This is a genomic window from Tissierella sp. P1 (assembly GCF_002266425.1).
GTDB lineage: Bacteria > Bacillota > Clostridia > Tissierellales > Tissierellaceae > Tissierella > Tissierella carlieri.
In genome coordinates, this window is record NZ_NPMN01000001.1 from 1 (window position 1) to 57,671 (window position 57,671).

62 protein-coding genes and 1 riboswitch (1 of these 63 running past the window's edge) are annotated in these 57,671 nt (G+C 31.1%); of the genes, 37 read left to right on the plus strand and 25 right to left on the minus strand.

Annotated elements, in window-relative coordinates; all coding sequences use genetic code 11:
- Positions 1-229 precede the first annotated feature (229 nt).
- The 8 genes from CIW83_RS00005 (at position 230) to CIW83_RS00035 (ending at position 7,487) form a co-directional block, all read left to right on the plus strand.
- Positions 230-1,528 carry a sigma 54-interacting transcriptional regulator gene (locus CIW83_RS00005; RefSeq protein ID WP_201259589.1) on the plus strand — a complete coding sequence of 433 codons (1,299 nt, stop codon included), beginning with the start codon at positions 230-232 and terminating at the stop codon, positions 1,526-1,528.
- A 248-nt stretch (positions 1,529-1,776) separates the two neighbouring features.
- Positions 1,777-1,935 (plus strand): helix-turn-helix domain-containing protein, encoded by a 159-nt coding sequence (locus CIW83_RS22495; RefSeq protein WP_201259590.1) that lies wholly within the window; start codon positions 1,777-1,779, stop codon positions 1,933-1,935.
- Positions 1,936-2,249: 314 nt separating this feature from the next.
- Positions 2,250-3,011 carry a 3-hydroxybutyrate dehydrogenase gene (locus CIW83_RS00010; RefSeq protein WP_094898642.1) on the plus strand — a complete coding sequence of 254 codons (762 nt, stop codon included), beginning with the start codon at positions 2,250-2,252 and terminating at the stop codon, positions 3,009-3,011.
- Positions 3,012-3,157: 146 nt separating this feature from the next.
- The gene (locus CIW83_RS00015; protein ID WP_094898643.1) at positions 3,158-4,456 is read left to right on the plus strand and encodes a GntP family permease; all 1,299 of its coding nucleotides are present in this window, start codon (positions 3,158-3,160) and stop codon (positions 4,454-4,456) included.
- A 78-nt stretch (positions 4,457-4,534) separates the two neighbouring features.
- Positions 4,535-5,479: a 3-hydroxyacyl-CoA dehydrogenase family protein gene (locus CIW83_RS00020; protein WP_094898644.1), complete on the plus strand. Its 945-nt coding sequence runs from the start codon at positions 4,535-4,537 to the stop codon at positions 5,477-5,479.
- 103 nt (positions 5,480-5,582) lie between these two features.
- The gene (locus CIW83_RS00025; RefSeq protein WP_094898645.1) at positions 5,583-6,239 is read left to right on the plus strand and encodes a hypothetical protein; all 657 of its coding nucleotides are present in this window, start codon (positions 5,583-5,585) and stop codon (positions 6,237-6,239) included.
- Positions 6,240-6,325: 86 nt separating this feature from the next.
- A complete protein-coding gene (locus CIW83_RS00030; protein ID WP_094898646.1) occupies positions 6,326-6,610 on the plus strand; it encodes a hypothetical protein in 285 nt (94 codons plus the stop codon).
- Between the two features lie 64 nt (positions 6,611-6,674).
- Positions 6,675-7,487, plus strand: coding sequence for an alpha/beta fold hydrolase (locus tag CIW83_RS00035; RefSeq protein WP_094898647.1), 813 nt, complete (start codon positions 6,675-6,677; stop codon positions 7,485-7,487).
- On the opposite strand, the gene mgtA is transcribed toward CIW83_RS00035, so the two are convergent.
- Together mgtA and CIW83_RS00045 are read right to left on the minus strand one after the other, a co-directional pair.
- Positions 7,471-10,104 carry a magnesium-translocating P-type ATPase gene (mgtA, locus tag CIW83_RS00040; RefSeq protein ID WP_094898648.1) on the minus strand — a complete coding sequence of 878 codons (2,634 nt, stop codon included), beginning with the start codon at positions 10,102-10,104 and terminating at the stop codon, positions 7,471-7,473. The two genes, CIW83_RS00035 and mgtA, sit on opposite strands and share 17 nt — an antisense overlap.
- 288 nt (positions 10,105-10,392) lie before the next feature.
- Positions 10,393-10,547, minus strand: a riboswitch (M-box (ykoK) riboswitch).
- Between the two features lie 58 nt (positions 10,548-10,605).
- Positions 10,606-11,271 carry a TetR/AcrR family transcriptional regulator gene (locus tag CIW83_RS00045; RefSeq protein WP_094898649.1) on the minus strand — a complete coding sequence of 222 codons (666 nt, stop codon included), beginning with the start codon at positions 11,269-11,271 and terminating at the stop codon, positions 10,606-10,608.
- A gap of 268 nt (positions 11,272-11,539) precedes the next feature.
- Between CIW83_RS00045 and CIW83_RS00050 the strand changes: the two genes are divergently transcribed.
- From CIW83_RS00050 to CIW83_RS00060, 3 genes are all read left to right on the plus strand, one after another.
- Positions 11,540-12,865 carry a glycine/sarcosine/betaine reductase component B subunit gene (locus tag CIW83_RS00050; protein WP_094898650.1) on the plus strand — a complete coding sequence of 442 codons (1,326 nt, stop codon included), beginning with the start codon at positions 11,540-11,542 and terminating at the stop codon, positions 12,863-12,865.
- 11 nt (positions 12,866-12,876) lie between these two features.
- A complete protein-coding gene (grdH, locus tag CIW83_RS00055) occupies positions 12,877-14,187 on the plus strand; it encodes a betaine reductase selenoprotein B (protein WP_094898651.1) in 1,311 nt (436 codons plus the stop codon).
- A gap of 71 nt (positions 14,188-14,258) precedes the next feature.
- Positions 14,259-15,749 carry a BCCT family transporter gene (locus CIW83_RS00060; RefSeq protein WP_094898652.1) on the plus strand — a complete coding sequence of 497 codons (1,491 nt, stop codon included), beginning with the start codon at positions 14,259-14,261 and terminating at the stop codon, positions 15,747-15,749.
- Positions 15,750-15,825: 76 nt separating this feature from the next.
- Here CIW83_RS00060 and CIW83_RS00065 read toward each other — a convergent pair whose 3' ends face one another.
- From CIW83_RS00065 to CIW83_RS00085, 5 genes are all read right to left on the minus strand, one after another.
- Positions 15,826-17,280 (minus strand): PLP-dependent aminotransferase family protein, encoded by a 1,455-nt coding sequence (locus CIW83_RS00065; RefSeq protein ID WP_094898653.1) that lies wholly within the window; start codon positions 17,278-17,280, stop codon positions 15,826-15,828.
- Positions 17,281-17,373: 93 nt separating this feature from the next.
- The gene (locus tag CIW83_RS00070; RefSeq protein WP_235601176.1) at positions 17,374-17,736 is read right to left on the minus strand and encodes a hypothetical protein; all 363 of its coding nucleotides are present in this window, start codon (positions 17,734-17,736) and stop codon (positions 17,374-17,376) included.
- 30 nt (positions 17,737-17,766) lie between these two features.
- Positions 17,767-18,978 carry a DUF4097 family beta strand repeat-containing protein gene (locus tag CIW83_RS00075; RefSeq protein WP_094898655.1) on the minus strand — a complete coding sequence of 404 codons (1,212 nt, stop codon included), beginning with the start codon at positions 18,976-18,978 and terminating at the stop codon, positions 17,767-17,769.
- 10 nt (positions 18,979-18,988) lie between these two features.
- Complete coding sequence (locus CIW83_RS00080) at positions 18,989-19,360, minus strand: DUF2089 domain-containing protein (protein ID WP_094898656.1); 372 nt, start codon at positions 19,358-19,360, stop codon at positions 18,989-18,991.
- A 16-nt stretch (positions 19,361-19,376) separates the two neighbouring features.
- Positions 19,377-19,667, minus strand: a complete 291-nt coding sequence (locus tag CIW83_RS00085) for a hypothetical protein (protein WP_094898657.1) — start codon at positions 19,665-19,667, stop codon at positions 19,377-19,379.
- A 273-nt stretch (positions 19,668-19,940) separates the two neighbouring features.
- On the opposite strand from CIW83_RS00085, the gene CIW83_RS00090 reads away from it, so the two are divergent.
- From CIW83_RS00090 to CIW83_RS00125, 8 genes are all read left to right on the plus strand, one after another.
- The gene (locus CIW83_RS00090; protein WP_094898658.1) at positions 19,941-21,026 is read left to right on the plus strand and encodes a DUF5711 family protein; all 1,086 of its coding nucleotides are present in this window, start codon (positions 19,941-19,943) and stop codon (positions 21,024-21,026) included.
- 64 nt (positions 21,027-21,090) lie between these two features.
- Positions 21,091-21,720: a hypothetical protein gene (locus tag CIW83_RS00095; protein WP_094898659.1), complete on the plus strand. Its 630-nt coding sequence runs from the start codon at positions 21,091-21,093 to the stop codon at positions 21,718-21,720.
- A 292-nt stretch (positions 21,721-22,012) separates the two neighbouring features.
- The gene (gene yedF, locus CIW83_RS00100; protein WP_094898660.1) at positions 22,013-22,615 is read left to right on the plus strand and encodes a sulfurtransferase-like selenium metabolism protein YedF; all 603 of its coding nucleotides are present in this window, start codon (positions 22,013-22,015) and stop codon (positions 22,613-22,615) included.
- Positions 22,616-22,624: 9 nt separating this feature from the next.
- Positions 22,625-22,891, plus strand: coding sequence for a DUF3343 domain-containing protein (locus tag CIW83_RS00105; protein WP_094898661.1), 267 nt, complete (start codon positions 22,625-22,627; stop codon positions 22,889-22,891).
- Positions 22,892-22,907: 16 nt separating this feature from the next.
- A complete protein-coding gene (locus tag CIW83_RS00110) occupies positions 22,908-23,795 on the plus strand; it encodes a mechanosensitive ion channel family protein (RefSeq protein WP_094898662.1) in 888 nt (295 codons plus the stop codon).
- Entirely contained in the window at positions 23,779-24,015 is a 237-nt protein-coding gene (locus tag CIW83_RS00115; protein ID WP_369819339.1) for a DUF951 domain-containing protein, read from the plus strand. The genes CIW83_RS00110 and CIW83_RS00115 overlap by 17 nt, the downstream gene beginning before the upstream one ends.
- 254 nt (positions 24,016-24,269) lie before the next feature.
- Positions 24,270-25,565 carry a hemolysin family protein gene (locus CIW83_RS00120; RefSeq protein WP_369819345.1) on the plus strand — a complete coding sequence of 432 codons (1,296 nt, stop codon included), beginning with the start codon at positions 24,270-24,272 and terminating at the stop codon, positions 25,563-25,565.
- Between the two features lie 76 nt (positions 25,566-25,641).
- Positions 25,642-26,790 carry an AI-2E family transporter gene (locus tag CIW83_RS00125; RefSeq protein ID WP_158219970.1) on the plus strand — a complete coding sequence of 383 codons (1,149 nt, stop codon included), beginning with the start codon at positions 25,642-25,644 and terminating at the stop codon, positions 26,788-26,790.
- A gap of 48 nt (positions 26,791-26,838) precedes the next feature.
- Here CIW83_RS00125 and CIW83_RS00130 read toward each other — a convergent pair whose 3' ends face one another.
- Entirely contained in the window at positions 26,839-27,594 is a 756-nt protein-coding gene (locus CIW83_RS00130; RefSeq protein ID WP_094898664.1) for a TraX family protein, read from the minus strand.
- Between the two features lie 231 nt (positions 27,595-27,825).
- Between CIW83_RS00130 and CIW83_RS00135 the strand changes: the two genes are divergently transcribed.
- Positions 27,826-29,010 (plus strand): PLP-dependent aminotransferase family protein, encoded by a 1,185-nt coding sequence (locus tag CIW83_RS00135; RefSeq protein ID WP_094898665.1) that lies wholly within the window; start codon positions 27,826-27,828, stop codon positions 29,008-29,010.
- A gap of 131 nt (positions 29,011-29,141) precedes the next feature.
- Here CIW83_RS00135 and CIW83_RS00140 read toward each other — a convergent pair whose 3' ends face one another.
- From CIW83_RS00140 to CIW83_RS00170, 8 genes are all read right to left on the minus strand, one after another.
- On the minus strand, positions 29,142-30,317 hold the full coding sequence (locus CIW83_RS00140) for a cell wall metabolism sensor histidine kinase WalK (protein WP_094898666.1): 1,176 nt from the start codon (positions 30,315-30,317) through the stop codon (positions 29,142-29,144).
- Positions 30,318-30,320: 3 nt separating this feature from the next.
- Entirely contained in the window at positions 30,321-30,998 is a 678-nt protein-coding gene (locus CIW83_RS00145; RefSeq protein WP_094898667.1) for a response regulator transcription factor, read from the minus strand.
- A gap of 173 nt (positions 30,999-31,171) precedes the next feature.
- Complete coding sequence (phoU, locus tag CIW83_RS00150; RefSeq protein WP_094898668.1) at positions 31,172-31,837, minus strand: phosphate signaling complex protein PhoU; 666 nt, start codon at positions 31,835-31,837, stop codon at positions 31,172-31,174.
- Between the two features lie 39 nt (positions 31,838-31,876).
- On the minus strand, positions 31,877-32,644 hold the full coding sequence (gene pstB / locus CIW83_RS00155; protein ID WP_094898669.1) for a phosphate ABC transporter ATP-binding protein PstB: 768 nt from the start codon (positions 32,642-32,644) through the stop codon (positions 31,877-31,879).
- A complete protein-coding gene (locus tag CIW83_RS23450) occupies positions 32,637-33,116 on the minus strand; it encodes a PstA family ABC transporter permease (RefSeq protein ID WP_235601178.1) in 480 nt (159 codons plus the stop codon). The genes pstB and CIW83_RS23450 overlap by 8 nt, the downstream gene beginning before the upstream one ends.
- A 17-nt stretch (positions 33,117-33,133) precedes the next feature.
- A complete protein-coding gene (locus CIW83_RS23455; RefSeq protein WP_235601179.1) occupies positions 33,134-33,463 on the minus strand; it encodes a hypothetical protein in 330 nt (109 codons plus the stop codon).
- Complete coding sequence (gene pstC / locus CIW83_RS00165) at positions 33,464-34,321, minus strand: phosphate ABC transporter permease subunit PstC (RefSeq protein WP_094898670.1); 858 nt, start codon at positions 34,319-34,321, stop codon at positions 33,464-33,466.
- Between the two features lie 11 nt (positions 34,322-34,332).
- Positions 34,333-35,235 carry a substrate-binding domain-containing protein gene (locus tag CIW83_RS00170; RefSeq protein ID WP_094898671.1) on the minus strand — a complete coding sequence of 301 codons (903 nt, stop codon included), beginning with the start codon at positions 35,233-35,235 and terminating at the stop codon, positions 34,333-34,335.
- A 222-nt stretch (positions 35,236-35,457) separates the two neighbouring features.
- On the opposite strand from CIW83_RS00170, the gene rpsF reads away from it, so the two are divergent.
- From rpsF to CIW83_RS00245, 16 genes are all read left to right on the plus strand, one after another.
- Complete coding sequence (gene rpsF, locus CIW83_RS00175) at positions 35,458-35,739, plus strand: 30S ribosomal protein S6 (protein WP_094898672.1); 282 nt, start codon at positions 35,458-35,460, stop codon at positions 35,737-35,739.
- 20 nt (positions 35,740-35,759) lie between these two features.
- A complete protein-coding gene (locus tag CIW83_RS00180) occupies positions 35,760-36,191 on the plus strand; it encodes a single-stranded DNA-binding protein (protein ID WP_094898673.1) in 432 nt (143 codons plus the stop codon).
- Positions 36,192-36,206: 15 nt separating this feature from the next.
- Positions 36,207-36,431, plus strand: coding sequence for a 30S ribosomal protein S18 (gene rpsR / locus CIW83_RS00185; protein ID WP_094898674.1), 225 nt, complete (start codon positions 36,207-36,209; stop codon positions 36,429-36,431).
- Between the two features lie 409 nt (positions 36,432-36,840).
- Positions 36,841-37,161 carry a MazG-like family protein gene (locus CIW83_RS00190; RefSeq protein ID WP_094898675.1) on the plus strand — a complete coding sequence of 107 codons (321 nt, stop codon included), beginning with the start codon at positions 36,841-36,843 and terminating at the stop codon, positions 37,159-37,161.
- A gap of 11 nt (positions 37,162-37,172) precedes the next feature.
- On the plus strand, positions 37,173-38,129 hold the full coding sequence (locus CIW83_RS00195) for a DUF2232 domain-containing protein (protein ID WP_094898676.1): 957 nt from the start codon (positions 37,173-37,175) through the stop codon (positions 38,127-38,129).
- Between the two features lie 138 nt (positions 38,130-38,267).
- Entirely contained in the window at positions 38,268-40,139 is a 1,872-nt protein-coding gene (locus CIW83_RS00200; RefSeq protein ID WP_235601180.1) for a DHH family phosphoesterase, read from the plus strand.
- Entirely contained in the window at positions 40,136-40,582 is a 447-nt protein-coding gene (gene rplI, locus CIW83_RS00205; protein WP_094898677.1) for a 50S ribosomal protein L9, read from the plus strand. Before CIW83_RS00200 ends, rplI begins: the two co-directional genes overlap by 4 nt.
- Before the next feature lie 13 nt (positions 40,583-40,595).
- Positions 40,596-41,930 carry a replicative DNA helicase gene (dnaB, locus tag CIW83_RS00210; protein WP_201259594.1) on the plus strand — a complete coding sequence of 445 codons (1,335 nt, stop codon included), beginning with the start codon at positions 40,596-40,598 and terminating at the stop codon, positions 41,928-41,930.
- Positions 41,931-41,967: 37 nt separating this feature from the next.
- Positions 41,968-42,321, plus strand: a complete 354-nt coding sequence (locus CIW83_RS00215; RefSeq protein WP_094898678.1) for a hypothetical protein — start codon at positions 41,968-41,970, stop codon at positions 42,319-42,321.
- A 23-nt stretch (positions 42,322-42,344) separates the two neighbouring features.
- Positions 42,345-43,394: a hypothetical protein gene (locus tag CIW83_RS00220; RefSeq protein WP_094898679.1), complete on the plus strand. Its 1,050-nt coding sequence runs from the start codon at positions 42,345-42,347 to the stop codon at positions 43,392-43,394.
- Between the two features lie 66 nt (positions 43,395-43,460).
- Positions 43,461-44,054 (plus strand): GNAT family N-acetyltransferase, encoded by a 594-nt coding sequence (locus tag CIW83_RS00225; protein ID WP_094898680.1) that lies wholly within the window; start codon positions 43,461-43,463, stop codon positions 44,052-44,054.
- A gap of 22 nt (positions 44,055-44,076) precedes the next feature.
- The gene (locus CIW83_RS00230; RefSeq protein ID WP_094898681.1) at positions 44,077-45,171 is read left to right on the plus strand and encodes a DnaD domain protein; all 1,095 of its coding nucleotides are present in this window, start codon (positions 44,077-44,079) and stop codon (positions 45,169-45,171) included.
- A 2-nt stretch (positions 45,172-45,173) separates the two neighbouring features.
- Entirely contained in the window at positions 45,174-45,653 is a 480-nt protein-coding gene (locus tag CIW83_RS23460) for a hypothetical protein (protein ID WP_235601181.1), read from the plus strand.
- Positions 45,650-46,153, plus strand: coding sequence for an ATP-binding protein (locus tag CIW83_RS23465; protein WP_235601182.1), 504 nt, complete (start codon positions 45,650-45,652; stop codon positions 46,151-46,153). The genes CIW83_RS23460 and CIW83_RS23465 overlap by 4 nt, the downstream gene beginning before the upstream one ends.
- A 120-nt stretch (positions 46,154-46,273) precedes the next feature.
- Positions 46,274-46,798, plus strand: coding sequence for a transcription repressor NadR (locus tag CIW83_RS00240; protein WP_094898682.1), 525 nt, complete (start codon positions 46,274-46,276; stop codon positions 46,796-46,798).
- Positions 46,799-46,864: 66 nt separating this feature from the next.
- Positions 46,865-47,884 carry a PTS transporter subunit IIC gene (locus CIW83_RS00245; RefSeq protein WP_094898683.1) on the plus strand — a complete coding sequence of 340 codons (1,020 nt, stop codon included), beginning with the start codon at positions 46,865-46,867 and terminating at the stop codon, positions 47,882-47,884.
- Positions 47,885-48,044: 160 nt separating this feature from the next.
- On the opposite strand, the gene CIW83_RS00250 is transcribed toward CIW83_RS00245, so the two are convergent.
- From CIW83_RS00250 to CIW83_RS00285, 9 genes are all read right to left on the minus strand, one after another.
- Positions 48,045-48,722: a GntR family transcriptional regulator gene (locus CIW83_RS00250; protein ID WP_094898684.1), complete on the minus strand. Its 678-nt coding sequence runs from the start codon at positions 48,720-48,722 to the stop codon at positions 48,045-48,047.
- A gap of 106 nt (positions 48,723-48,828) precedes the next feature.
- Positions 48,829-49,803 carry a C-terminal binding protein gene (locus CIW83_RS00255; RefSeq protein ID WP_094898685.1) on the minus strand — a complete coding sequence of 325 codons (975 nt, stop codon included), beginning with the start codon at positions 49,801-49,803 and terminating at the stop codon, positions 48,829-48,831.
- A 12-nt stretch (positions 49,804-49,815) separates the two neighbouring features.
- Entirely contained in the window at positions 49,816-51,480 is a 1,665-nt protein-coding gene (locus CIW83_RS00260) for a M20/M25/M40 family metallo-hydrolase (RefSeq protein WP_094898686.1), read from the minus strand.
- 32 nt (positions 51,481-51,512) lie between these two features.
- Complete coding sequence (locus tag CIW83_RS00265) at positions 51,513-52,682, minus strand: pyridoxal phosphate-dependent aminotransferase (protein ID WP_094898687.1); 1,170 nt, start codon at positions 52,680-52,682, stop codon at positions 51,513-51,515.
- A gap of 32 nt (positions 52,683-52,714) precedes the next feature.
- A complete protein-coding gene (locus CIW83_RS00270) occupies positions 52,715-53,980 on the minus strand; it encodes a TRAP transporter large permease (protein WP_094898688.1) in 1,266 nt (421 codons plus the stop codon).
- Between the two features lie 3 nt (positions 53,981-53,983).
- Positions 53,984-54,469 (minus strand): TRAP transporter small permease, encoded by a 486-nt coding sequence (locus CIW83_RS00275; RefSeq protein WP_094898689.1) that lies wholly within the window; start codon positions 54,467-54,469, stop codon positions 53,984-53,986.
- Between the two features lie 18 nt (positions 54,470-54,487).
- Positions 54,488-55,507 (minus strand): DctP family TRAP transporter solute-binding subunit, encoded by a 1,020-nt coding sequence (locus CIW83_RS00280; protein WP_094898690.1) that lies wholly within the window; start codon positions 55,505-55,507, stop codon positions 54,488-54,490.
- Positions 55,508-55,945: 438 nt separating this feature from the next.
- Entirely contained in the window at positions 55,946-56,077 is a 132-nt protein-coding gene (locus CIW83_RS24115; RefSeq protein WP_255374240.1) for a hypothetical protein, read from the minus strand.
- Positions 56,078-56,160: 83 nt separating this feature from the next.
- Entirely contained in the window at positions 56,161-56,910 is a 750-nt protein-coding gene (locus CIW83_RS00285) for a helix-turn-helix transcriptional regulator (RefSeq protein ID WP_235601183.1), read from the minus strand.
- Positions 56,911-57,423: 513 nt separating this feature from the next.
- Here CIW83_RS00285 and CIW83_RS00290 point away from each other — a divergent pair.
- Positions 57,424-57,671: the 5' portion of a TraX family protein gene (locus CIW83_RS00290; RefSeq protein ID WP_094898691.1), read on the plus strand. It continues 544 nt past the right edge of the window; 248 of the gene's 792 nt are visible here — the first part of the coding sequence; the start codon lies at positions 57,424-57,426; its stop codon lies off the right edge, out of view.

A 57,671-nucleotide genomic window follows, 5' to 3' on the forward strand; every position in this document is an offset into this window, starting at 1 on the left:
GACGAGCACCAACCTTAATGTAGAATTTCTCATTAGGAGTGTCCGTTAGGACCAAATCTATACGAGCATAGGTTCTATCGGACACCACTGAATGATACCTTACGGGTAAAGAGCATAAATTAATTAACTAAGATAGTAAGCCTTTGAACTGTGTTATATTTTAAATAAAGTTAGATTTATATAATATATGGTATAATTATATTAGAATATAAATAGGAGTGGGCAAATAATGTCTAATAACGGGATAAATTTATATAATCTAGCTAATTCTTTAAATATAGGTATTTTAGTAGTAGATGAATATTGTAATATAAATTTTTTTAATAGTGAAGCTTTAAATATATTAGAATTATTTGATGAAAATAATCTAAACAGAAACCTATCTAATATCCTATCTAATTTTAAGATTAAATCTTTTTTAAAGTCTAATAAAAAACATGAATCCCAGAAACTAAAATATAATGGCAAAGATATTATTGTAATAAAAAAAGCAATTTCTAATAATGATACTAATGAAGGAGCCTATATAATTTTTCAAAAATTAGATACTTATAAAGAATTTATTAGACAGTTTGATGATGAGATAGAAGCATCTTCTCTATTAAATACAGTAATGGAAGCTACAAATGATGCTATTGTTTATGTTAATAAAGATGGATATATAGAAATGTTAAGTAATCCTTATGCGGAATTCTTAGGAGTAGATAGAGAAGTGGCAATAGGCAAACATGTACGAGAAGTTATAGAGAATACGAGAATGGATATTGTAATAAAGACAGGAATACCAGAAATTGCCCAAGTTCAAGAGATAAATGGTAAAAATATGATAGCTACTAGAATACCAGTATTTGTTAATGGTAATGTAGTAGGTGCTGTAGGTAAGGTATTATTTAAAGATGTAGATGAATTAAATTCCCTATATATGAAGATAAATAAGATTGAGAAAGAATTGAATCTATATAAGGATGAATTTAAAAAAGTAAACAAAGCAAATTATGCTTTAGATAGCATCATAAGTATAAGTAAGTCTATGGAAAGCCTGAAGGAACTTACAAAAAGGGCAGCAAAGACGAATTCAAATGTTCTAATTTTAGGAGAATCTGGCACTGGAAAAGAATTATTTGCACATGCAATTCATAATAACAGTAGACGTATAGATGCACCTTTTATTAGAGTAAATTGTGGGGCAATTCCATATGAGTTATTAGAATCAGAATTATTTGGATATGAAGAAGGTTCTTTTACAGGTGCTAAAAAAGGAGGAAAGATTGGGAAGTTTAAGGCTGCAGATGGAGGTACTATCTTTTTAGATGAAATTGGTGATTTACCTATGAATATGCAGGTAAAATTATTAAGAGTTCTCCAAGATAAAGAAATAGAGAGAATAGGTTGTAATTATTCAGAGAAAATTGATATTAGAGTTATAGCAGCAACTAATAAAGATCTAGAAAAAATGGTATCTGAAGGTATGTTTAGATTAGATTTATATTATAGATTAAATGTAGTAAGTATAAAAATTCCTCCTTAAGGGAAAGAAAAGAAGATATAACTATTCTGTCCAAGTATTTAGTAAACAAGATATCAAAAGGAGAAAATATAAAAGTAGATAAGATATCAGAGAGTACAATAGAATATTTAAAAAATTATGATTGGCCTGGAAATGTAAGGGAGCTAGAAAATATCCTAGAAAGGGCTATAAATTTCTTAGAAGAAGAAACAATAATTAAGCCAGAACATTTGCCTACTAAAATTACAGGTATGACTAGAAATAAGCAGATGAAAAGTTTAAAATCCATTTTAGAAGAGGTAGAAAAACAATCTATAATAGATAGCCTAATAATTGCTAATGGCAACAAGACTTTAGCTGCCAATACATTAGATATTAGCAGGACAAGTTTATATGAGAAGATTTCAAAATACGAAATAGATATGTAATGTTATTTTTCTCACAATTAAAAGAATTGTCAGAAAAAATTTACGAAAAATTAGAAAAGGAAGATTTGATGTAAGGAAAAACTTACACTCTATAGATTTAAAGTAAGTTAATGTAAGTATAACCTTACATTAACTTTAAATTATTATATTTTTTAAAAAACAAAATATAAAAACAAGTATATTTTATGAAAAATATGCTTGTTTTTTTGTTTAAATATGGATATTTAGATAAAAAACTAACATTCATACCAAAAATCAATGGCATGAATTTTGCTATATTAATAGTTAAACAATTAAATCAAGGAGGTATAAGGATGTTAGAAAATAAAGTATGTATTGTGACAGGAGCAGCCAGTGGAATTGGATTAGCTGTTGCGGAAGCTTTTTCTAAAGATGGTGCTAAGATAGTTATGGCTGATATTAATGAAGAAAGATTAAAAAATGAGTCAGAAAGAATAAGTGCAGATTATTTTAAGGTAGATTTAAGCACAAGAGAAGGTTGTAAGGATTTAGTCGATTATACTTTAGATAAATATTCAAAGGTAGATATTCTTGTAAATGTGGCAGGAATTCAAACAGTATCTCCAATAGAAGATTTTCCAGAGGATAAATGGGATTTTATGATTAATTTAATGTTAACGGCTCCATTCCTACTAACTAAGTATGTATGGAATTCAATGAAAGAGCAAGGTTGGGGAAGAATAATAAATTTAAATTCAATTCATGGATTAGTAGCATCTGAATTTAAAGTTGCTTATGTTTCAGCTAAACATGGTCTTTCAGGACTAACAAAAACTACTGCTTTAGAAGGAGGACCTTATGGAATAACTGTAAATTCAATTTGTCCAGCATATGTTAGAACTCCTTTAGTGGATAATCAAATTGATGCTCAAGCAGCATCCCATGGAATATCAAGGGAAGAAGTTATTGAAAAAGTAATGTTACAAAAAGCGGCAGTTAAAAAACTAATAGAACCTGAAACTATTGCAGATGTGGCCAAATTCTTATGTTCAAGTGCAGGAGCTCATATTACAGGCTCAACATTTACAATAGATGGGGGCTGGACAGCTGGCTAAAAATACTAAAGTTTTAATAGAAAAACAAGAGATAAAATAATCCTCATTAGAAACAAAAGATAAGGCTATTAAAAAACAAAAGATAAAATTTTTAAAAAGACAAATGATAAATAAAATATCAAGTAAAATAAAAGGGGGAAGTAATTATGCTAGGTATTATTATCGGATTAGTATTATTGATGTTCTTAGCTTATAGAGGATACTCTATAATTTGGATAGCTCCTCTATGTGCATTAGTAGTAGCTTTAACAGGTGGTCTAGAACTACTTCCAGCATATAAAGATACTTATATGGCTGGTTTTGTAGGATTTACAAAATCTTGGTTTCCAGTATTTATGTTAGGTGCAATATTTGGAACTTTGATGGATTATACTGGTGCAGCTAAGTCCATAGCTAAATGGCTTACAAAAGTGCTAGGTGCAAAGAGAGCTATCCTTAGTGTAGTAGTAGGCTGTGCAGTATTGACTTATGGTGGTATATCTCTATTTGTAGTTGTATTTGCAATGTATCCTTTGGCATTAGAATTATTCAGAGAAGCTAATATTACTAGAAAACTTATTCCTGGAGCAATAGCCCTTGGATCATTTACCTTTACAATGACAGCATTGCCAGGAACACCTCAAATTCAAAATTTAATTCCTACGGATTATTTTAACACAACACCTACAGCAGGTCCAATTATGGGCTTAGTAGCTTCAGCTATATTATTAGGTGGAGGATATGCATATCTTATATGGAGAGAAAAGAGATTTACAGCTAAGGGTGAAGGCTTTATTGAGCCTGAAAAGAAAGGAAATGTAAATGCTGAAGCTGAAGTACAAGAACTTCCAAATCCATTTCTTTCATTTTTACCTTTGCTTACTGTAATATTAACTTTAAATATAGAAAGGTTAAAATGGGATATAGTAGTATGTTTATTAGCCGGTATAATTATGGCAATGATAACTAATCCTAGCAAATACAAAGGTTTTACTAAATCCATTAGCGGAGGAGCAACATCATCAATTACTGCAATTATAAATACATCTGCTGCTGTTGGATTTGGTTCAATAGTAAGGGCAGTACCAGGATTTCAGACATTAACAGATTTACTTCTAGGGATAAAAGGTTCTCCCCTTATTTCAGAATCAATAGCAGTAAATATTTTGGCTGGTGCAACAGGCTCAGCTTCAGGAGGAATGGGTATAGCATTAGAAGCTTTGGGAGCAAAATATTATCAATTGGCTTTGGAGACAGGTATTAGTCCTCAGGCTTTTCATAGAATAGCTTCACTTTCATCAGGAGGCCTTGATACACTTCCACATAATGGGGCTGTATTGACTTTACTTGCCGTTACAGGTATGACTCATAAGGATTCATATATAGATATATTTGTTACTTCAGTAGCTTTACCAGTGGTAGCCACTATTGCAGCTATAATTCTTGCAAGTTTAGGAATTTATTAGAAAAATAATAAGAGATAAATATCTCCCCATCTAGTATAATAATTAGATGGGGAGATACGATTAAAAGGAGGTTACAAGATGAAGATAGAGGATATTAAAAAGATAGGTATAGCAGGGGCAGGAACTATGGGATCTGGTATAGCTCAAATATTTGCACGAAAGGGATATGAAGTAGTTATAACTGATATTAAAGAAGAATTTCTAAAAGGCTCTAAAAGATTAGTATCTATATTTAATAGTAGTTTAATAGAAGAAGGTCTTATGGCAGAATCAGAAGTTGAAAATACAGTGAAAAATATAAAATATTCCATAGATAAAAAAGTCTTTTCTGACTGTGATGTAATAATTGAAGCTATTATAGAAAAGATGGATATAAAACAGGATTTCTGGAAAGAGGTAGAAGAAATAGCTAAATCTGATGCTATATTTGCAACAAATACCTCTGGTCTTAGTATTACGGAAATATCTAAGAAAGTAAAAAATAGGGATAGATTTATAGGAATGCATTTTTGGAATCCACCTCATATTATTCCATTAGTTGAATTAATAAGAGGAGAAGGGACAAGCGGTGGAACTGTAGATATATTATTGAAATTAGTAAAAAAAATAGATAAGGAGCCAGTAGTTGTACAAAAAGATGCTCCAGGATTTATTGGTAATAGAATACAGTTTGCAGTATTTAGAGAGGCATTGAATATAGTAGAAGAGGGAATAGCTACTTTTGAAGATGTGGATAGAGCTATGAAATATGGACCTGGATTTAGATATCCAATAATAGGTCCTTTAGAAACAGCAGATTTAGGAGGGTTAGATACATTCTACTATATATCTTCATATTTATTTAATGATTTATCCGATGTAAAAAAACCACAAGAAGTATTGAAGAAATTAATGGATAATAATGAGCTAGGCGTTAAATCAAAGAAAGGTTTCTATGATTATTCAGAAGGTAAAGATGAAGAAGCTATAAAAAGAAGAGATAAAATGTTCTTCAAGATGTTAAAATATATTCATAATGCATAGAATAAGGTTCTGCTCCATGCTAGGAGTAGAACTTCTTTTTTACTAAGTTGTTATAGGATAAGCTCTATTCTAATATTATTAAATATTAGAAAGGGGGAGGATGATGAAGAAGGTAATCAATAGGAAATGGATGAAAATAGCATCAATATATGTAGGTACAGTTATAGGTGCAGGTTTTGCTTCTGGTAGAGAGATTATAGAATTTTTTGGAGTATACGGGATAAAGGGAATTTTTGGGATAACAATATCAGGAATATTGTTTTCTTTGATAGGAGGATTACTTCTTTTAAAGATATTTAACAATAAAATAAGTGGATTTGAGGAATTAATATGTAAAATATTTGGAAAGAAATTTGGATTAATATTAGATAATATAATGACAATTTTCTTATACACGGGGTTTAGTGTTATGGTTGCAGGTAGTGGTGCAATATTTGAGGAGGAGCTAGGTTTATCTTTTAACCTTGGGATTATTGTAATGATAGTTTTGTCATTTATAGTATTTCTATTTAGTTTAGAAGGATTTTCCTTTATTAGCTCTTTGTTAGTTCCTTTACTTATTATAGGTATTATATTTACATCTATATATTTAAATATAAAAGAAGGATATTATTTATCTAATATAAATGGAGTAAATTTGACGCTGAAAGGAAATTTTCTATCATCCTCTCTTTTATATCTAGGCTCCAATTCCTTAATTATTATCATAGTATTCTCGTCCCTATTATCATTGATAGATAGCAAAAAACAGCTATTTTAGGTGGTGTATCGGGAGGAATAATATTATTTATCCTTGGTTTATCTATATTAAGTTCCATGCTTGTTTATTATGATGAGGTAGCTACTATGGATATTCCGATGCTAAGAATATGTAATTATATAGGAAGTGGATATGGAAAATTTTATTCAATTATACTATGGGCTGCTATGTTTACAACTGCATTAGCTAATGGTTTTGGTATTATAAATAAGGTTTCTAAGAGTAAATATAAGAAACTTATAATAACCTTATTCTGCTTGCTATCCATTCCTCTAGCTAAGTTTGGATTCTCCAACTTAGTAGCGACATTATATCCAATTTCAGGGGTAATAGGATTTGTACTTTTAATTTTTATTTTAGTAATATTATAAAAGTTTTTTAAATTACTTAAATGATATATAATTATTAATGAAGAATAAATAGGATGTGATAATGATGGAATTTTTTACTACAAGTGATAATGTGAAATTATATTATGAAGTAAAAGGAGAAGGATTACCAATAATTTTTATCCATGGATTCGCAGAAGATCATAATTCATTTAGAATACAACAAAGAGTATTATCTAAGAAATATAAAATAATAACCTATGATTTAAGAGGTCATGGCATATCAGATAGGACAGATTATGGATTAAATTTGGATAGATTTGCATTAGATTTAAGAGAGTTTATAGAATATCTAGAACTAAAAGATGTAATATTAGTTGGTTGGTCAATGGGAGCATGGGTTATATTTGAATATATAAATTTATTTGGATTACAAAAGATATCTAAAATATGTATTGTAGATAAAGGGCCTAAGGCTATAAATGATAATAGCTGGAACTTAGGTTTATATCATGGTAAATATACTATGGAAGATGCATTAAAGGATTTAAGTTTAATCAAAGAAAATTGGATAGGATTTGCAGAAAAATTTATAAGAAACATGGCACCTTATTTTAATGAAAAACAATTTAATATTTCAATGGATAAGATGAAAAATAATTCTCCTCATGTAATGTACTCAATGTGGAAATCTATGATAGAAAAGGATTATAGAGATACTTTGAGTAAAATACACATACCAACTTTAATTATATTCGGAGGAAAAAGTACTTTCTATTCAGTTGATGTAGGAAAATATCTTAAAAAAAATATTAAGAATTCAGAGTTAATAATATTTGAAAATTGCACCCACTTATTGGTATTAGAAAACCCTATTAGATTTAATAGGGTTTTAGAGGAATTTACATCCAAGTATTAAATTTTTTAATATAAATATTTTTAACAATTTGTGTAAGAATGGAATAGGCTAATAATATTCCCATTAGCCAAGGAAAATAACTTGCTGGAAGGGGAACAAGTCCTATATAAGTTCCGAATTCAGTATATGGAATTAATATGCCTATACTTATTATTATAAATGTCATTACCATAAGTGGAGTAGAAGCTCTACTTTGTAAAAATGGAATCTTCTTTGTCCTGATCATATGAACTATTAAAGTTTGCGATACAATGCCTACTATAAACCAACCGGATTGAAATAAAGGCTGTAATTCTATTGTATTTGCCTTAAACACAAACCACATAATAGCAAAGGTAGCAATATCAAATATGGAACTAATAGGTCCTATATATAACATAAACTTACCTATTTTATCGGCATTCCATTTCTGAGGCGTTCTTAAATATTCTTCATCCATATTATCCCATGGTATAGCTATTTGAGAAATACTATAGAGTAAGTTTTGCACAAGTAACTGTATTGGCAACATTGGTAAAAATGGGAGAAATGCACTAGCTGCTAATACACTAAATACATTTCCAAAGTTAGAGCTAGCAGTCATATTTATATATTTAACAATATTTCCAAATACCCTCCTACCTTCAATTACTCCTTTTTCCAAAACATTTAAGTCTTTTTCAAGTAATATTATATCAGCGGATTCCTTAGCTATATCAACTGCTGTATCTACAGAAATACCTACATCAGCTTGTTTTAGGGCTTGAGAATCGTTGATGCCGTCGCCCAAGAAACCAACAACATGACCATTATTCTGTAGAATAGAAATAACTCTTTCTTTTTGCATTGGGGATAGTTTGGCTAGGATACTGGATTTTGAAGCTATTTCATACAACATTTCATCCGTCATTTCTTCTATATCTATACCTAAGACAACATTGTCTATAGGAATCCCCACATCTTTGCATATTTTTTTAGCAACTATATCATTGTCTCCAGTTAATACCTTTACATCTACTCCGTGTTCATATAATGCCTTTATTGCAGAAACAGCTGAATCCTTTGGAGGATCTAAGAAACCTATATATCCAATAAGAACCATATTACTTTCATCTTTAATACTAAATACATTTTCATCTGGTACATTATTTTTTTGAGCTATAGCAAGAACTCTCATGCCATCTTTATTAAGTTTAGTTACCATATCCATGACTGTTGCTATTAATTCTTCAGTTAAAGGTAAAACATCTCCATTGATTTCTACAAAAGAACATATAGAAAGCATTTCTTCAACAGCACCTTTAGTTATAAGTTGCCTTTTTCCATTTTCACTTTCAACTACTACTGACATCCTACGTCTTGTAAAATCAAAGGGAATCTCGTCTACTCTTTCATATATTTTTGTTGCTTCATTAAATCCTTTTTCATTACCATATTCTATTACAGCAATATCTAACAAGTTTTTTAATCCCGTTTGATAATAACTATTCAAGTATCCATGTCTTAAGACTCTATCATTTTCATTGCCTAGTACATCTAAATGTGTTTCCAATATAATTTTATCTAAGGTTAAAGTCCCAGTTTTGTCTGTACATAAAATGTCCATGGCACCAAAGTTTTGAATAGAACTTAATCTTTTAACTACAATTTTACGTTTAGATAAAGATATTGCTCCTTTTGCAAGGTTTGTAGAAACTAAAGTTGGAAGCATCTCAGGAGTCAAGCCTACAGCTACTGAAATAGCAAATAAAAAGGCACTTAGCCAGTCTTTTTTTGTCAATCCATTTATTAAGAAAACTATAGGAACCATAATTAACATAAATCTTATTAGAAGAAAGCTGACGCTTTTAACACCCTCCTCAAAACTAGTTTGACCTCTGTCTTTAGTAAGAGATTCTGCAATAGTACCAAAATACGTTTGGTTTCCTGTCTGCAAAACTATACCTATTGCAGAACCGCTAACAACTATGGTCCCCATTAAGGCAATATTTTCTAGATCAGCGATATTCTTATTTACATCTTTATTATTAATTTCTGAAAACTTCTCAACAGGTTCTGATTCACCTGTTAATGAAGATTGACTGATGAACAAATCTTTGCAAGTAATAATTCTTAGGTCTGCTGGTATTAAATCTCCAGCTGCCAAATGAATAATATCTCCTGGAACTACATCGGATATATTGATTTCTTTTTTCCCCATAGTCTCTCTTTCAACAGCTGTTGTTGTAGGAACTAAATCTTTTAAATTATCTGCTGTTATTTGAGATTTATGTTCTTGAGAAAATTTAAGGATTGCACTAACTAATATCATAGTGGAAATAATTATAATAGTAATCCAAGATTTTTCGCCAGACGGAGCAAAAACAATATCAGTAAAATAAGATACAAAAACTATAACTAATAATATTAAAATAAAGGGATCTATAAAGGAATTTAAAAGGTAAATATACCAAGGATTTCTTTTTTGAGAAATTATTTCGTTGTGTCCATAAAAGTTTAATCTGCTATTTGCTTCTACTTCAGATAAACCATTGATGGAGGAATCTAATTCTCTAAAAATGGTATCAATATTTTTTGAACTCATATCTTGTAGATCTTTATTAATATTTTCATTACTATAAACTCTTTTCTTTCTCATAATTTACACCTCCAAAAAAGACAATACTAAATAATGGTTCAGTAAATAGTCTAACCATAAGTTAAATTTGTATTGAATTTTTAAATTTAAAATAAATTTGGAAAATTTTTTCAGAAAGGTCTTTTTAGGTATATGTAAAGAAAAGATAATTATTATAATATAATTATATGATGTTGATTATACATATACTTCAACCTTCCTCTATATAAATACTACTCGGTCCAGAATCCATAAATTTACTCACCTCCAAAAAAATAATAATCCTCCACCAAAGCTTGAAGGGGAAGGATTTACTCTTCTCGTTCAAGTTTTGGCTTTATAAGGCGCTGAAATTGCATTAGGTTGAGCCTTGCGACAAAACCTGCTAACCAGTGCAGAGTGTTTCCACCCTTTTACGGCAGCAATCCATATCCTTATAGTAACCTCACCTACCGAGATTATTAAGTTCGTCTTTAAGCATATACTGTAAAAATATAAATGTCAAGTGTTTTTATAAGATTTTTAATAATAAAAATCATAATCTTTAATTAAAAATCTCTCTACTATAGATTTAATATAATCCATGGTGTTGTTTCTTGCATCATCATAGGAAATCTTATTATTTAATACTCTCTTTAGCATACCTTCAAAGATTAAAAGAGTCATATCATTCAATTTGTTTGCATCTTCAGAAAGAATATATCCTTCATTTACACATGCAAATACAGTAGTTTGCCCTCTCTCATTAATATCTGTTTTCAACAGCATAGTAGAAATATTTTTATCTGTGCTAACCATATCTTCTGGGAAAAGTTCATAATAATCAGCTACATAATCTTCAAAATGCTTTTCTAAATTTGGAAAGAAAATAGCATTGTAAATTTCTGGCTTATCATAAGCATAATCACAAAAACATTCCCAAACTTTAAGAAATCTATCCATAGCATTTTTCGCGTCTTTTAAATATGTATCTAAAGCATGGGCATAATCTTTTATATATTTCATAGCTGCATAGAAAATTAAATGATCAAGATTTTCAAAATAATTATAAACTGTAGCACTATTATATCCAGCTCTATCAGCTACTTTTCTTAGTGTCACTCCATTAATTCCAACTTCATCTATTATTTCTTCAGTTGCATTAATAAAGTAAGACATTATTCTTTTCTTTTGTATTTGTTTCTTCATATATGTTACCACCAACTTTAAAATATTTATATCTAATTTATATTAGCACAAAAGTCCACATTCTACAAACAATTTATAATTACTGAATATTACATTTATGGTTAATAAATCAATGTAGAATAGTACATAATAAGCTGAGTATTAAGTTTATCTATACTATTAAAAATATTTTAAAAATTATCTATAATTATGATTGAAATGTAATCATGATTATGATAATATAATATTTAACAAAGATAATCATGATTAATTTAAAAGGAGTGAAGAGATGAAACTAGAAATTGGTAATTTCCAAGTAAAAGATGTTGTTTTTGGAGAGAAAACCATGTTTAATAATGGAATTCTATCCATAAATAAGGAAGAAGCTATGGCTTTTATCAAAGAAGATGAACACATTATAGATCTCGACATAGTAATAGCCAAGCCAGGTGAAAATACAAGAATAGTTCCAGTTAAAGAGGCTGTAGAACCGAGAATTCGTCCAGATGGTAGACCAGTATTTCCTGGAGTTACAGGAGATGTTGAAGCTACAGGTAATGGAAGAGTACATGCATTGAAAGGATGCAGTGTTTTAGGTGTAGGCATGCACTATGGTAGCTTTGGTGATGGATTAATCGATATGGGTGGAGAAGGAGCTAAGTACACTCTATTTTCTGAATTAATAAATATCTGTATAGTAGCGGACACAGATGAGGAGTTTGAAAGATTTGAGCAACAAAAGAAAAATAGAGCAATTAGATGGGCATCCCATAGATTTGCAGAATATTTAGGAAATACAGTAAAAGGTTTAGAACCGGAAGAAATTGAAACATTTGAATTAGAGCCAATAACTAAAAGATCAGAAGAAATAAATAAACTTCCATCAGTTGTATTAGTAATGCAACCTCAATCTCAGATGGAGGAATTAGGATATAATGATTTAGTATATGGATGGGATATGAATAAATATGTTCCTTCTTTTATGAATCCAAACGAAGTATTAGATGGAGCATTGATATCTGGTAGTTTCATGCCAGCATCATCAAAATGGGCAACTTATGACTTCCAAAATTTCCCTACTATTAAAGAATTATATAAAGAGCATGGAAAAAGCATTAACTTCTTAGGTGTTATCATGTCAAACTTAAACGTATCCCTAGAACAAAAGAAACGTTCAGCAATATTTGTAGCTCAAATGGCAAAGTCTTTAGGGGCTGATGGAGCAATAGTTACTGAAGAGGGATATGGAAATCCTGATGCAGATTATATTTTATGCCTTGCTGCATTAGAAGATGTAGGTGTAAAGACAGTAGGTATAAGTAATGAATGTACAGGTAGAGATGGAGCTTCCCAACCACTTGTTACATTAGATGAAAAGGCAAATGCACTAGTGTCTACAGGAAACGTTTCTCAATTAATAGAACTTCCTCCAGCTGATAAAGTAATAGGTGAATTACAAGCTTTAGCCAGAGATGGATTATCTGGAGGATGGGCATATGACGAAATATTAGGAGCTTCTGTTAGAGAAGATGGCTCAATTATTATGGAAAATAATGCAATGTTCTGTGGAGATAGAATAGCAGGTTGGTCAACTAAGACTATGAAAGAATTTTAGGAGGTGGAGAGATGAAAAAAGCAATTCATTATATAAATCAATTCTTTGCAGGTATTGGTGGAGAAGATACTGCTGATTATAAGCCAGAGATTAGAGAAGGATTAGTAGGACCATCTCTTGCTCTAAATAGTATGCTTGAGGCAGAAGTTACTCATACTATTATCTGTGGAGATAACTTTATGGGTTCTAATACGGATGAAGCAGTTGAAACTATATTAGGATTTTTAGAAGGTAAAGAATTTGATATATTTGTTGCTGGTCCAGCATTTCAAGCAGGTAGATATGGAGTGGCATGTGGAACTATCTGTAAAGCTGTTAAAGAAAAATTCAATGTTCCAGTTGTCACATCTATGAATGAGGAAAATCCTGGAGTAGAGATGTTTAAAAAAGATATATATATCTTCGAAGGTGGAAAATCAGCAGCAAAATTAAGAGATGACGTAAAGGCAATAGCTAACTTTGCAAATAAATTATTAAAAGGTGAGAAAACAGGCTCAGCTGATGAAGAAGGATTTTTCCCAAGAGGAATTAGAGCTCAAATGTGGTTAGAATCAGGAAAGACTGCTGCAGAAAGAGGCGTAGATATGTTGATTAAAAAATTAAACAATAAGCCTTTTGAAACAGAACTTCCAATACCAAAACAAGATAGAGTTCCTATAGCAGCACCGATTAAGGATTTATCTAAAGCAAATATTGCAATGGTAACAACTGGTGGAATAGTACCAGTAGATAATCCAGATAGAATTCAATCTGCTTCTGCTACACGTTGGGGAAGATATGATATATCTAAGGATGAGAGATTAGAATCAGGAGTATATAAAACCATTCACGCTGGATTTGACCCTGCAGCAGCAGATGCAGATCCAAATGTTATTATGCCAATAGATGCAATGAGGGCGTATCTAAAGGAAGGAAAAATAGGTAAACTTCATGATTATTTCTATAGCACTGTAGGAACTGGAACGACTCAAGCTGAAGCAGCTAGAATGGGTAAAGAAATAGTTGAAAAATTAAAAGAAGATAATGTAGATGGAGTTATTATGACTTCCACCTGAGGTACTTGTACGCGTTGCGGTGCAACAATGGTAAAAGAAATTGAAAGAGCGGGTATACCAGTAGTTCAAATGTGTAACCTAATACCTGTAGCAACAACAGTAGGCTCAAACAAGATAGTACCTACAATATCTATTCCATATCCGCTAGGAGATCCGGCGACATCTAAAGAACAACAATGGAAACTTAGATATCATAGAGTTGGTGTAGCACTAGATGCTTTAACAGAAGATGTCAAGGAACAAACAGTATTTAAGGTAAAAATTTAAATAAACAGTAGGGGTGTATAAACACCCCTATAAATTCACCTCTAAATTACTCTAAAATGGGAGGAATTATAATGAATAAAACAAAGCAAAAAGATAATACGGTTTTTTATATATCTCTTGCACTATCTATAGCTATAGTTTTATGGGGAATAGTTGCACAGGAGAATTTCTCAAATTTTGCAAACTCATTACTTAATTTCCTAACAACTAATTTTGGATGGTCTTATTTAATATCTATGTTCATCTTTGTCGTATTCGCCATTATATTAGCATTTAGTAAATATGGAGATATTAAACTAGGACCAGATGATTCAAAGCCAGAATATAGTACGACTTCTTGGTTTGGAATGTTATTTGGAGCCGGGATGGGTATAGGTCTTGTATTTTGGGGTGTAGCTGAACCTATATCACATTTTGTAAATCCAGCTCCAGGAATTGAATCAGGAACCCTACAAGCAGCAAATTTTGCTATGAAATCATCCTTTATGCACTGGGGATTCCATCCTTGGGCTAATTACAGTATTATAGGTCTTGCCCTAGCGTATTTTCAATTTAGAAAGAATAAGCCAGGTTTAATTAGTAGTATTTTCATACCATTATTAGGTGAGGAAAGAGTTAATGGACCTATTGGAAAATTAATAGATATACTTGCAGTATTTGCAACAGTTGCAGGAGTAGCCACATCTTTAGGACTTGGCACATTACAGATTAATAGTGGTTTAAACTTTTTATTTAATATTCCAGAGACTAAATTAGTTCAGATAGGCATAATTGTAGTAATTACAATTCTATATATTTGGACAGCAGTTAGTGGAATAGATAAAGGTATAAAACTATTAGGAGATATAAATTTAGTGTTGGCATTTGGACTTCTTATACTTACTATCATAATAGGACCTACACTAAAGGTAATAAATTCGTTCACTAATGGATTAGGTCAATATATTAATGGCTTTATAAGTGATAGTCTTCATGTTGAAGCATTTGGTGATAATAGTTGGTTAAACTCATGGACAATATTTTATTGGGCATGGTGGATAGCATGGGCTCCATTTGTGGGTACGTTTATCGCACGTATTTCAAAAGGAAGAACTATTAGAGAATTCATAGGAGGAGTTATACTTGCACCTGCTGTAGTATCGGTTGTTTGGTTTGCAGCATTTGGCTCAATGGGTATAAATTTAGTTGATAAAATTGGAGTTGAAGGATTGGCTGCAGCAGCCAGTAATCCATCTACAGCTTTATTCCAAGTATTTAGCAATTATCCTTTAAGTACAGTATTATCATTAATTACAGTAGTATTATTAGGTACTTTCTTTATTACATCAGCAAACTCAGCTACATTTGTACTAGGAATGTTATCTTCAGGAGGAGATTTAAACCCTACTGCTAAAAAACAATTCATTTGGGGAGTGGTTCAAGCTCTGCTAGCAACATCTTTATTGCTTGCAGGAGGCCTAGAGGCATTGCAGACTGCTTCAGTAGCAGCAGCATTTCCTTTTATATTCGTAATGTTACTGGCTATTGTATCTTTGATGAAGGCTTTAAAACAAGAAATATAAATAATGGAGGGCCCCGTAAGGGACCCTCCTCTTATATCTATAGGAAGTTTTAGCTTAAAACTTCAATAGATGGATTTTATATAAATGGTAAATAATTGTTATTTTTATCCTTAAAAGGTTTAGATATTATATTTTCTAAAATCTTAAGTCCCTCAACTATCTCATCATTATTTATTGCCCCAAAACTAAGTCTTATATAATTAGAATAAATAGACTCATCAACAAAGAAAACTTTTCCAGGTACAATTGCTAGATTGTTTTCAGTACATTCCTTATAAAGTTCTAAAACATCTATTTCTTTAGGTAATTTGAGCCAAATACTAAGACCGCCATTAGGATTTACATAAGATATTCCATAGTTATTTAATTTATCTAGCTCTCTAGTCATAATATTATATTTTTCAGAGTACACTCTTTTAATTTTTTCTATATGAGATTTCCAATAACCTTTTCTTAAGTACAAATCAAATGCTCTTTGAAGATATCCAGATGAGGATACATCTGTGGTATGTTTAGCTTTTATAATTTCCTTAAACAATTTATTAGGCAATGTAATAAATCCAATACGGACCCCAGGCATAAATATTTTTGAGAAAGACTTAATGAAAATAATTTGATTATGCTTATCCATAGATTTTAAGGTGGATTTTTTATCATTATCATCAAAAGATAAATCTGTTAAGAAATCGTCCTCTATTATATAAAATTCATGTTCCTTTGATAAAAATAGAAGCTCTTTCTTTTTATCATCACTATATGAGTATGTGGTAGGGCTTTGATAGTTAGTCATCATATATAAGAATTTTGGACTATATCTTTTTGCATAAGATTTTAATAAATCAATATCTATGCCATCTTCGTTCATAGGTATTCCAATGATCTTAGCACCTCTAGATTTAAATGCAGATAATGCACCAGAATATGTTGGATTTTCAACTAATATACAATCTCCATGATTAATCAAAGTCTTTGATATTATGTCTAGACCTTGTTGACCGCCAGAGGTGATTAATATTTGATCCTTATCTACTTTGGTACCGTAATTTTCCATCAAAAATTTAGATATGGATTCTCGAAGTGGTTCATATCCTATTATCTCTGGATATAAAAAAGCTTGGCCTCCATCCCTATCTAAAACTTCTACTAGGGCTTGTTTAAACTCTTCTATTGGGAATAAATCTGGTGTAGGAGACATAGAAGCAAAATTAATACTATCTTTTGATACGGGAAGTATGCCAGATACCATTAGTTCCATATCACCTTCTTCTAAATAAGGCATATCGTCGGAAATTGGTAATTTTTTTATATAAGTTCCACTTCCTTTAATTGAATATACATAACCTTCCTTCTCTAATAGCTTATAAGCACTAACTACAGTTACATTGTTTACTCCCAGTGATTTTGCAAGACTACGGATAGAAGGCAGCTTTTCCTTTTCCAATTGATTTTCCTCTATTAATATTTTAAAATTTTCATAGAGTTGGATATATAAAGGCGTATCTATATCCTTATTTAAAATAAATTTATTCATAGGTATCCTCCTTAAATGTATGGATACATTTATTATAACAGATTTTATATTAGAATAAACTATAAACAATAAAATAATCCCACAATCGTGGGATTATTCTATTACAACCTCAACCTTAGTGCCATCTTCACTATCTACTTCCACAATTTTGCCAGTCTCTCCATTTTTGATAGCTGCAAATATTTCTTCCATATCATCTTCAGTCAAACCAGCCTCTTTAAACTCGGGGGAAAATTTTCCAGCCAATTTAACTCCTATATTGATAAGGGAAATAGGTAAAGTTACATTTACTTTAGTAGAATCCTCTGGATCAAAGACTCTTACTTTTAGCCATTTGGCCTTAGTACTAAGATTAGTATTATTTGAAGCAATATCATTATTATCTAGAGCATCTAGTAGTTTAACACCTTCTTCAGTTGTGATTTTTCCTTCTTTAACCATTGTTAAGATTTGCATTTTTTCCCCTCCTAACATTGTCATCACTCCTTAATATATTTTTATTGAACCATTTGACGTAGAAGCAATAAAATTTAAATGCTCCCTATTTTCATCAAAATTAACACTATGAGCTATTATCTTTTTGAAACCTAAATTAGCTTGTTTATTAAGTTTATATACTATATTGGGAATATCAAGGGTGATATTACCCATAGAAGTTTCCAGATCAAAATAACTATCATTGTTAGCTTCATAAATCTCAGAGCTAATTGAGCCATTAGAAGTCATTAGTTTTATCTCTTTAGCTCTATCTACATCTATATCATCACAGGTAATTTTACCATTAGAAGTAATTAGATGAATTATATCACAAGTAATATCTTCTGCCTCGATTGACGCATTAGAGGTTTTACATATTATTTTTTGGGCATCAATATCGTTAATACCTATTTTAGCATTGGCTGTTTTAGCATCGATTTCAGAACAGTGTACATCCATTAAAAATATATTAGAATTTGTAGTAGCTGCTTTAATGATATCTGAACTAGTATCTCTACATTCAATTCGTCCATTTTTAGTTGTTAAATCAATTTCATTACTATTTATTTCTACAACATCAATAGAGGAATTTGTAGTTGTACATCGTAATGTATGCATACTTAATTCTTCTATATCTATCTTTCCATTACTAGAATTTAGTATGATTTCATTATAATGTTTTTCTGGTAAAGAAACATCTAGCTTAATCGATATATTGCTATTATATTTTGGAGTAAATATTACTTTATCTCCATCCATATAAAAATCGAAATAAGGTTCATTTTGTGAAATTATCCCATTTTTATATTGACAAGTAGACTTAATAAAAAGTTTGTCTTCATCATTTGACCTTAAACGTATATTTCCATTAACAGCTTTTAAATCTAAGCTTGGATTTTCAATATGAGATATATCCATATCTAAATCTGTGGTAATGGTTTCATAATTACCCATAAAACTAAATGAATTACCCATGTCTTTTAGGCTGTCAAACATAGTTGATAATGCATTACCAATATCAGTGCCGATATCCTCTAAAGTATTAAATATTGGTTTTGAAAATTTTCTGTCTTTGAATCTGTTGTCTTTTTCTTCTTTGAACTCATTATGTTCCCTAGGTATTTCCATATCTTCTAATGCTTCCATAAGCTTAATAGCTTCTTCAGATGTTATCTTACCTTCTTCAAGCATTGACAAAATCATCATTTTTTCTTCTTTCATTTTGCCCCTCCTATTCTTCACCTTGAAGCAGCTTAAGAGCTTCTTCAGATGTTATTTCACCACTATTTAATTTCTTCAAGATTTCCTTCTTATCAACTGTAGGTTCTGTATATTTAGGACTGTATCCTAGGGCTTCAATTACATTTTCAAGCCTTCCTCTAACAGTAGGATAGGATATGCCTAATTCTTTTTCTATTTCCTTTATATTTCCTCTGCTCTTTATAAACACTTCAACGAAATTTTTCTGCTCATCAGTAAGTTTGCAAAATTTACAAAGTGTGAAATTGCCTTCTATATGAGTATGACATTTATGGCAACTAAGTTTTGTTACATAAAGCTCTTCACCACATACGGGACATTTACCTATTACTTCTCTTTTCATATTTTCATCCTTTCTCCTAAATTATAGAAATCTTCACCATTGTTCCATCGCCAGTAGATATATCAACTAAATCAAAACTACTCTGGGATTTTAATTCATAAATTAAATCTTTTAGCATTCTATAGTCCAATTGTTCTAAAAAAAACTTTGCATCATTATCTAAGTCATCCATATTTATTATAGCCCTATCTTTAAATTTAAGTGCTATAGAAAATAAGACAGTAATAAACCAAAAAGGAATACTAGGTAATCTTAATCTAAAATTACTTTTCATATCAACAACTTTAATTTTAATTCTAGAAGTCATATAAGTACCTCCAAATTTTGAATATAGAAATACATTCAAAAAAATTTACTTGTTAATATCATAATAGTATTAATTATTAAATATGTCAATATAAATATTAATAATATTAATAAATAAATTAAAAATATTAATATATGTTTTTTAAATTTAAAAATCTAATAAATTTAATTGAAAAAATAAAAGTATAATAGCAATAATTGTTAAATTGTTATACAATTTGAGTATATGATATAATAAATTAAGATAATAACTACTGATTTAAGGAGCGGTTATATGGAAGAAAATAAGAAATCAAGTCTTAAAGGCTTTAAAATATTTATTATGGTATTCCTTATATTAAGTATATTCTTATTAGAAGAAGAAAATCAAAAACGATTGGCTAAAATATTAGACTTCATTGGGGGCAAAGAAAAGGTTTTAGAGTTAGTTAACTCTTTTGAAAATGAAGACGATATACAAAATATAAATATATATAATGAAACAGTTGTAAAATACAATAATAACAAAATATCTTTTATGGAAACCGATGGTACACTTATCTTGGAAAAGGAATTTAATTTTGAAGATCCATTTGTTCATTATGGAGATAAATATATTTATGTAATGGACAAGTCTACTGGCGATATTTATTCTTTTGATAAAGATGGAAAAACTATAGATAGGTTGCAATTTGGTAAGGAGATATTTAATTTAAAGGAAAGCCATCAAAACCTTATTTATCACATAAAAAATTCAGATGTGGAAAGTATAAAGATATTAGATAAAGATAGAGTAACGTTTGGAAATTATTCATACGAGGATAAGAATATTCTTACCTGTGTTTCAAATATAAATGGAACAAGAGCTGCTATATCCTTGTTAAATCTAAATGAAGGAATATTAAAATCACAAATAGAATATTATGGTGAAAATGAGGAAAGGTTAGGTTCACTAGATATTGAAGGAGAAATAGTGGTATATCTTAATTTTACATCGAAGAATGAGATTATTGCATTAAGTGATCGTTCTTTATACCTCATTAAAGATGATAAAATAATGTGGAAAAAAGAATTTGATTTAATAAAAGATATTTATCTTGGAAAAGATAAAATTTATATTTTATATAGTAATTACTTAGAGACCATAGATTTCAATGGAAATACAGAAGAAAAAATTGGATTTACAGAGGATTATAAGAAAGTATTGCCATTTGAACAAAGGTTTTTACTCTATGGAGACGATAATATAATTATAGTAGAAGGAAAAAAGGAGATATTAAAACATAATGATAATATAATTGAAGTATTTACTTCCAAAGATCAGATACTAATATGGGGACCAGAAGAAATAAAGACATATAGGATATCAAATAAAAAATAAGGTGAAAAATGTCTAATTATGGGTATATTCATTAGTATAATGAGTAATTAAATGGGAGGGTAAAATGACTAGAAAAAATTATTCTTTAGGTGTAATATTAATATTTATAGGTTTAATGTTTTTACTTATGAATTTAAGTCTACTTACTTTTGATTGGCTATTATTTATATTGGCAGTGGGACTAATAGTATGGGATTTAATAAAAGGTAATATGGTCTATTTAATAGCAGGTTTGCTTCTCCTTGGAATATCATCTGTAGCTCTTATAGATGAATACTTATTTACAGCTATTAGTGTAAAATCCTTTATATATCAATTGACATTTGGTATCATATCTTTAGTACTATATGGAAAGCATGGAAATAAAGGTTTTCTAATATTAGGAACTTTACTATCTGCCATGAGTATTAACAGTTTAATTGAGGAAACAGCTACAACTGATGTAAGCTGGACAAGGTTTTTATTGTTTGCTATTGCTTTCTTTATTTCATATGTTATAGGATATAGAAAAGAAAGCGTAGATTGGCCAAGAAATATATCTGTTATAATGTTAATTGCTTCTGCTATATCTTTATTAGGATCTAAGGATTTATTAAAAATTGGATTTTGGAAATTTATATCGTATTTAGTACCTGCCATCATTATATTATTTGGAATTAAGATAATATATAATGGAATAAAGGAATCAAGATAATCCCAGAACAACGGGATTTTCTTTCTTATAATGAATAGAAAAGTTCTATTTTTATAATTTAATTTTAAGAACTTGACCTAAATGAGTTTTAATCAGATTGCCGAAATCTTTGATTCTGTGCAAGTTGCTTATACAGTAGTCAATAAAAGCCGTCTCTAATGCTTTAATTAGGAAGCTTTTACTATTAATTATATCTATACTAAATAATAATATATAACATTTATAAATACTTTTATGGTCAATATATAAAACTAGTATAATATAATTAATTGAAAATATAGGAGGAATAATAATGAGAATAGAAGTAGATGCAAGAGGACAAGTATGTCCAAAACCAGTTATAATGACAAAAAAGGAATTAGATAATTTATCTAGTGGAATAGTAACTACTATTGTAGATAATGAAGTAGCTAAAGATAATGTTTCAAAACTAGCTGCATCCTACGGATATAGTTTTATAATTGATAAAGGAAAAGAAAATGAATATTACATCCATATTACTAAAGGCGGTATAGGAGAGGAACCAAATTCAAATGTATGTATTCCAGATACATTTAAGGATTTAACTATTGCTATTGGTTCAGATAAGATGGGTGTTGGCGGAGAAGAATTAGGTAAGATTTTAATGAAGAGTTTTATCTATACAGTGAAAGAAACTACCCCTTGGCCAGCAACTATAGTTTTCTTTAATTCAGGAGTTTATTTAACTTGTGAAGGCTCAGAAGTTCTAGAGGATTTAAAAGCATTGGCTAATGAAGGTGTTGAAATTATATCCTGTGGAACATGTTTAGATTATTATAATATAAAGGATAAACTTCAAGCCGGAGAAATAGGAAATATGTATAGCATATATGAAAAAATGAGAAATGCAAATAATACCATAAACATTGGATAGGAGACAGCAATGAGAAAAGAGACTTACGGAGTAACTACCTATAAATCTACTCATCACACAATACAGGCTGAAGGAGTATTTAAGGAAAAAGGAATAAGTTTTAGAACTATACCTACGCCTAGAGAAATTACAGTTAGCTGTGGATTAGCTATTATTTTTGCACTAGATGATCTTCCTAAAGTAAAGGAAATGGTAAATAGTAATGAAATAAATATAGACGGCATATATAAATATACTAAGGATGGACAAAAGAATAGTGCTGAAAGGATAATATGATATTGAGGTTGATTATATGGAAAAGGTCAGACATATAACAAATACTATCAGGTATTTAACTGATGATTACTTGAAAACTAGTAATGGACAGTTGAATATCTTAGGAAAATTATTGAAGATATTGATAATAATAATAGCAATAAAGATAGTTATCTCCTTAACTAATAAACTTATAGATAAGGCTCTAAGAAATAAAAAGGGAAATAATATTTTTATAAGTAATAGGAGAGCTAATACCATCGGTGAGGTACTAAAAAAGATTGTTAAGTATGTCTTATACTTCATAGGTATAATGATGATTTTAGAAATGTTCAACGTCAATACTACATCAATATTAGCTACAGCAGGGATCGGGGGATTAGCTATAGGTTTTGGCGCTCAATCCTTAGTCAAAGATATTATCACTGGATTCTTTATTTTATTTGAAGATCAATATGCTGTAGGAGATTATGTTAAAATAGAATCTTTAGAAGGCACTGTGGAGGAATTAGGTTTAAGAGTTACAAAGCTTAGGGATTTTTCTGGAGATTTGCATATAATTCCTAATGGAAGAGTTCAGATTGTAACAAATAAAACTAGAGGAGCCATGAGGGCATTAGTAGATATATCTGTGACATATGAAGAAAATATAGATAGGGTAGTTAAGATACTGGAAAAGGTTTGTGCAGATATTAAATCTAGTAATGATGCTATATTAGATGGACCTACTATATTAGGCATTACTGATTTAGGAGAATCTAGTGTATCAATTACAATTATAGCTAAGACTAAGCCCATGGAACAATGGGCTGTGGAGAGAGAGATTAGGAAAAAGGTAAGAGAAATCTTCCATAGGGAAAATATTGATATACCTTATCCAAGAAGAGTAATATTTGGAGGGAAAGATAATGATACTAAAATATGATGTAGGAGATATAATAACTTTAAAAAAAGGGCATCCCTGTGGAGAAAACAAATGGGAAATCCTACGAACTGGTGCAGATATAAAGCTCAAATGCTTGGGATGTGACAGACAAATTTGGATACCTAGAATAGATTTTGATAAACGGATTAGAAAGATTTTAGTAGATGATAAGTGGATTAGTATAGTTCATTACAAGGGGAGAGAGAATGAAGAAGAATGAATAGTATAAAAACAAACTATACAATTAATTGTGTAGTTTGTTTTTTAAAATATATATTAGTAAATAATAATAAAATAGGTCATAATTAAAGTATAGAAAATCCTTATTTGACTTATTTGAATTGACAAACAATATAAAATATGATTTTATATTATTATATATAATATTTACATAGATATTTTACTTAAAATTAGGAGGAAAGAAATGGGAGATGAATCTGGGGCCCGATAACAGGACAATTGCTTTTAATTTTAGTGTTGACACTATTAAATGCTTTTTTCGCTGCATCGGAGATGGCAATGGTATCAGTTGATAAGAAAAGGTTAAATGTACAAGCAGAAGAGGGTAATAAGAAGGCGAAAATGTTAATAGAACTTTTAAAAGAGCCTTCAAGATTTTTATCTACAATACAAGTAGGAATTACATTTGCAGGATTTTTCTCATCTGCATCTGCAGCTGTAGGAATTTCAGATGATTTTGGAAGGTTGTTGGCAAGCATTGGAGTACCTTTTGCAAAGGATGTTGCTTTTGTATCAGTGACTTTAATATTGTCATATATCACTCTTGTATTTGGAGAGCTTGTGCCAAAGAGAATAGCTCTTCAAAATGCAGAAAAATTTTCAATGTTTGCAATTAAAACTGTAAGTATAGTAGCTAAGATAATGAGTCCTTTTGTTACTTTCTTATCTTTTTCTACGAATGCAATTATGCGTCTTTTTGGATTTAGTACTGTTGGTGTAGAGGAAAAGATTACATTAGAAGAGATTCGTTCAATGGTAGAGGTTGGACAGGAGCAGGGTGTAATTAATTCAATAGAACGAGAGATGATAGATAGTGTAATAGGCTTCGATGATAAACTAGCAGAAGAGATTATGACTGCCAGAACTGAAGTTTTTATGATTGACCTAGAGGACCCGATAGAGGAATATCTTAGTGAATTACTAGAACTGAAATATTCTAGAATCCCTGTATATGAAGGGGATGTAGATGATATACTAGGTATACTCTACATTAAAGATTTCCTGCTAGAAGCATATAAGTCTGGATTTAATAATGTAGATATTAGAAAGATTCTTCGTCCAGCATATTTTATACCTGAACGTAAGAATATTAATGATTTATTTAACGAGCTTCAAAGTAAAAGAAAGCATATGGCTATTTTGATAGACGAATATGGTGGATTTTCAGGAATCGTCACTATGGAAGATTTGATTGAAGAAATAGTGGGAGATATAGATGATGAATATGACCATGATGAGCCAGATATTAGAAAAATAGACGATATGACTTTCATAGCTAAGGGAGCAATATCGATTAAAGAGTTGAACAGTAACCTTGGTACAAAATTAGATGAGGATTCAGAAGATTATGATACCCTTGGAGGTCTGTTAATAGATATAATAGGTTATATACCTGATGATGGTGAAAAGGTAGTTGTTGAATATGAAAATATTGAATTTCATATAGAAGAAATTAACGAGAAAAGAGTACAAATGGTACGTATAATGCTTACAAAAACGGAAGAAAATTGTTTTGAAGAAGAAAAATAATTATAATTAGTCAGGTACAATATTAATGTTGAAGTACCTGACTTTTTGGTATATTAAGCTAAGGGAAGGTGTCTTAATGGATATTAAATCGAAACATATGAAGAATGCTGTATTTTTAATTTCTTTTGCAATTATATTGATGTGGTTATTAGAAAATATTTCAGTAGTTTGGATGGGAATATCTAGGATGTTTGCAATATTTTCTCCATTTATAATAGGATTTGCAATGGCAGTTGTACTTAATAATCCAATGAAATTTATTGAGACAAGGTTATTTGGAAATAAGGGAATGTTTAGAAAAACAAAAGAAAAATTTAAGAGACCAGTAAGTTATTTACTTACACTACTTATATTTATAGCTATTATTTTTATTGTCTCATTTATTATAGTTCCAGAACTAGTTAATACAGCTCAAGATTTGGCTGAAAAATTTCCTTCCTATTGGGCTAATTTACAAGTCTTTATAAAGGAAAATCTTGAAAGTAATAAACAAATAGTTGAGTGGGTAAATAATATAAATATCGATTGGGAAGCCATTGAAGAAAATATTATATCATTTTTTAAAAGCAGTGCTTTGGATTGGGTTAGTTCTACATTTACATTTGCATCTTCAATAATAAATGGAATTGTTAAATTTGCATTAGCCTTCATATTTTCTATATACATTTTATTACAAAAAGAAACTTTAATTAGACAAGCAAAAAAATTCATAATTGCATTTTTTCCAGAGAAAGTTGCCAATAAGATATTTTATATTGGGAATTTATCAAATAATATATTTTCAAGTTTTCTAACGGGTCAATTATTAGAAGCCTTAATAATAGGCGGATTATTCTTTATTTCAATGAATATATTTGGATTTCCTTATGCTCTTATGATAAGCATAATTATAGCTATAACTGCGCTTATTCCAATGATTGGTGCATTCATAGGATGTGCAGTAGGTGTTTTTTTAATTTTAGTTGTAGATACCAAAATGGCATTTTGGTTCATAATAATGTTCTTGATAATCCAACAAATAGAGGGAAATCTTATATATCCACATGTTGTTGGCAAGGCATCAGGTCTTCCGTCTATATGGATACTTGTTGCTGTAACAGTAGGAGGAAGCTTATTTGGAGTATTAGGAATATTGCTATTTATTCCAATCGGTTCAATAATATATACATTATTAAGTGAATCTATAAACTACAGATTAAAATTGAAAAAAGTAAAAAAAATATAGCGTTATAAATAATAATAACCGTCCAAATTAACTTGGCGGTTATTATTGCTAGAATCCATATTTTATTATACCAATTATTAGTAAGTGTAAGGGATAAAATATATAGAATATCCATTTAGAATTTTTACTTCCTCCAGGTTTTCCATTATATTGTTTAAGAATAGGAATAGCTAAGAGTATTCCTATTTGGAATATCTGATAATACCAATTGTTATTATTGCTAGTAAACATTAAAAAAGGACTAATTATTACAGGACTTGCTATAGCAATAAAATTCCATATTTGTTTTTTAAAGTTATTGGTATTTATTCCGAAAAATAATATCCATAGAACGGCAATAAAACTCCAATCACCTGGGGTCGCTATAATACAGAGACCAAATATTAGAATTATTTTTATTGTTTTGCTTAATTTTTCATGGTTCCAAACTATAAGAGACATTAATCCGAGAAAAAGAGTATACATAACAGAGGTTTGAAGCTTAAATTGAATGCCATTGTTGAAGGTAATAGGTAATTGACCATTCATAAAGTAATAAAATGGAATATGTGAAATAATAGCAAAAATCCCTAATCTTAAGGTATACCTTTTCAAATTACTAGTATGATGATAGCCTTCTGCTATAAAATAGCACATAATAGGTGCTGTAAGTCTACCGATCAAATGCATTATTTGACCTAAAACACTGCCTGTTGGAACAAATGCCCAAGCTATATGGTCAATAAGCATTGCAAAAATAGCAATTATTTTTAGGCTATAACCTGACAACCCAGTCTTATTAGGCTCTGTAATTAAATCTTTCATGCTAAAATCCTCCTAGTAATATAATAATTTGATTTTATAACATTTACTTATAGCAAACAAGGTCAAAATAAAATAAATGTAAAAAATTTATCTATTTTCGCAATATTCCCAATAGATGAACTTTGTGTTTTTCCCCTCAAATTGTATTAAAATGTTAGACAATTGCATAATTAAATAGTAAACTATAATTAAGGTTATAAGCGAAACCTAAATTTAATGGAGGTGCGTGTGATGTCATTAAACTATGCAAAGCGTATGGACAGCATCAAGGCTTCAGAAATTAGAGAATTGTTAAAATTAACTCAACAACCTAATATTATTTCATTTGCTGGTGGTATGCCAGCCCCAGAATCATTTCCAATAGAAGAATTCATAAAAATTGGAAGAGAGGTTTTAGAGAATACAGGAGCTCAAGCATTACAATATGGGCCGACTGAAGGTTATCAACCACTTAGGGAAGCTATAGCAAAAAGAATGGCAAAAGTAAAGGTAGATGTTAAGGCTGAAAACATATTAGTGACAAGTGGGTCCCAGCAAGGATTAGATTTTGTGGCTAAGATATTTATTAATCCAGGCGACATCATAGTTTGCGAAAGCCCCACATACCTAGGTGCTATCAATGCATTTAAGGCTTATGAACCCAAATTTATAGAAGTATCTACAGACAAAGATGGTATGAATATGGAAGAGTTAGAAGAAGTGCTTAAGAGTAATGATAATATTAAATTTATTTATGTTATTCCAGATTTTCAAAACCCATCAGGCAAGACTTGGTCTGTAGAGAGAAGAATTAAATTAGTAGAATTAGCAAATAAATATAATGTTGCAGTAGTTGAAGATAATCCATATGGAGAATTAAGATTTGAGGGTGAAATATTACCAGCAGTTAAACATTTTGATACAGAGGGAAGAGTAGCTTTCTTAGGTACTTTTTCAAAAATTCTTTGCCCTGGTTTAAGACTTGGATGGGTGGCGGCTGCACCAGAATTTTTAAGCAAATTTATACTTGTGAAACAAGGAGCTGACCTTCAGTCAAGTACTATTTCACAAATGGAAGCAGCAAAATTCTTAGAACTTTATAATATAGATGAACATATTCAAAAAATAATTGATATATATAGAAAAAGAAGAGATGTAATGATGAAAACCATAGAAGAAGAATTTCCAGAAGGTATTAGTTATACCTATCCTGAGGGAGGATTATTTACATGGGTAGTGCTACCTGAGTATATGAATGCTAGAGAATTAGCATTAAAGGCTTTAGAACAAAATGTTGCATATGTTCCAGGTGGATCTTTCTTCCCGAATGGTGGAAATGAAAATACCTTTAGATTAAATTATTCAAACATGGATGAAGAAAGAATAGTTGAAGGTATTAAGAGACTTGGAAAAGTAATAAAAGATGCTATAAGATAGTTATAAATCTTGTAAATGATATTTAGCCATAAATTTTAAATTAGAAGATTAATAAATAAAGATAAAACCTTCGTTTTACTTAGAGAGATAAACTTTAAGGAATGAAGGTTTTATTAATTTGATATTAACAATTAAACATCAACCTTAGGCAGTCTTATTTCTATAGTAGTTCCTTTACCTTCAATACTCGAAAGAGATAGTTGACCATCATGGTATTCTACAGTATGTCTAACTATGGATAAGCCAAGGCCAGTACCATTTACCTTTTTTGATCGAGATTTATCTACTCTATAAAATCTTTCAAATATTCTATTTTGATGCTCAGAAGGAATACCTATACCAGTATCACTAACTTTAATAACTCCCCATATATTATCGGAAGATATCTGTACATCTACTTTACCATTGGGTTTATTATATTTTATAGCATTATCCACTAGATTAAAGACCAAGTCTTCAATCATTCTCTGGTTTCCTTTAATCAATGTATTTTCTCCAGTTACATTTAGAGATATATTTTTTTCCCTTGAATTAATTTCTAGATTGGAGCACACAAATTGTGCTATAGAAAATAAGTCTATTGAAGAAATTTCTCTTTTAATAGATACATCATCGAGTTGAGATAGTTTAATAATAGAATCTATGAGCCCTAAAAGCCTATTACCTTCTTTTCGGATAATTGCAGCAGATTTTTGAATATCGTCTCCTTTAGCCATTCCAGTTTCTATCATTTCTGCAAAGCCGTTAATAGAAGTGAGAGGAGTTTTTAATTCATGTGATACATTAGCAGTGAATTCCCTTCGTATTTTTTCTGCTTCTTTTAGACTCTCAATATAATGTTCAATTTCCTTTTTCTGTATTTCAATAGTTCTAACGAAGGGCTCCAGTTCTTCATATATTGTAGCCTCCTTAACATTTTCCCCAGATAATATACTCTCTATATTATGAGAGGCTAGTTGTATAGGCTTAATTATCTTTGATGTTAAAATAGATGAGATAATATATAAAAATATTAAGATAAATACTAAGAGTCCTGCCATGGCAGGTAATATACCTATGAAAACATATTTTATATCTTGTATAGGTCTAGATATTCTGACTATCTTATTATCTACTTTCAAATCATAAAAAGAAGAGGAATGTTTCTCTGGTGGTACAGAATTAGATTCATAGACATGGATATCGATACTACTTCTAATATCCTTTGGATTATAATATCCGTAGAATAAAAAGACTAAGACAATGGAAGTGATAACTGCCGTTATGGTAGCTATAGCTGCCAAATTATAATATATTTTTTTATCCAAGTCCTAACCCCCTATCTTATATCCTACATTTCTTATGGTTTGAATAATTTTACCAGCATCACCAAGTTTTAATCTTAAAGTTCTAATATGAACATCTACAGTCCTGCTTTCGCCTTCAAAATCAGTTTCCCATACTTCACTCATTATTTTATCCCGAGATAAAACAATATTTTTATTTTTTAATAAATAATGTAGAAGTTCAAATTCTTTAAAGGTTAAATTTACCTCCTTTTCATTTACTGTTACAATTCGTCTTTTTTCATCTAAACAAAGATTACCTATAGATATTAAACTTTGTTTATCTTCTAATCTAATACTACGACGAAGAACAGCATTAACTCTAGATATTAATTCCATTACTCCAAAAGGTTTGGAAATATAATCATCAGCTCCCATATCAAGACCCTTTACCTTATCATACTCGCTGGTTTTTGCAGTGAGCATAACTATGGGTATATCTTTAGTACTATTATTTCTTCTTATATTGGCAAGTACAGCATATCCATCTTCGCTGGGTAGCATTATATCGAGTACAATCAAATCTGGAAGTTTAAATTGGAGTTCATTATATAAATCATCAGCACATTCAAAACCTTTAGCTTCAAATCCATTATTTTTTAATGCATAAATAACTAATTCTCTAATACTTTCATCATCTTCAACACAGTAAATTGTCTTCATAAAATCACCCCTTCATACAATGCAAAATGCACAATTCACAGTTCACAATCAATTGGTACAATTCAATTATATCATTAAACATAATATAAGATATATTATAAAACCAAAGAAGAGTAAGATTTCTTCTTTGGTTTAACTTTTCTAATTCATAATTTTAAATTTATAGCCAAATGTCACTTAGGTAATTCAAAATTTCTCACATAATGTTCTCCAGTAATAGAATAATAAACCCATTCTGCAATATTTTCTGCGTGATCTCCGATTCTTTCTAGGTATTTAGCTATCATAAGTAAATCAACAGCTTGCTCGCCGTTTTCTACACTTTCTCTAATAAGCTCAATTAATTCATTCTTAACAATGTGAAATAACCCATCAACCTCATCATCATAGTCTATAACAGTTTTTACAAGTTCTAAGTCTTTCCTTACAAATGCATCTACACTATCTCTTACCATTTTTATTGTAGCTTTAGCCATTTGAGGAATATGGTTAAGTTTCTTTATATATTTTTGCCCAACAAGTCTTATTGTTATTTCAGAAATATCAGCAGCCTGATCTCCAATTCTTTCCATATCTGTAATCATCTTTAATGCTGATGATATCATTCTTAGATCACTAGCTACAGGCTGTTGCTGTAGCAATAGCTTTAAACATCTTCTTTCAATACTTTTCTCTATATCATCTACTTCTTTATCATTTTCCACAATCCTTCTTGCAAGCTCGGCATCTTGCTCTATAAGAGCGGTAACTGCTGCCTCTATGGAACTTTCAACTATACTACCCATATCTGTAAGTTCTTCATTTAATAAATCTAATTCCTTATCGAACCTACTTCTCATATACATCACCCCTTCTATAATTGATAATAAAAATATATTTTATCCAAATCTTCCAGTTATATAATCTTCAGTACGTTTATCCCTTGGCTTAGAGAATATATCATCAGTAGCTCCAAATTCTATTAATTCTCCTGATAGGAAAAATGCAGTTTTATCTGAAACACGAGTCGCTTGCTGCATATTATGAGTTACCATAACGACAGTATAATTATCTTTTAATTCTTGAACTAAGTCTTCAATCTTAGCAGTAGATATAGGGTCAAGGGCACTAGTGGGCTCATCTAGTAGCAATACCTCTGGATCAACAGCTAAAGCTCTTGCTATACAAATTCTCTGCTGTTGTCCTCCAGATAATTCAAGGGCATTCTTTTTTAATCTATCCTTTACTTCATCCCATATTGCAGCATTAATAAGGCTTTTCTCTACAATTTGGTCAAGAACATTTTTGGATTTTATACCATGTGTGCGAGGACCAAAGGCAATATTATCATATATACTCATAGGAAATGGATTTGGCTTTTGAAAAACCATACCGACACGTTTTCTTAGAAGATTTACATCTATATTTCCATTTCCGTTACCATTACTATATATATTTTTTCCATCTAATAGAACACTTCCTTCTATCCTACATCCCTCAATTAAGTCATTCATTCGATTAAGAGTTTTGAGAAATGTAGATTTGCCACAACCAGATGGTCCAATAAAAGCAGTTATTAAATTTTTCTCTATATTAATATTTATATCTTTAAGAGCGTGAAAGCTCCCATAATATAAATTTAAATTTTCAACTACAATTTTATCCATTTAAATCCCCTTTCGATAATTTTTTAGCTATTAAGGATGATAATCCATTAATTCCTATTACAACAATTAAAAGCACTACAGCAGTTGCATATGCTTGATTAGTATATAATCCTTCACTGGAAAGGGAATACATATGAATTGCTAAAGTCCTACCTGATGAAAATAAATTTTTTGGTATCTGTGGAACTGTACCAGCAGTATATATAAGTGCTGCAGTTTCACCTACAATTCTACCTATTGCAAGGATAATCCCAGCAAGTATTCCAGGCATAGCTGTAGGTAAAACTATTTTGAATATAGTTCTTAATTTACCTGCACCTAGACCAAAGCTTGCTTCACGAAGAGTATTAGGAACTGCTAGGAGGGCTTCCTCCGTTGCTCTAATTATAAGGGGGAGGATCATAATTGCAAGAGTAAAAGCCCCAGCAGCCATTGAAAAACTCCAACCTAAAGTTGTTACAAAGAATAGCAATCCAAATAAACCATATACTATGGAGGAATTCCCGACAATGTCTCTGTTGTTAATCTTATTATCTCAACTAATCTATTGTCACTTTTTGCATATTCAACAAGATAAAATCCAGTGAATATGCCAATAGGACAAGCAATTAATAATGCTAAAAAAGTCATTATAAGAGTAGTGATTATTGCTGGAAATAAAGAAACATTTTCTGTAGTATATTCTAAAGCAAATAGAGAAGGCTTTAGATAAGGAATGCCTTTGATTAATATATAGCCAATTATAATAAACAATATAGAGAAGGTTGCAAAAGCTGAAAATATGACAAGTCCCTTAATTAATTTACTTAATTTATTCAATTAGGCCACCTTCCTTTTAAGAACAGAGAATAATCCATTTATAAGTAGTATGAATACGAATAATACTACCCCAGTTGCGATTAATGCTTCTCTATGAAGTTCAGCTGCATAGCCCATTTCTATTACAATATTAGCAGTTAAAGTACGTACTCCTTTTAATAATCCTTTAGGCATACGAGCTTGATTTCCAGCTACCATAATTACTGCCATGGTTTCTCCTATTGCTCTGCCAATTCCAAGTACTATAGATGAAAGGATTCCAGATTTTGCGGCAGGCAGCATTGCGAAAAATATTGAATATTCATGGGTTGCACCTAAGGCAATAGCCCCTTCATAATAACTGCTAGGTACCGATTTAATAGCTGCTTCTGAAAGCCCTATTATGGTTGGTAAAATCATTATGCCAAGAAGTACAGAAGCTGTTAGTATACTACTTCCTGTACCACCAAATAAATCTCGAGTTAAAGGTACTAAAACAACAAGACCGAAAAATCCATATATTATAGATGGAATTCCAGCCATTAGATTTACTGCAGGTTTTAAGAATTTATAAATCTTCTTTGGACAGAACTTTGCTAGATATATAGCAGTTAAGATTCCAATAGGTACTCCAAGAATTATAGCACCAGACGTCACATAGATGCTTCCCACAATCATAGGAAATATTCCAAATGATGGTGGGATATTTGAAGGAGACCAATCTTTACCAAGTAAGAAATTAAATGCTCCGATTTTTCCAATCGCTGGTATTCCATTGGCAAACATAAAATAACATATTAAAATTACTGATACTATAGAAGCACAAGCGGAGATAAAAAATATTATCTCCATGAGCTTTTCAAAAAATTTTGTTTTCATCTAATCACCCTCTATTTAATGTCGCTCCAGTTAATAAGTTCACCTATAAATATATTTTTTACATTTTCTAAAGACATATCAGCTAAAGTATTTGCTGGATGAGTAATTACTGCGATACCATCTAATGCTATAGCAACATCTTTAAGCTCCGCTTTTTCACTGTCTTTTAAAGCTCTCGAAGCCATTCCTATATCAGCAGTACCATCTATAGCAGCTTGCATACCAGCTGATGAGTCAGATTGTTGTACCTCTATTTGAGCATTTGGATTAATTGCAATATAAGCTTCTCTAAGCTTCTCCATAACTGGAGTAACAGATGAAGAACCAGCTACTACTATCTTACCACTTGGTTTAGAACCGCTATATGGGGCTGCATTATCATCTATAGCTATATAGTTTTTTGAAACAACTTCTTGTCCTTCTTTGCTCATTATAAAATCTATAAAATCCTTAGATACTTCAGAAATTTCACCTTTTGTTGCTATATTAAAAGGTCTGGCTATTTTATAGCTTCCATTTTTGATATTCTCAGTTGTAGGAGCTATACCATCTACATTCAACGCTTTTACTGTATCATTAAGAGAACCTGTTGATACATAGCCTATTGCATATTCGTTTCCAGCAACTGTTGTAAGTACAGTATCTGTTTTCATTTGAGTGATAGCTTCTTTTGTAGTTCTATCAACTTTTTTACCACTGCCATCTTTTTCCTCTACTCCTGTTAACTCTACAAATGCACCTCTAGTACCAGAGCCTTCTTCTCTAGTAACTACTACGATTTCATTTGATGTATCAAATCCATTTTTATTATTATTAGTATTTACATTTTCTCCGCCTTGATTATTTGATTTACATCCTGCAAGAAGTGATGCCACTAAAACAAATGATAATGCTAAAATAACTATCTTTTTCACTTTATTTCCTCCCTTTAATTTCTTTATTTGTTTTCAGTATATAAGGAGAATGTTAAATCTATTGTTATGGTAATGTTAATTCTATGTAAAATCTGGACATAATTATTATATAAAAGGTATTTAAAATTTCTTGCATACTTTATTTATTAATGATATAATACTTTGGTAAATCCTTGCTCTATCTTTAGGATAGGGCCGACAGTCCATAGGGAGGTGAAACATATGAGAAAGTACGAAGCAGTGTTTATCTTTTTACCAAATGAAGAGGAAAAGAGAGTTCAAGTTCTTGACAGATTCAAGGGTATAATTGAAAAGGAAGGAACTATTACAAACATTGATGAGTGGGGAATTAGAAAGCTTGCATATCTAATTGATGATATTGGCGAAGGATACTATATACTTATGAATTTTGAAGGTACACCAGAGGCAATAAAAGAATTAGATAGGGTTGCTAGAATTTCTGACAGCATTATGAGACACATGATCATTAGAGAAGATGAATAATCTAAGGGTAGGTGAGAATATTGAATAATGTTGTATTAATAGGAAGATTGACAAGAGACCCTGAACTAAGGTATATACCTGGAAGTGGTACTGCAGTTGCTAGATTTAGCATAGCAGTTGACAGGGGGCTTTCTAGAGAGAAAAAACAAGAAATGGAATCTAAAAATCAACCTACAGCAGATTTTATCAACATAGTTGTATGGGGTAAACCTGCTGAAAACTGTGCTAATTACTTAGTGAAAGGTAGATTAGTAGGTATTCAAGGCAGAATTCAAACGGGTTCTTATGAAAAAGATGGTGTTAGAAGATATACAACAGATGTTGTAGCTAACAATGTTGAATTCTTAGAATGGGGAGATGCAAATAGATCTCAGAACTTTAATGATACTAGCCTGGATTTTGGCGGTATAGAAGGCTTTCATCCCACTGATAATGATGACATTCCATTCTAGAAGGAGGGTAAGAAGATGCAAAGAAGATTTAAACCAAGAAAAAGAGTTTGTAGCTTTTGTGTAGACAAATCAACTCATATAGATTATAAAGATATAAATAAGCTTAAAAAATATATAACAGAAAGAGGAAAAATTCTTCCTAGAAGAATCTCTGGAAACTGTTCAAAACATCAAAGAGAGCTTACAACAGCTATAAAAAGAGCAAGACAAGTAGCATTATTACCATATAGTGCAGAATAAGAGAGGATACCCTCTCTTTTTTATGACCTAACTTAGCGAACGATAGGTCCTAAGAGACACCACTGAATGATACCCTACGGGGTAAATAGAGGTTGTGAGATTTAGTAGGTCAAACGCACCTACGCTGTCCGTTTTGTCTACAATTCGCTACGCTTATTGGACAAAAAGGCAATGAGCACCAACCTTAATGTAGAATTTCTCATTAGGAGTGTCCGTTAGGACCAAATCTATACGAGCATAGGTCCTATCAGACACTACTGAATTATACTACGGGTAGATAGAGGTAGCGAGTAAATAGATTTGAGTTGTGAAACTGCGGGAAATTTTAAGACTTTTTATTTGACTTATGTCCCCATACTTTGTATTATTTTAATAAGGCCAAAATATAAAATTAAAGGATGGGAATGGGATGAAAAATAAAGACATAGATATTATAAAGAATATGAAAACTGTAGAATGGCTTAAAGCTCAACTACTTACTACTGTTGCTAATCTTTATACTACTTTGGCAAATGGAGAGGAAAATACAAGAGAAAATCTTGAAGATATTATTTCCAATCTTATATTAGAATCTTTACTTTTAGGTAAAAGATTAGGATTAAGTTATGAAGGGATAGAAGCCGCATTAAGAGATAATATTAAACTCAACTTAATAGAGGAGCACAAAATAGAAAGATGGTATGGAGATTTAAGTATATTGCTTGAATTTATTGATCAACATAAAGATTAGAGGTGAAATTTTTGAATAATAATGATAAGATAAAGAAAAGTACTGTTGAGAGTATAGTGGTAATATCTATTATGGCTTTATACATAGTCTATGGAATTCATTTCGTGCCCTTACTAATGTTATTTATCCCGCTGCCATTTGTAGTTTTAGGTGTAAGAAATGGTATATATACCAATATAATAAGCATAATAGCATCATCTTTAATAGTGGGTGCACTCCTTGGATTTTCATCAGCAGCTTCGCTTATTTTAATATTCGCACCGCTGAGCATTGCCATAAACTATTGTATCAACAATAGAAAAAGTGGTTTTGATACCATTTTAATTTCTACTGTAGCATTCTTTCTTTCCTTTTTAATTCTTATGTCTTTTGAAGGAACAATATTAAATCTAAATTTTGTGAAACAATTAGAAGAAAATTTTAGACAGATATTAGCTATGCAAATAGATATGTTGAATGAAATGGGAATGACAAAGTATGAAATTCTTCAAACAGCAGATTTATTGGAAAGTACTTATAAGACAATAATCGTACTGATTCCATCATTAATGGCGATTTTCTCCTTGAGTGTAAGTTATGCTAATTTGTTTTTTTCATCAATAATACTTAGGAAAATGGGATATGGCACTGTTAACCTCCAAAGATTTTCTAGGTTTAAATTACCTAATAATATTATTCCTGGAATTGGAGTAATGCTTTTAACAGCATTTATAATAAAAAAATTAGAGATACAATACCATGAAGCATTGTTATTTAACCTTACGTTTTTAGTTGGTTTTATATTTTTTATCCAAGGATTGGCAGTATTAGATTTCCTTTTAATTAAGGCTAAAATGCGTTTGATATTCAGGATTTTAATCTTATCTTTAAATATCGTATTTATACCTATAAGTAGTATAATATTTTTTATAGGTATATTAGATACAATCTTTGATATAAGAAAAATAAGGAGACCAAAATCCTTATAGGAGGATAAATATGAAAAATAAAAAGATATTTGAATGGCAGGATAGCTATATTTACCTCATAACAATTGGTTTATTAATCATTGTTTTATCATTCTATCAACCATACTTTCTGTAATAGGCATTGTTTTAATAGGTTATTTGATTTTCTATAATATAAGAAGTGTTGGCAGGAGAGAAAAGGAATTTAAAAAGTATGTAGAAGGATTGGGAGATGAATTTGAATCTGCAACCAAACATGCGATATTTAATATGCCTTTTCCTCTAGTTATGTTAGATGAGAATAGAAATATATCTTGGTATAATACGCCTTTTTTAAAGATGATGGGTGAAACAGATTTATTAAACGAAAAAATATCTGATCTAATACCAGGACTTAATTTAGATGGCATATTTAAAGAGAATGATATGAAGCCATTGGATATAAAGTATGGAGAGAAGAATTATAAGGTATATCCAAATCTAGTGGATACAAAAAAAACAAATAGCACCAATAGTATGATAGTAATGCTTTATTGGGTAGATAATACAAGCTTAGTAAGTTTAGAGCAAAGATATAATAGGGAAAAATTAGTAGTAGTATTAGCATATGTAGATAATTATGATGATGTAAAAAACAACACTCCAGAAATAAATAGACCATTAGTAATGGCAGAGATAGATAAAAATATTAACTCTTATTTTGCTAAATATAATGGGATTATAAGGAAATATGAGAACGATAAATATTTTATTATTATAGAAAATAATGGATTTAGAAATATAGAAAGTAAGAAATTTGACATACTTGATCAAATAAGAGAATTGGATTTAGGAAATACAATACCTATTACATTAAGTATGGGGGTTGGAGCAGAAGGGAATAATCCATTTGAATCTTATCAGAAAGCAAGAGCAGCTATAGACATTGCCTTAGGTAGAGGAGGAGATCAAGCTGTAGTTCAGGCTGGAAATCAATTGAGTTTTTATGGTGGAAAAACAAAGGCCATAGAAAAACGAAACAAGGTAAAGTCTAGGGTAATAGGATATGCGCTAAGACAACTTATAGACCAAGCAGATAAAGTATTTGTAATGGGGCATAAAAACCCAGATATGGATTCCTTTGGTGCAGGTATAGGGGTGTTACGTGCGGTGAAGGATAGGAATAAGGAAGGATATTTGATTTTAAGCGGTGAAAATCCTTCTATTAAGAATATTTATGATAAAATGGTAAAGGAAGAGCCTCAAATTTTAGATCAGATAATAACCCCAGAAGAAGGCCTACTATTAGCAAATGATAGCTCTTTGATGGTTGTAGTAGATAACCATAAACCAAGCTTTACAGAAGCACCAGAGATACTAGATATCATATCTAAAGTAGTAGTTATTGATCATCATAGAAGAGGAGTAGAATTTATCAAAGATCCAGTTTTAACGTATTTAGAACCCTATGCATCTTCTACTTGCGAATTAGTTACAGAGGTATTGTCTTATATGAGTGATAAAATTAATTTGACAAAATTTGAAGCAGAGGCATTAATGGCAGGTATTACAGTAGATACGAAGAACTTTAGTTTTCAAACAGGAGTTAGAACCTTTGAGGCAGCTTCTACATTAAAACGGGCAGGAGCAGATACTACAGTAGTAAGACAATTATTTAGAGATGATTATAATACATTTATATATAAGGCAGAAGTAATAAAATCTTCAAAGATTATTTTTGATAAAATAGCTATAGGTAGGCTTGAAGCTCAAATGGAAGATTCACTCCTAATAGCTGCACAAGCTGCGAATGAATTACTTAATATAAATGGTGTTGAGGCTTCATTTGTAATGACTTATGTAAATCATAAACTTCATATTAGCGGAAGGTCTTTAGGAAATATTTCTGTACAATTAATACTTGAAAGCCTTGGCGGTGGAGGTCATCTGACTAGTGCTGGTACTCAATTAGATAATGTAAACATGGATGAAGCGGAAAATATACTTACAGAAACCATAGATAAATTTTTAAGGGAAGGTGAGGAAGAATGAAAGTAATTTTATTAAAGGATGTAAAAGGTTTGGGTAAAGAAGGAGAGTTAGTAAATGCAAAGGATGGCTATGCTAGAAACTTCCTGTTGCCAAAAGGAGATGCAATAGAGGCTACACCAGCTAATCTAAAGAAATGGAAAGAAGAAAAGGCAAAAGAAGAAGAAAGAAAGAAGAATGAGCATAATGAAGCTTTAAAGCTTAAAGAAAAAATAGAAAATATTACAGTAGTAATTCAAGGAAAAGCTGGAGAAGGTGGGAGACTTTTTGGTTCCATTACTTCTAAGGATATAGCTGATGCATTAAAGTCACAACATAAAATAGATATAGATAAAAGAAAAATAGAGCTAAAGGATAATATTAAATCCCTTGGTGTGACCAGTGTAGATGTAAGAGTATATGCTGAGGTGTTAGCAAAATTAAATGTTAGCGTAAAAGAACAATAATGAGGTGGGAAAAGTGGAAAACCAATTAATTGGACGCATTCCTCCCCATAGCTTAGAGGCAGAGCAATCTGTTCTTGGAGCTATGATTTTAGATAAAGAAGCTATAAACACTGCAATAGAAATAATTAGACCAGATGACTTCTATAAAGAAGCTAATAGAGAAATATTTGAAGCGATATTAGTCTTATTTAATAAAAATGAACCAGTAGACTTAATTACGTTATCAGAGGAACTTAAAAGGAGAGGAACATTAGAGAATACTGGAGGAGTTACTTATCTGGCAAATCTATCAAGTGCAGTAGCTACCACTGCTAATGTTAAATACTATTGTAAGATAGTGGAAGAGAAATCAATACTTAGGAGACTGATTAAGTCTTGTGATGATGTAATAGCTAAGTCTTATGAAAACTCTGATGAAGTAAATTCCATAATAGAAAAGGCAGAAAAATCTATATTCGATATTACTCAAGGTAGGCATAGAGAAGGCTTTTCACCTCTTAACGAAGTGTTATTATCTAGTTTCTCTCAAATAGAAGAAAGGGCTGCAAATCAAGGAAGTTTAACAGGTTTAACAACAGGGTTTATAGATTTGGATAATAAACTATCAGGACTACAAAAATCAGATTTGGTTTTATTGGCAGCTAGACCTTCTATGGGAAAAACTGCCATATCTGTAAATATCGTGACTAATGCCGCCTTAAAGGCTAATGCTAATGTAGCGATATTTTCTTTAGAGATGTCCAAAGAGCAATTAGTACAAAGAATGATTTCTGCTACAGCACATGTGGATCTTCAAAAGATAATTTCAGGAAGATTATCCGAAGAAGAGTGGATTCAAGTTATAAACTCCATGGGTCCTTTATCTCAAGCAAATATTTTCATAGATGATACTGCTGGAATCTCCTTAATGGAAATGAAAGCAAAATGTAGAAGGTTAAAGATAGAGAAGGGTCTAGATCTTGTAATGATAGACTATTTACAGTTGATGCAACTGGATGGACATCAAGAGAGCAGACAGCAGGAAATATCAGCTATATCTAGGGGATTGAAAGCTTTAGCTAAGGAAATGGAATGTCCTGTAATAGCTTTATCACAGCTTAGCCGTGCACCAGAACTTAGAGCTGATCATAGACCTATATTATCTGACTTGAGGGAATCTGGAGCTATAGAGCAAGATGCTGACGTTGTATTATTTTTGTATAGAGATGAATATTATCATGACGATTCAGAAAAGAAAAATATTGGAGAAGTGATTATAGCAAAACATAGAAATGGACCAACTGGAAGTATAGAGTTGGTATTTAAGAAAGAATTCACGAAATTTGTTAATATGATTAGAGAAGGGTAATAATATAAATAAATAGTAATCACAAAGGAGGGTTTTGATGAAAAACCTTATTGTTAAGATTATTTTTATATTTATAATATTATCATTGTTAAGTTGCAGTAAACCTCCTTTAGTTAATAGTGAGTCATATATAAATAATGAATTTGAAAATGTTTCTGATATAACAACTAAATATAGAATAAGAGATATTTCTTATGAACAAAGAAATATTAGTTATACAGGTGAAGGACATTTCTTCATAAGAAGAGTAGATTTTAATTCAAATAAAGGGAATTATACTACATCCTATCTTATCCCAGGAGATAAGGGCAAAATAAATTATTTTGATGAAAATAAGGAACTAATATCAAGAGAGTTAGAAGATGGCAAATTGCCATTAAAACCATATTAATAGTAGATACAGATAAATACAGTATGATACTTTCCCAAGCTTACTCTTATAAGGATTTGGGAAATGGTACAAAAGATAGCTATCCAGAAATATATCCAGTTGAAATTGAAAAACAAGAGGGATACTGGAAAGTAACCTATAACTATAAAAACATGAAAGATTATCATGGTATAATGTGGGGAGTAGGCTCTGATAAAAGATTAGTAAACTTAGATGATAGAAACCAAAGAAAAATATGGAGTAACTACGATATAAGCAATAACTCAAGGCTTGCAGAGGATGGTTATTATTATAAAAGCCCAGACTCCTATAGACCAGCTACTGAAAATTCATTTTGGAGAAATCCTTCCATGTATATAGTTCAATCTTGGATAAAAACTGGAGGAAGCCTTGCAGCAGATATATTAGGAAGATCCTTCTTGCTTATAGGTTCAGATAATATAAATGAAGAAGGATATTTACCCACATTGCCTGAAAGTAATTGGCTAAAAACTGATTATGACATAGGAGCAGGTTTCTTTGATACAAGATTTAATGCAGACATTGGGGATACTTATCTAGAAGCATATAAAAAGTTTGGTTATTCTAAATTTAGAGATTCGTATTTAGAATTAGCCAATTATTATTCAAATCATATTTATAAGAATCATTATAAGGTTTTTAATACAGATGGAGAAGAAGGATGGTTGGTACAAGATTATGCTTATAAAGCAATGTATAAGCCCACTCATGTATCTCTAAATCATCATATTCATGCAGCAAATTGGTTTTTAAAGATGTATGAAATAGAAAATGAAAAATCCTTTGAAGATATAGGATTAAAAATGTTAAAAGGGGTAAAAATTACTAGAGATAAATGGATAAAAACAGATAGAAATCTGCACTATTCCTACAGACCTGATGGAACAATGGGTGGAAATGACTATCCTTATTTAACATATAATGATTTGTTGCTTTTTCAAAAGACTTACTCTAGAATATATGGTAAATTAGATGATGATATAGAAATATTGATGGAATCTAAGAAACAATGGATGGATAATAATGGAGTAGTGGATTATTTGAAATTTTAAACTAGACTTATTTTACTTCGGGAGGTCAATTCTCGAAGTAATAATTTTATCAAGAAGGTGATAAAGTTGGAGATAAAGGGGAAAAGAGTTATCATTAGAGAGCTACAACTTAAAGATGTATTTCTTATGAGGGAATGGGGAACTCACGAAAATCCTTTAATAGAGGACTATAATTTTCCACCAATGAATGATAAGGAAATAAAGATATGGTATGCAATGAAGGCAAATAGGCTATTTAACAAATATTATGGTATAAGAAATGAAGAAGGAAAATTGATAGGCTATATGGGGATTAAGGATATAAAAGTAATTAAGAGAGAATCCACACTAGGCATAGTTTTAGATCCAAATCAGGTAAATAAAGGATATGGAACAGAAATTTTAGATACATTTTTAAGGCATTATTTTACCGATATGAAAATGAAGAAAATGATATTAGAAGTAGCTGAATTTAATAAAAGAGCTTACAGAGTTTATCAAAAGATTGGATTTAAACCTATTGGATACTATTTAGATGAATTTTTTGACTCTGAATTGGATTTATCTAGCACCTATTACTTAGAAGAAAAATCTTCTTTTGTAATAACAGATAAAAAGATATATAATTATATTTACAAAATGGTCTTAAACAAGAAAAGATTTTTTGAACTAAGGAAATAATGATATTATTGGAGCTGATAATATGAGTTTCACCCTTGAAACTACAGATATGGATTTAGGAGATACTCCTATAGAAAATATATTTATAAATGATTTTATGCCAATGGCGAATGGAACCTATGTTAAAGTATATCTATTAGGATATAAATATGCTCATGACAGAGATGAGAAGATAGAGGTAAATAATCAGATAATAGCAAAACATTTGGAAATACCTTTGGAAGATGTATTAAGAGCTTGGGACTTTTGGGAAAGTAAAGGAATAATAAAAAAGATAGTAGTGAACGAAAAAGATAAATATAATTACAAGGTAAAATTCTTGAACCTAAAACAATTGTACATAAAAAATAACCTTAGTTTATTTAATAATAAAGAAGAAACCATTAAAAAACCAAAATCAATTACGCCTCAAGATTTAATAGACGCAAATCAAATACCTGCAATAAATAAAATGTTTAATCGTATAGATGATATAATGAGAAGGCAAACTCAAACTACGGAGAAACAAAAAATATTATCTTGGATACAAGATTATAATATGAATCCTGATGTAATTGAAAAAGCCTTTTCCTATGGAGTTGAAAGAAAAGGAGTTAGAAATGTAAATTATATAGAGGGAATTATAAGAAACTGGTATGATAGTGGATTTACAAACATGGAAGCAGTAATAGAACATTTTAGAACTCAGGATGAAAAGTTTTATAGATATCAAAAAGTTATGAAGGCTTTAGGATTTGATAATAGAACTATTTCACAAGGTGAGATGAAAGTTATCGATAAATGGTTTGAAGAATATAAATTCTCTTTAGAAATGGTCCTCAAAGGATGTGAATCTTCATCTAAGACTGCAAATCCTAGTGTTAATTATATTGATGGAGTATTAAAATCTTGGAATGAAAAAAATATAAAGACCTTAGAAGATATTGAAGAAAAAGATAAGCCTAAAGAGAAAAAAGAATATAAGGTAGCAAAACCTTCTCAAATAAAGAATGTTCCACTTAAAACAAGATTTCATAATTTTGAGCAAAGAACTGATAAATATACCTCAGAAGAATTGGAAGGTATTGCAAGAAGGAAGAGAGAAGCCTATAATCAGAAGGCAAAAGGAGAAGTATAAGTATGTATAAGGATATATTAAAAGAGTTATCAATTGAATATGAAAGAAAAAGAGATAGACAACTACATGAACAGAGAATAAGAAAAGAAAAAGTCTATAAAAAGATACCAGCAATTAAAAGAATAGATGAGGATATTTTAAGAACTGGACTTTCTGTGTCTAAATATATAATAGGCAATCCTGACAACTATAAAGAAAGTGTAGAAAAGGCAAGGAAAACAATTGAAAAATTGAAGATGGAGAAAGCTTATTTAATGACGGAATCTAATATTCCTGTAGATTATATGGATATAAGGTATGATTGTGAAACTTGTAAAGATACAGGGTATCTAGATAATGGCAATCAATGTAATTGTTTGAAACAGGCATTAGTATCTCGTGCTTATAAGATGTCTAATATAGAAAATGTTCTCCAGAAAGAAAACTTTAAGACCTTTGATATTAATATATTTAAAGATGAGCCTTTGGAAATGAAAGGATGACACCTAGGGAAAATATGATAGATATAGTAGGCATTGCGGAAGGCTTTATTAGCAATTTTAATGAAAATAATGGGGAGAATCTGTTATTCTATGGAACAACAGGATTGGGAAAGACCTTTCTATGCAATTGTATGGCTAAATCTCTACTAGATAAAAATAAAATAGTAATATACCAAACCGCCTTTACAATACTAGAAATAATAGAAAGACATAGATTTGGGAAAGATGGTAAAGATAACAATGATTATCAATATAAATTACTATTTGAAGCAGATTTACTAATTATTGATGACTTAGGTACAGAAGTAGCTAATACTTTCACAAATGCAGAAATATTTAATATTGTAAATACCAGAATAATAGCAGGTAAGAAGACAATAATATCAACTAACTTGACACCAAAAGAAATATCTGAGACCTATACAGATAGAGTATTTTCAAGGATATTAGATAAATTTATTCCACTTAAATTTTATGGACATGACCTTAGATGGGAGTAATTATAGCAATTCACAATGCACAGTTCACAATTGTTGGGGTCTAGCTTTGAAGCATTTCTCAGTGACCGGAGATCGATTTTAAAATTGTGCATTGTGAATTGTAAAAAGGGGGGGAAATCTATGGATGCAAATGAAAGAAGACAAGAAATACTCAATATCTTAAGTAAATCAGAGAGACCCGTTAAAGGAACAGATTTATCTGAGCAACTAGAGGTCAGTAGACAAGTAATAGTTCAAGATATTGCAATATTAAGGGCCAGAGGAGAAAATATACTTGCTACCCCTCAAGGATATTTAATACCTAAAATCCATGAAAAAAGAAGATTAACGAAGACCATAGTTTGTACTCACAAAAATAATATTGAGCTAGAAGAGGAACTCAGAACAATAGTTGATCTAGGGGGAAGGGTTATAGATGTAATAGTAGAGCATCCCTTATATGGAGAAATAAAGTCTCAATTACAAATAGGATCTAGACATGATTTAGAATTATTTATAGATAGTTTAGAAATCACTAAAGCAGAGCCGCTATCCTCTCTGACAGGTGGCGTTCATTTACACACTATAGAAGTAGATGATGAAGATGCATTAAGGAGAATAAAGGAAGTCCTTTTAGAAAAAAAATACTTGATAAAAGAAGATTAGGATGGTATATTTATAGTTACAGGTGACAAGACAGCTGTAAATACAAATGAGCAAGGGGATGTTCAAATGGCAAAATCAAAGGGTGGCATACAGAATTATTTTGTTAAGGTATTAAATGGCATGGCTTGGGGACTTTTTTCATCTTTACTTATTGGACTAATAATTAAACAAATAGGTACATTATTTAATATGGATCAACTCATTAATTTTGGTTCTATAGCACAAAAATTGATGGGACCAGCAATTGGTGCAGGGGTAGCCTATAGTGTAGGTGCTCCACCTTTAGGCATTTTTGCCTCTGTAGTAGTGGGAGCAATTGGTGCAGGAAGTATTACATTTGATGGTGCTACAGCAATTATAAATACAGGAGAGCCTGTGGGAGCTTTCATTGCAGCCTTAATAGGTGCAGAATTTTCAAAGTTAATCAGCGGAAAAACTAAAGTTGATATAGTATTAGTTCCGTTAGCTACTATTATAATAGGTGGATTTGTTGGTCAATACGTAGCCCCATATATGACTATGATAATGAATTTCTTTGGAGGGATTATCAATAAAGCAACAGAAATGCATCCTATACCAATGGGAATAATAGTATCAGTAGTAATGGGAATAGTTCTTACACTTCCTATAAGTTCGGCAGCTCTTGCAATATCCTTAGGGCTGTCAGGACTTGCAGCAGGAGCTAGTACTGTAGGATGTGCAGCTAATATGATAGGATTTGCAGTAGCATCCTATAGGGAGAATGGATTTGGAGGACTTATTGCTCAGGGATTAGGTACATCGATGTTACAAATACCAAATATAATAAAAAATCCAAGAATTTGGATACCAGCCATAATTTCATCTGCCATATTGGGACCTATATCTACTTATATAGTCAAAATGCAAGGAACTAGTATGGGTGCTGGTATGGGAACTAGTGGTTTAGTAGGTCAATTTTCCACCATAGATGCAATGGGTGCTGCACCAAAGACATTAATTTTAATTATTATGATGCATTTTATATTGCCAGGAATAATATCTCTTGGTGTATCAGAATGGATGAGAAAAAAAGGATTTATAAAACCTGGTGATATGAAACTATAAAAATTTAAAAAAATTAAAAGTTAATGTTTTAACATACCATTGAGGGGTATAAAAAGAATAAGAGGACAAACCTCTCCACACAAAAGATAAAATTTGCAAGATACAAAAGATGAAGATATCCATTAGAAAATCTAATAGTTTAGGTTTTCTAATGGATATTTCATTTTATATCATCATAATTTAAATTCTCGATCATACGGGTTCTGATATTATCAATATGTTTTTGCATACATAGCTTTGCCTTTTCTACATCTTGATTTTTAATCTGCTCATATAACTCTTTATGTTCTTTCAAGACATCTGGCATAATTATATCTATGGTTGTAGCATTTAGATAACGTCTACAGTTATTTAGGATTTGCAATAATTGTTTTTCTAGATATTTATTTTGGCTAATTTCTGCTATTAAACAATGGAACTCTGAATCAAAGGTTAAAAAATCCTGTTGACTCTTAAATTGTCCAGTAAAGGATTGTTCCTGCTTATATAATATATACTCGATTTTTTCTAAATCTTCCTGTGTCCTTAGAGTAGCAGCTAATTGAATAGAAAGGCTTTCTAGCAATTCTCTAATACTTAGCAAATCATCAATCTGTTTTTTAGTTAATTGTGCTACAAAAGTTCCTTTTCCAGGAATCATTTCAATTAATTCCTCATGTAAAAGGCGATTAAGAGCAGACCTAATTGGTGTTCTGGAAACACCAAGTTGTTCTGAGATATCTTCTTCCGTAATCAATTCCCCTGGCTTTAATTCCAGCTCTACAATGGCATTTTTTAGTATATCATATGTTCTTTCAGCCAAAGTACCTTTGGACTTTATTTGAGGTAATTGTCTCATATAAAACCTCCTCCAACCTCTTATATATATATATTATCTTTTCTTTTCTATTCAGTCAAGAAGATTAAATAAGCTGTACAATCAAGATGTACAGCTTAACCCCATTTTATTTATTTACCCTATTTTCTGGTTCTTGTCCACTTAAAACTCGAATTACTTCTTCACATGCCCTTCTTCTCAATTCTTCCAAGGAATCAGATGTGAAGAAAGCAGCATGAGGTGAAATAATTAAATTGTCTAATGTAAACAACTTGTTATCAACTGGCAATGGCTCAGTTTCAGTTACGTCGATTGCTGCTCCTGCAATAATTTTATTTTTCAAAGCTTCATATAAATCATCCTCTTTAATAAGAGGACCCCTTCCTGTATTTACAATAAATGCAGTTGGTTTCATTTTCTTAAATACTTCAATATTAAATTGATGTCTTGTTTCCGATGTCAAAGGAGTATTGATAGACATGATATCTGATTCTTTTACTACAGTATCGAAATCAACCAATTGTACATCCATATCTTCTGCTATCTTAGGATCTACATAAGGATCTGTTGCAATTATTTTAAATCCAAAAGGTTTTGATTTTTTTGCAACTAATTTTGCAATCCTTCCAAAACCAAATATTCCAAGTGTTTGCGTTGAGAATCTTCTCATTGCAGGGAAACCGCTTACTGTATGGACGCTTTGTATATCCCATATACCTTTCCTTGTATGTTGATCATAAACATTAGTGTGCCTTAGTATTGTTAACATTAGAGCAAGAGTAAAATCTGATACTTCCTCTATGCTATAGTCGGGAATATTGCATACTGCAATACCCTTTTCTTTTGAACTTATAAGGTCTATAGTATCATAACCAATACCCTGTCTAACAATGACTTTACAATTTTTCATGGAATCAATGATTTCCTTTGTAATTGGCTTATCTGCTGTGATAACTGCATCTGTATCTACTACTTCTTTTAAGAATCTTTCTTGATCACTATTTGGTATAAATACTAAATTTAGCCCAGCATCTTCAATCAATTTTCGTTCGTAGGTTGGATCATCTATTAATACACTACTTAGAACAACTTTTCTTCCCATTTTATATTCCCCCTAATAATTTTCCAATAGTCTTGATACAAATAAATCGATCAATTTTGGTGTTTTGTAAAATAAGTCTTCTTTATATACTCTCTCTGTATATTTGTGTAAATCTCTACCCCAAGGACCTATATTTATTACAGGCATGGAGATTTCCTTAATCACCTCTAGAGGAATATAATATATATCTTTCCACATAAGCATATTATTTGCTATATAATCAATATTGCTTTGATCTGATACAAACATAGAATAGCTTAAGTCTGAAATACCGGTAAAATAGTTTTGCACTATATACTCTTCATGGAAATGATCTTTTGCATATGTTTTGATATATTCTATGATTTCATAAATTATAGCTGATTTTTCTCCGAGCATGTTATTGTTTGTACTTGGATAATATGGTGGTGTAAGTGCAAGAATAACACATGGAGATACATCTTTTACATATTCTAAGGTCTTTTCAATGATGGTATTTGCTGCTTCTATTGTTGTGATCTTATTTGAATTAAATTTTTCCTTTATTTTTACCATGAGGTTCTCATAGGCACTCTCAAAATCTTCACCTGAATCCTTAATAGCTTCACTATATAATTCAGAATAAAATTTAACATTAGGTTCCCAAGTAAACTTTTCAAATTCTAAGCCTGCTATATTTGTATATGCCTTATAACTTACATTCATATCTTCAATTACTTTTTGAAATGATTGGATGCTAATGTTTTTCAACTCATCCATTAGTGATTTTGGAGTCCTTTTCAATGGAAGTATACTCATATATCCACAGGAAGCAATTGGTAATGATACATCATAAACCATTTTTCTATCTTTATGATATAGCCACGTTGGTGGTGGATTAGTAGTATTGCCAACCTTCTCTATAAAGTTTGGATTTAATTCTGTTCTACGAATAATCTCAGATAGTAAATTAATTGGATTTAACCCGGAATATACTTGACCAACATGTGCAAGCTTTCCACGGACATATACAACAGGCATAATTTTGCCAATAGACCCATCATATAGGGTAGGTCTCAAGTCATCTCCTCGCTCATGGGGTTCTGAGTTTAACATCAATTTATATTCTAAATCATATTTATCCTTTAGTGATTTCAGATGAAGAGCTGCACCTCTCATACCTGCGGATAAATTTTCTTCGTCTGGCACAGAAATTAGAACAATATTACCTTTAAAGTTTGAATCTTTGCTATATTCTTCAATCAATGATAGTTGGATAGAGCCCCCACCTTTCATATCACTAACTCCACGTCCAAAAATCCATTTATCACTGAAAAGGTCCTCCTTTGCCAAAGAAGGAAGTTGCATTTTCTCTGCCTTGAAAGACTCCATTAATTCATAAGGCTTTAAGCAAAGAGATTCTAAAGTCCCATAATCTTTTGTTTCAACGATGTCATTGTGATGGATAAATACAATGGTGTCTTTACCTTTTCCTTTTAATAGACACCAAGGTACTTTTCTACCAAGGTAATCATCTGGTATTTCAAATAATCCATAGTGCTCAGGGTTGTTTTGAAAGTATTCTATCCTAGAAAACCATTGTTTAAAGAACCCCTCTATATTTTTTTCTTCTTTAGAATTAGTATCACTTCTAGTTCCTACAAAATCTAATAAATTCTTTTCGATTAAATCCTTCATAACTTCTTTATCAAATCTCATGGATATACCTCTTTCTATATTTAAGTGATTGCCTATAGTTTTCCTAAAGCTGCTTTGATTTTATCACATGCTTCTACTATATCTTCATAAGAACGACAATATGCTAGTCTAACATGACCCTTTCCATAATCTCCGAAGGCTGTCCCTGGAACACCTACAACTCCTGCGATTTCCATTAAATAGCTACAAAAATCTGCTTCTGTCATGCCGAAGGATGTAATGTCAGGAAATGCATAAAAAGCACCTTTCGGTTTTACCATCTTTAGCCCATCTATTTTTGATAAGGATTCATACAAATAGTCGCCTCTTCTTTTGAACTCTTTTACCATATCGTCTATAAAGCTATCTCCGTGATTGAAAGCTTCCACTGCCCCCCATTGTGCAAATGCTGTACAACATGTAGAGAAGTTTTGATGTACCTTATTAATATATTTGATTGCATTTGCAGGCCCCAGTACATATCCAATTCTCCAGCCAGTCATTGAATATGACTTTGAAGTAGATTTTACAACCAAAGTTCTATCCCTCATATCTTCTAAGGTTGAAATGGAGATATGTTTTTCTCCATATATGAATTCATCATAGCATTCATCTGAAATGACTATTAAATCCCTTTCTTTAACAAGAGTTGCGATTTTTTCTAAGTTTTCTTTATTTAATACATAGCCAGCTGGATTATTTGGTGAATTGAGTAATAGCATTTTTGTCTTTGGAGTGATTCTTTTTTCTATCTCTTTTACATTTAATTCCCAATTATCTGACATGAGTACAGGTACTTCTACTAACTTAACTCCTGCAATAAGAGCTTGTTCTTTATATGCAGAGAAAAATGGGCTAGGTGAAATAATTTCATCGCCGAAATCCATCATGGTTGCTATAATGACGCCAATAGCTTCTGCTGCTCCAGCCATTACAGATATTTCTGAATTATAATCATATTTGAGCCCAAAACGTCTCTCTTCTTTTTCACAAATTGCCTTTCTTAGAGGTTCGATCCCATTAACATCAGTATAATGTACCTGTTGGCTATCTAATGCTTTTTTAACTGCTTCCTTTGCAACGATAGGTGAGTCAAAATCTGGTCTACCAATTTCCATATGAATTATTCTTTTGCCCTGTTCTTCTAACTTATTTGCTTTTGCAAAGATTTCATATAATCCTCCAAATGGCATAGACTCTAATCTTTTATTAGATGATCTCATTTATTATCTCTCCTTTAATATATAATATTATTTTAAACAAAAATCATGGACAATGCTGGAATAAAGGTTGTAAGTAGCAAGACAGCGATAATGGCACCAATTAGTGGCCATACATGCTTAATAATACGATCCATAGGAGTTTTTCCTACTGCTGATGCAATGAAAAGATTAGCACCATAAGGAGGTGTGATAAATCCAATGGATAGATTCATAGTCATGATTATGCCAAAATGTATTGGGTTAATCCCAAGAGCTACTACAACTGGTAAGAAAATAGGAGCTAAAATAGTACAGCTTGAAATATTATCAATGAAACATCCGACTACTAATAAGAAGATATTGATTAACAATAGAATGACGATTTTGTTATTTGAAAAATCTAATAATGCTTTTGCAATAGTACCCGGAACTTGCTCCATAGTTAATAAGAATGCGAAACTCATTGAAAGTCCAATCATGAAGGATGTAGCACCTGCAATGACTACCGTATCTTTTAAACAATCAAATAATTCTTGTTTTCCGATTTCCTTATATACAAAGGTTCCGATAAACCAAGTATATACACAAGAAATGGCTGCTGCCTCCGTTGGTGTAAAATATCCACTATAAATACCGCCAAGTATGATAACTGGGCTTAATAAAGCCCAGAAAGCATCCTTTGTAGCTTTCAAGACAGATTTTATTGTAGGTCTTTCTCCAGAGCCAGTATATCCATTTTTCTTTGATGTTCTGTAGTTTACAATCATTAGTGCAAGACCCATTATTATCCCCGGTATAATTCCGGCTAAGAAAAGAGAACCTATGGAAGTACCCGTTACAACACCATAAATAACAAATGGAATGGATGGTGGAATAATAACACCGATGGTTCCTGCTGCTGCCGTTAATGCTGCAGCATATCCCTCATCATATCCCTTTTCCTTCATTGCTGGCATCATAAATGATCCAACAGCTGAAACCGTTGCTGGACCGGAACCAGAAATTGCAGCAAAGAACATACAAGTTAGAGTTGTTACCATACCAAGCCCACCGGTTACATATCCTATAATATGGTCAGCTAAGTTTAATAATCTTTTTGAAACGCCGCCATATCTCATAAAGTTTCCTGCTAACATGAAAAATGGAATTGCCATCAATGTAAAAGAATCTAATGCTGCAAAGGCATTTTGTGCAATCATAATAGGCTCTATATTAGTCATGAATATTAAGGTCAATAGAGTAGCTAAGCCTAATGCTATACCTATGGGTATACTAATAGTTACAAATAGGGCCAATAAAAGGAATAAGACAATAATCATATTCTATACCTCCAAGCTTTCTAGTTTTTTAACTTCATGGAAAAGCTTTTGACATAATCTAATAACCATGAGACCACAACCAAATGGAACTGAAGCATATGCATATGCCATTGGAATTTGCATAGCAGGAGATACTTGTCCTCTGTTTAATAATATATCAACCAATTGTCCAGATTTAATAGTTAGGAAGGCCACGAAGACTGTCCACAAAACTATAACGAAGATTTCTAATTTAACTTGTCCAGATGGCGATAAACTATCTTTCACAGATGTAATCCTCAAGTGAGCATCTTCCTTTACTGCTAAAGAAGCGCCTACCCATATTTGATATAGCATTATGTAACGGGAAAGCTCTTCAGCCCATGTCAGTGAATAATGAAAGAAAGTTCTAAGAAAAACTTGTACTGAAATAATAACAACCATAAACACTAAAGTAGCAATAAGGAAATAAGTTTCGAAATGTTTATCTAATGCTTTTAATAATTTCAACGTTTTCACCCTTTCCAATTAGTTGTATTTTTTAGCTAATTCTATTAGATCTTTTCCTAGCATTTTTTCAAACTGCTCATAAACGGGTTGTGCTGCTTCGATGAATGGATCTTTTTGTTCAGGAGTTAATTCATTTATTTTCATTCCGGCATTTCTTAATTCGTCAAGATATCCTTTTTCCATTTCTTGTGTAAGCTCTCTTTCATATGCAATCATTTCCTTAGCACATTCATTTAAGAGTTTATTTAAATCATCTGGAAGATTATCAACAAATTCTTTATTAAATAATAGACTACCTGATGCAAAGAAGTGTCCGGTTAGAGATAAATAGTCTTGTACTTCATAAAACCTAGAAGAAGATATAATTTGCAATGGATTTTCTTGTGCATCAATGGTATTTTGTTGTAATGCTGTAAATAACTCTGAAAAACTGATGGGTGTAGGATTTGCCCCCCATTGTGAGAAAGATGCCATATGGATTTGGTTCTCCATAGTCCTGATTTGGACACCTTTCAAATCATCGGGAGAGGTAATGGGTTTTTTATTATTTGTTATATGCCTGTAACCTGTCTCTCCATATCCTAAGTTAACCAAGTCAAGTGGTTCAAGTAATTTATTGAGCTCTACACCTAGTTCATTATCAAATGCATTGTATGCTGCTTCACGAGTTTTAAATATAAAAGGCAAATCTCCCACCATAAACTTAGGCTCAAACCCGGCTAAAACTGCTGTTCCAGGAAAAGTTGCGTTTAAGGATCCAATACTTACTGCTTCTACAGCTTGTCTATCCCCGCCTAATTGACTATTAGGAAATACCTGTACTTCGAATCTGCTCCCAGATCTTTCTTCCAAAATTTCTTTGAAATAGACGGAAGACAAATGAATAGGGGATACTTCATTAGTAACATGGGCAAGTCTAATGACAATAGGACCCGTTGAACTTGGGTTTTTTCTATTATGATTTTCCTTATAGAAAATACCTGCTGTCATAATTGCAATAGCTAATAACAAACATGGAAACACATATTTCTTATTCATTAGTAAGCCTCCTTGATATTCAGTTTATAAGTTTGCTCTTCCAGAAATCTAAACTGCCCTCCTTAATATAATTAATGTATACATGTATACATGTATACATTAATTATATTAAGGTAAATTAAATTTGTCAATATATTCTGTAAATTAAAAATTTAACAAAGATTTTGCAATTAACAAAGAATAGTAGAAAAATCTATTCTTGTCAAGCACTTTCTTCTTCCGTGAAAAAGGGGGACTTTAATACACTCTCCGCTGCCCCATTTTTGAAAAAGGAAAACGGCGGCTTTGATTGTTATTTCAAAACCACCGTTAGGCTTTTTGTATTTGATTAGGCGCATGGAAACTTTGCCGCCAAACCAAACAACGATTTTTTTTATTTTCCGTTGGGCGGCAAGTGCGTACTTACTTAATTTAGCTTTATAGTTCAGTAGCTTTTATTTATTTCCGCACTGGTCTGATATACTTCCAAAACCGCTCAGGATTAAATGAAAAGTAAATTATTCTACCAGGGGAAGTATCAAAGCAGTAACCAGTGTCTGTAAAATCAAAAGTTGACATTGCCTTTTCCATCTTTTCCTCCATACTACGATTTTCCTGCTCATAGTCGAATGGCCCATGTTCAAAAACAATATACTCGGCTTCGGGAACATCAATCATAAGCATTTGTGGTGGTACTTCGCTTTATAATCAAAAGGAAGACGTGCACCATAACACTCTGTACGTGGAATACCCCAATCGCAGAGTCTGCCGTCTGGGTCATTAATGTACGCCATAATCTGACCGCTGCTGCCGTTAGATTCGCTCCCGCCATCATCATCCAATTTACCCTTGATACTATCGAGTAAGCCGCAAATTGTTTCGCAGTCCTGTTCTGGAATAAGACTTTGCTTTTGCCAAAAATCCCAATACCCATTACTCTCATAGTTTTTAATGTGCAAAAATTTGTGTGCGGGAATGGTTACAAAATAAATTTTGACATCATCTGTAGATTTAATCATACCAATCTCTCCAAATCCTAAAAAGTAGCGGTCGAAAGGATTTATCTTTGTACGAAGAACGACAGGCTTAGGCTTTTTTCGATATTCACTTGGAGTTATACCATATGTTCCCTTGAAAGCTCTGGTAAAAGCTTCATGTGATGAAAAACCATAATCAAAAGCAATATCCAAAATGCTTTTTTCACTATCACGCACCTCTTTTAGTGCAAGGGCTAATTTTCTATGCCGCAGATAATCCCTAAATTGCATACCCGATATTTCTTTAAATTTTCTCGTTGTATGAAATTCGGAATAACCCAGCCTGCAAGAAAGAAAGCGTAGCGTCAAGGCTTCATTATTATAATTTTTAATACATTTGTCAATTTCATCAACCATTATTTGAATTTGTTTCTGCCACTCGTACATTCGTCTGTTCACCTCATTTCAACCACTCTACATTTATTATAAAGAAGTAGAGAGATTACTGCTTGATTTTACTTGCTGTTATTTCATTTTTCTCTTTTAAGTTCTGCATCTTTGCGTCTGGATTACAATATGAGATTTTTAATATCTTATAGTACCACATCAATTACATTATATCACATAAAACATGACACCATAAAGTCATGCTATCTATAAGGAATATTTTGATTTATTGCGGGCAAGCTGAACATTGCGCTCTGCTATATCACGTCCATTGAAAACAGTCGACAGCACACAAGCCTGCAAATCTTCTATGAGCTTGCTACCTTTTCAAGGACTTTTAATCAATAAAAAATAGTAAATATAAACTTTAAGTTCTTAGTATAGGTTTTCGAATATATACTCTTATTTAATTTATGAAAATTGATAAATTAAGCTTTAATTAAGGTTTGGATTAACAGCATTTAAACTTAGTCTGCTATACTCATTATGAAAATAAAAAATGAGGTGAATAATATGTTTAAAAAAGGATTAACAGGTTTTCAGATAAAATTAATTGCATTATTCTTAATGATTTTTGATCATGTGCACTACTTTTTTGCGTTTACTAACCAAGTTCCTTTGTGGTTTACGTGGATAGGGCGTGTTGTGGCTCCAATATTCATCTTCATGGTGGTAGAAGGATTTATCCATACACGCAATCGTTCCAAATATATGGGTAGACTTTATATGGGCTCATTGATAATGTTTTTTAGTAATCAATG

Excerpts from the sequence above, each read along its gene's own strand:
- CIW83_RS00045 (WP_094898649.1), bottom strand. The coding sequence starts at position 11,271 with ATGAAGAAACAAATACAAAAGAAAAGAATAATGTCTTACTTTATTAAT.
- CIW83_RS00080 (WP_094898656.1), bottom strand. The coding sequence starts at position 19,360 with ATGAAAAGAGAAGTAATAGGTAAATGTCCCGTATGTGGTGAAGAGCTT.
- CIW83_RS00105 (WP_094898661.1), top strand. The coding sequence starts at position 22,625 with ATGAGAAAAGAGACTTACGGAGTAACTACCTATAAATCTACTCATCAC.
- CIW83_RS00250 (WP_094898684.1), bottom strand. The coding sequence starts at position 48,722 with ATGAGACAATTACCTCAAATAAAGTCCAAAGGTACTTTGGCTGAAAGA.
- CIW83_RS00030 (WP_094898646.1), top strand. The coding sequence starts at position 6,326 with ATGGATATTCCGATGCTAAGAATATGTAATTATATAGGAAGTGGATAT.
- CIW83_RS00035 (WP_094898647.1), top strand. The coding sequence starts at position 6,675 with ATGGAATTTTTTACTACAAGTGATAATGTGAAATTATATTATGAAGTA.
- CIW83_RS00110 (WP_094898662.1), top strand. The coding sequence starts at position 22,908 with ATGGAAAAGGTCAGACATATAACAAATACTATCAGGTATTTAACTGAT.
- CIW83_RS00050 (WP_094898650.1), top strand. The coding sequence starts at position 11,540 with ATGAAACTAGAAATTGGTAATTTCCAAGTAAAAGATGTTGTTTTTGGA.
- phoU (WP_094898668.1), bottom strand. The coding sequence starts at position 31,837 with ATGAGAAGTAGGTTCGATAAGGAATTAGATTTATTAAATGAAGAACTT.
- CIW83_RS00095 (WP_094898659.1), top strand. The coding sequence starts at position 21,091 with ATGACTAGAAAAAATTATTCTTTAGGTGTAATATTAATATTTATAGGT.
- rpsF (WP_094898672.1), top strand. The coding sequence starts at position 35,458 with ATGAGAAAGTACGAAGCAGTGTTTATCTTTTTACCAAATGAAGAGGAA.
- pstB (WP_094898669.1), bottom strand. The coding sequence starts at position 32,644 with ATGGATAAAATTGTAGTTGAAAATTTAAATTTATATTATGGGAGCTTT.
- CIW83_RS00285 (WP_235601183.1), bottom strand. The coding sequence starts at position 56,910 with ATGTACGAGTGGCAGAAACAAATTCAAATAATGGTTGATGAAATTGAC.
- CIW83_RS00015 (WP_094898643.1), top strand. The coding sequence starts at position 3,158 with ATGCTAGGTATTATTATCGGATTAGTATTATTGATGTTCTTAGCTTAT.
- CIW83_RS00220 (WP_094898679.1), top strand. The coding sequence starts at position 42,345 with ATGATACTTTCCCAAGCTTACTCTTATAAGGATTTGGGAAATGGTACA.
- CIW83_RS00230 (WP_094898681.1), top strand. The coding sequence starts at position 44,077 with ATGAGTTTCACCCTTGAAACTACAGATATGGATTTAGGAGATACTCCT.
- CIW83_RS00135 (WP_094898665.1), top strand. The coding sequence starts at position 27,826 with ATGTCATTAAACTATGCAAAGCGTATGGACAGCATCAAGGCTTCAGAA.
- CIW83_RS00020 (WP_094898644.1), top strand. The coding sequence starts at position 4,535 with ATGAAGATAGAGGATATTAAAAAGATAGGTATAGCAGGGGCAGGAACT.
- CIW83_RS00075 (WP_094898655.1), bottom strand. The coding sequence starts at position 18,978 with ATGAAAGAAGAAAAAATGATGATTTTGTCAATGCTTGAAGAAGGTAAG.
- CIW83_RS00240 (WP_094898682.1), top strand. The coding sequence starts at position 46,274 with ATGGATGCAAATGAAAGAAGACAAGAAATACTCAATATCTTAAGTAAA.
- CIW83_RS00190 (WP_094898675.1), top strand. The coding sequence starts at position 36,841 with ATGAAAAATAAAGACATAGATATTATAAAGAATATGAAAACTGTAGAA.
- CIW83_RS00255 (WP_094898685.1), bottom strand. The coding sequence starts at position 49,803 with ATGGGAAGAAAAGTTGTTCTAAGTAGTGTATTAATAGATGATCCAACC.
- CIW83_RS24115 (WP_255374240.1), bottom strand. The coding sequence starts at position 56,077 with ATGGAAAAGGCAATGTCAACTTTTGATTTTACAGACACTGGTTACTGC.
- CIW83_RS00125 (WP_158219970.1), top strand. The coding sequence starts at position 25,642 with ATGGATATTAAATCGAAACATATGAAGAATGCTGTATTTTTAATTTCT.
- CIW83_RS00215 (WP_094898678.1), top strand. The coding sequence starts at position 41,968 with ATGAAAAACCTTATTGTTAAGATTATTTTTATATTTATAATATTATCA.
- CIW83_RS00130 (WP_094898664.1), bottom strand. The coding sequence starts at position 27,594 with ATGAAAGATTTAATTACAGAGCCTAATAAGACTGGGTTGTCAGGTTAT.
- CIW83_RS00065 (WP_094898653.1), bottom strand. The coding sequence starts at position 17,280 with ATGAATAAATTTATTTTAAATAAGGATATAGATACGCCTTTATATATC.
- CIW83_RS23460 (WP_235601181.1), top strand. The coding sequence starts at position 45,174 with ATGTATAAGGATATATTAAAAGAGTTATCAATTGAATATGAAAGAAAA.
- CIW83_RS00280 (WP_094898690.1), bottom strand. The coding sequence starts at position 55,507 with ATGAATAAGAAATATGTGTTTCCATGTTTGTTATTAGCTATTGCAATT.
- CIW83_RS23465 (WP_235601182.1), top strand. The coding sequence starts at position 45,650 with ATGACACCTAGGGAAAATATGATAGATATAGTAGGCATTGCGGAAGGC.
- CIW83_RS00090 (WP_094898658.1), top strand. The coding sequence starts at position 19,941 with ATGGAAGAAAATAAGAAATCAAGTCTTAAAGGCTTTAAAATATTTATT.
- CIW83_RS22495 (WP_201259590.1), top strand. The coding sequence starts at position 1,777 with ATGAAAAGTTTAAAATCCATTTTAGAAGAGGTAGAAAAACAATCTATA.
- rplI (WP_094898677.1), top strand. The coding sequence starts at position 40,136 with ATGAAAGTAATTTTATTAAAGGATGTAAAAGGTTTGGGTAAAGAAGGA.
- CIW83_RS00085 (WP_094898657.1), bottom strand. The coding sequence starts at position 19,667 with ATGACTTCTAGAATTAAAATTAAAGTTGTTGATATGAAAAGTAATTTT.
- CIW83_RS00010 (WP_094898642.1), top strand. The coding sequence starts at position 2,250 with ATGTTAGAAAATAAAGTATGTATTGTGACAGGAGCAGCCAGTGGAATT.
- yedF (WP_094898660.1), top strand. The coding sequence starts at position 22,013 with ATGAGAATAGAAGTAGATGCAAGAGGACAAGTATGTCCAAAACCAGTT.
- CIW83_RS00070 (WP_235601176.1), bottom strand. The coding sequence starts at position 17,736 with ATGCAAATCTTAACAATGGTTAAAGAAGGAAAAATCACAACTGAAGAA.
- CIW83_RS00270 (WP_094898688.1), bottom strand. The coding sequence starts at position 53,980 with ATGATTATTGTCTTATTCCTTTTATTGGCCCTATTTGTAACTATTAGT.
- mgtA (WP_094898648.1), bottom strand. The coding sequence starts at position 10,104 with ATGAGAAAGAAAAGAGTTTATAGTAATGAAAATATTAATAAAGATCTA.
- CIW83_RS00005 (WP_201259589.1), top strand. The coding sequence starts at position 230 with ATGTCTAATAACGGGATAAATTTATATAATCTAGCTAATTCTTTAAAT.
- pstC (WP_094898670.1), bottom strand. The coding sequence starts at position 34,321 with ATGAAAACAAAATTTTTTGAAAAGCTCATGGAGATAATATTTTTTATC.
- CIW83_RS00145 (WP_094898667.1), bottom strand. The coding sequence starts at position 30,998 with ATGAAGACAATTTACTGTGTTGAAGATGATGAAAGTATTAGAGAATTA.
- CIW83_RS00245 (WP_094898683.1), top strand. The coding sequence starts at position 46,865 with ATGGCAAAATCAAAGGGTGGCATACAGAATTATTTTGTTAAGGTATTA.
- rpsR (WP_094898674.1), top strand. The coding sequence starts at position 36,207 with ATGCAAAGAAGATTTAAACCAAGAAAAAGAGTTTGTAGCTTTTGTGTA.
- CIW83_RS00060 (WP_094898652.1), top strand. The coding sequence starts at position 14,259 with ATGAATAAAACAAAGCAAAAAGATAATACGGTTTTTTATATATCTCTT.
- CIW83_RS00260 (WP_094898686.1), bottom strand. The coding sequence starts at position 51,480 with ATGAGATTTGATAAAGAAGTTATGAAGGATTTAATCGAAAAGAATTTA.
- CIW83_RS00265 (WP_094898687.1), bottom strand. The coding sequence starts at position 52,682 with ATGAGATCATCTAATAAAAGATTAGAGTCTATGCCATTTGGAGGATTA.
- CIW83_RS00025 (WP_094898645.1), top strand. The coding sequence starts at position 5,583 with ATGAAGAAGGTAATCAATAGGAAATGGATGAAAATAGCATCAATATAT.
- CIW83_RS00115 (WP_369819339.1), top strand. The coding sequence starts at position 23,779 with ATGATACTAAAATATGATGTAGGAGATATAATAACTTTAAAAAAAGGG.